The following is a 52098-nucleotide window of genomic DNA, read 5'->3' as shown; positions in this document are numbered from 1 at the left end:
CGAAGCGCATCGTTTTGCGTGCCTCGGTGCCCTGCTGAACGATCTCTTTGGTGTTTTTGCTGGTGTGAACTTTCACACCCATGCTTTCAATCTTACGCTTCAGCTGCTCGCCGCCCATCTGGTCGAGCTGCTCGGCCATCAGCATCGGCGCAAACTCGATCACGTGGGTTTCCACGCCGAGATTTTTCAGCGCGCCAGCCGCTTCCAGACCGAGCAGACCCCCGCCGACCACCGCGCCGCGTTTGCTGCGACGGGCGCAGGATTCGATGGCGTTAAGATCTTCAATAGTACGATAGACGAAGCAATCCTGGGTTTCCGCGCCTTTAATGGGCGGGATCCACGGGTATGAGCCAGTCGCCATAATCAGCTTGTCGTAGAAAACGGTACGGCCAGCGCTGGAGTGGATCACCTTTTCCTGACGGTTGATGGTAATCGCGCGTTCGCCGACCAGTACCTTGACGCCGTGTTTCTCATAGAAACCTTCGCGTACCAGCGACAGCTCTTCCGCAGTGTGATGGGAGAAGTAAGACGACAGGTGGACACGGTCATAGGCGATACGCGGCTCTTCACAGAACACGGTAATGTCGAATTGTCCGGCAGGCGCCTTATCAAGAAGCTCTTCGATAAAGCGATGGCCGACCATGCCGTTACCGATAATAGCGATTCTGACTTTGCTCATTTTTGCCTCGATTTCTTTTCTATTACCGCCTACCTTAACGATTCAGCTACTACACTCATTGATACAAATCAATTTAGAACTTACCTACCACTTAATGAGTATATTCATGATTTATAATGATTTTTCTAAGTGATGGAAAAATCAGGCTTTTCCGTTCTGTTCTTTTTATGTACAAAGACAGCGGAAGAAATAAGCAATCTTCAGGGGAGCAAACTATGTCGACAACGCCGCTGTGGTTAATTCAGAACGTCCATCTGCCAAAGAGGGAAGGGTTGTGGCAGATTGCGATTGATAAAGGGCGATTCGGCGACATCACGCCGATGGGAGAGGCACGCAGCGAAAGCTACGAAGTGCTTAACGCCCGCGGCGGATTGGCCATTCCGCCGTTTATCGAACCGCACATTCATCTTGATACCACGCAGACGGCGGGAGAACCGAACTGGAACCAGTCTGGGACGCTGTTCGAAGGGATTGAGCGTTGGGCCGAGCGTAAAGCGCTGCTAAGCCATGAGGATGTGAAAGCCCGCGCGTGGAAAACCCTGCGCTGGCAAATCGCTAACGGCATCCAGTTTGTCCGCACCCATGTCGATGTTTCCGACCCAACGTTGACCGCGCTGAAAGCGATGCTGGAAGTCAAACAAGAGGTAGCGCCGTGGGTCGATTTGCAGATAGTCGCCTTCCCCCAGGAAGGGATTTTATCCTACCCCAATGGTGAGAGTTTGCTGGAGGAGGCGTTACGGCTGGGCGCCGATGTGGTTGGGGCGATCCCGCATTTCGAATTTACTCGTGAATACGGGGTGGAATCGCTGCATATCGCCTTTCGTCTGGCGCAGAAATACCAGCGTCCGCTGGATATCCACTGCGATGAAATTGACGATGAACAGTCGCGCTTTGTCGAAACGGTCGCCGCGCTGGCGTTAAAAGAGGGAATTGGCCCCCGGGTGACCGCGAGCCACACCACCGCGATGCACTCCTACAATGGCGCTTATACCTCGCGTCTGTTCCGCCTGTTAAAACTCTCGGGCATTAACTTCGTCGCCAACCCGCTGGTCAATATTCATCTGCAGGGGCGCTTTGATGACTACCCGAAGCGGCGCGGCGTGACGCGGGTCAAGGAGCTGATGGCGGCCGGCATTAATGTCTGTTTTGGCCACGATGATGTGTTCGACCCGTGGTATCCGTTGGGAACCGGCAACATGTTACAGGTGCTGCATATGGGGCTGCACGTTTGCCAACTGATGGGCTATCAGCAGATTAACGACAGTCTACAACTGATTACCCACAACAGCGCCAGAACCTTTGGGCTCAATGATTACGGCATTGCTACCGGCAACCCGGCCAATCTGGTGATCCTGCCTGCTGAAAACGGTTTTGAAGCCGTACGCTGCCAGGTGCCGGTGCGTTGGTCAATTCGTCAGGGAAGGGTCATTGCAACTACGCAGCTGGCGCAGACGTGGATACAGACCGATAAAGGCGGCGAGGAGTTGTTTTTTACCAAAAATAGCCCCTTTGCCGAAGCAAAGGGGCCTAAGGCTTAGTGCGCCGATGCGTTCTGACGGTGGCGGGAAACGAAGCCAAGGAGCAGACACATCACGAATACCACGGCATAGAGTCCGTTCGCGGTGTGCAGCGCGGCCAGCGGGCCGCTAGCCGCGACGATCGGCCCGGTCACCACGAAAGTCAGCATGGTGCCGATGGTGCCGCAGGTCAGAATAAAGTTCACCAGCTTCGGCGAAGCGACTTTAGTCTGCTGCGAGCCCAGGGTGATGATCGAGGTATAGATGGCGCTGGAGAAGAAGCCAAGGGTCAGGATGAACCACGGCATATGCTCCGGCGAACCATTGATGAACAGATACATCAGGATTGTCGCCAGGCCCGCCAGAACGGTCAGGATGCGCTGCAGGTCGAAGAAGCGCAGGATGAAGCTGAACGACCACATACCGATCATATAGGACATCCAGAAATCGCTGACCAGCTTACCGGCGTCGCCGAGGCTCATGCCGAGGCCTTTGGCATATTCCGGTACCCAGGAGATAAAGCCCAACTGGCCGAGGATGTAGCATAGCGCGGCGATGGCAAGGAACAGCACGCCGATGCCCCATTTCTCTTTCACCACCGGCTGGCTGTTTTCCGCCAGCGCTTTGTTGCCAAGCACCGGGAACTCACAGCCGAAAGTCAGCACGAAAATAGCAACGTAGACCAGGCCGATACAGGCGTAAACCCAGTACCACTCGATGCTGCGCGCCAGCAGAACGGCGGCGACCATCGGGAAGATCATCCCCGCCATGCTGAAGAAGGAGTCCGTGAACAGCAGACGCGCGCCGCGCTGACGGCCTTCATACATGTGGGTAATCAGGAAAGTACCGATCGACATGGTGATCCCGCTGACCAGACCAAGCACGAACATCGATGCGGAGAACAGCGTCAGGCTGTGGCCGAACATCAACCCGGCGATAGCTAACAGCATCAGGATAAAGCCGAAGCGCAGCTGGGTTTTCAGCGGCACGATCTCCATCAGCCAGGCATTGAGGAAGATAGAAATCAGAATACCGGCATTGAGGAAGGTAAATGTGTTACTCATACTGGACACTGGCAGATGGAAATAATCCGCGATGTTCCCCATCACCATCCCGGTGACGATCACCAACGCGCCGGTCAGGGCGTAGGAGAAAAAGCTGATCCATGTGAGCTTGATACGATTGCTGTTAGTCATGACAGGCCTGTGAATAGATAGGTAAAGCGCGTTGACGCTGCGCCGGGCGCACAGATTTTATTCATTCAAGTGATGAAGGCAAACGTTTATATTGAAATGTAGAGCTTATTGCATGGTTTTGTGTGACTTTGATCACATTAATAAGATTGCTCACACCTGAGTCAGTTCGTAACAAGTGTTTCAGCTAAGTAAAATTAGGTAAAAGGCTAGCCCGCTATGCAAAGGCTCTTTAGAATCAAGGCACTTGCTTTTTACTCTGCTCCGTTAAGGAATTTCCATGCTCAAATCCACTCTGGCGGCGATGGCTGCCGTATTCGCCATTTCAGCATTCTCCCCCGCCATGGCGGCCAAGGGCGACCCGCACGTACTGCTGACCACTTCTGCTGGCAACATCGAGTTGGAGCTGAATAGCCAGAAGGCGCCGATTTCTGTCGATAACTTCCTGAAGTACGTGAACAGCGGTTTCTATAACAACACGACCTTCCACCGGGTGATCCCGGGCTTTATGGTGCAGGGCGGCGGTTTTAATGAGCAGATGCAGCAAAAGCAGCCGAACCCGCCGATTAAAAACGAAGCCGACAATGGCCTGCGTAATACCCGCGGAACGATCGCCATGGCGCGTACCGCCGATCAGGACAGCGCGACCAGTCAGTTCTTCATCAACGTGGCCGATAACGCCTTCCTCGACCACGGCCAGCGCGATTTTGGCTACGCGGTATTTGGTAAAGTGGTGAAGGGAATGGACGTCGCCGACAAAATTTCTCAGGTTCCGACCCACAACGTCGGCCCGTACCAAAATGTTCCGTCCAAACCGGTCGTCATTCTCTCGGCGAAAGTACTGCCGTAACCCTCTTCTGGCGCGGGCGGTCCGCCTGCGCCCAGCTTGCCTCTCTGCGTAACCTGAAATTGCTGCTTATACTTGTGGCACACAGGGGACGATAAGGGAGGCGACCATGCGTTTACTCACCGATAAGCAAAAATCCCGGCTCTGGGAACAGACCCGCAATGCCAATTTTCAGGCCAGCCGACGCCTTGAAGGCGCGACGGTACCGCTGGTTAGCCTGACGGCTGAGGAAGCGCTGGCGCGTATTGTCGAGCTGAGGAGGCGTCATGAGCGATAAATATGGCGACGACCGCGACCCCTATCTCTATCCGGCGTTGGATGTGCTGCGCAACCGGCTGGGTATCCATCAGGCGCAACGGCTGGAACAAACGGTCTGGGAATTCACTTCGCTGCGCGCGGCGACGATCCCGTTGGGCCCGCGCGGCCGCGGCTTACCGCATCTCTGCGCCATTCACCGGCAACTTTATCAGGATCTCTTTGACTGGGCGGGTAAGCTGCGGGAGATCGATATCTACCAGGGCGATACGCCGTTTTGCCACTTCGCGTGGATAGAGAAAGAGGGTAACGCGCTGATGCGCAAGCTGGAAGAAGAGGACTATCTGTGTGAACTCCCCTGGGAGACCTTCGTCGAGCGCCTGAGCTGGTACTACGGCGAAATCAATGTCCTGCACCCGTTCCGCCTTGGCAACGGCCTGACGCAAAGGATCTTCTTCGAACAGTTGGCCATTCACGCCGGCTACCTGCTCGACTGGCGGGGCATCGATCCGGATGCGTGGAGCCAGGCTAACCAGCTGGGCGCGATGGGCGACCCGGAGCCGCTGGAGCGGATCTTTCGTAAAGTGGTAAGAGAAGCGCGGGAATCTGAGTAGAATAGCCCGGTTTTGTTTTTTCCGGAGCCGCTATGATCCTGCTAATCGATAACTATGACTCTTTCACCTGGAATCTGTACCAGTACTTTTGCGAACTGGGAGCGGAGGTGCTGGTTAAGCGTAACGATGAGCTCACCCTGGAAGAGATAGCGTCGCTGACGCCGGAGAAAATCGTCATTTCGCCGGGCCCCTGCACGCCGGATGAGTCCGGTATTTCGCTGGACGTTATCCGCCGCTATGCCGGAAAAACCCCGCTGCTCGGCGTGTGTCTGGGTCATCAGGCCATCGCCCAGGTCTTCGGCGCTAGCATCGTGCGCGCCGCTCAGGTTATGCATGGTAAAACGTCGCTTATTGAGCACAACGGCGAGGGCGTTTTTAAGGGACTAAACAACCCGCTTACCGTTACGCGCTACCATTCATTAGTTATCGACCCGCCGACTCTTCCCGATGATTTTATCGTTACCGCCTGCAGCGCCAGCGGTGAAATCATGGGTATCCGCCATCGCCAGTGGGATCTCGAAGGCGTGCAGTTCCACCCGGAGAGCATTCTTAGCGAACAGGGACACCACTTGCTGGAAAACTTCCTTAAACGCTGATTTGTAGTTGCCATGAGGTGATTTATTATGCATATTTTGTGATTAAAACATCGCAATCATTGCACATTACACAGAAGGATGGGCATCACATGGCAACAGAGCAACCGGCAATCACCCGCGCCACATTCGATGAAGTCATTCTGCCGATTTATGCACCGGCGGAGTTTATTCCGGTGAAGGGGAAAGGCAGCCGCGTTTGGGATCAGCAGGGCAAAGAGTACATTGATTTTGCCGGCGGGATTGCGGTGACCGCGCTGGGCCACTGCCACCCGGCGCTGGTGGCGGCGCTGCACGAGCAGGGCGAAACCCTGTGGCACACCAGCAACGTTTTTACCAACGAGCCGGCGCTGCGCCTGGGTCGACAACTGGTGGACGCCACTTTTGCCGAACGCGTGGTGTTTATGAACTCCGGAACGGAAGCCAACGAAACGGCGTTCAAGCTGGCGCGTCATTACGCAATTACTCGTCATAGCCCGTACAAAACCAAAATCATCGCTTTCCATAATGCCTTCCACGGACGGTCGCTGTTCACCGTCTCGGTTGGCGGTCAGCCGAAATACTCTGATGGTTTCGGGCCGAAACCGGCAGATATCGTGCATGTCCCCTTTAACGATCTCGAGGCGGTGAAAGCGGTGATCGATGACCATACCTGCGCGGTGGTGGTTGAGCCGATTCAGGGCGAGGGCGGAGTGATGGCGGCGACGCCGGCGTTCCTGCAGGGGCTGCGCGAACTGTGCGACCAGCATCAGGCGCTGCTGGTATTTGATGAAGTGCAGTGCGGTATGGGCCGTACCGGTTCGCTGTTCGCCTATATGCATTACGGCGTGACCCCGGATATCCTGACCAGCGCGAAAGCGCTCGGCGGCGGTTTCCCGATTAGCGCGATGTTGACCACCAATGAAATTGCCAGCGCCTTCCATGCCGGTTCCCATGGCTCCACCTACGGCGGCAATCCGCTGGCCTGCGCGGTGGCGACCGCGGCTTTCAACCTGATTAACACGCCGCAGGTGCTGGCGGGCGTCAATGCCAAACGGGCGCTGTTTGTCGAACACCTGCAGCAGATCGATGCGCAGTTCGATCTGTTCAGCGACATCCGCGGCATGGGGCTGTTAATCGGCGCCGCGCTTAAGCCGCAGCATCATGGACGCGCGCGCGATTTCCTCTATGCCGCGGCCCAGGCCGGGGTGATGGTGTTAAACGCCGGGCCGGACGTAATGCGCTTTGTGCCGTCGCTGGTGATTGATGATAGCGATATCGCCGAAGGGATGGCGCGCTTTGCGCAGGCGGTTAAAAACGTGCTTAGCGCCTAGTCGTGCGTAGCCAGATGCCGTGATGCGGACGCTGACGCCATGCCACCGACGAAATGGTGTGCATGGTGTTCAGATGGCCGAGGATCCGCTGCAGATGCTGCTCAAGGGTGCTGAGCGGCCCACGCAACACTTCCCCGTCCTGGGATTCCATAATATTTACATCGCCCGCGCTGCCCGGCCCGTCTGAATCCAGACGCTGCTGACAGCGCTGCAGGGCAATTTCACAAGATTCCAGATACCGCTGCGCCAGGTCCGGCGTAAGCATCGTATGCTCGCGCGCCAGCGTGGTCATGGCGTTGATATGCTCAACGATAAACTGGCTATGGGTTACCCACAGCTTCATATCTTCCAGATAGTGCGAGTTAAAACCCGGTTCCTGCATCGCCTGGTTAAGCGAGTTATACAGGGCGTTGTGCGCCTGGTTGACGCGCATGCGCTGGTAGGCCAACGCCGGGGCCTGCGGATCGGCGCTAAGGATCAGCCGAATAGCCTCCTGATCGGCCTCCAGGGCATCGTGGGCGTTTTTACGCAGCAGGCCGCTCTGCCATTGCGGCCATAGCCAGACCATCCCGCCAAAGGCGATCAGACAGCCAATGATGGTATCGATAAAGCGGGCGACGATGAACTGCTCGCCGTTAAGCGTTAGCAACTGCAGGGTATATACCGCGGTGACGGTAAAGCCCACCATCGCCCAGCCGTAGTGTTTGCGGATGATGAGATAGCTCAGCAGCGTGATGAACAACATACCGCTTAACGTGTAGCTCTCCGGTACGTGGAAATGTAGGGTCAGCCAGGCGATCACCAGGCCCGCCAGGGTGCCTGCCGCCCGGTGGACAATTCGCACGCGGGTGGCGCCGTAACCGTTTTGCGTCACGAACAGCACGGTCATCAGGATCCAGTACGGCTTCGGCAGATGTAGGGCGCTGCCCATCAGGCTGGCGATGCTCAACATGACGCTGATGCGCGCGGCGTTGCGCAGCGCCGGGGATTTCAATGACAGGTAGTTCTTCAGCGCCGGTAGTAGCGGTAGGCGCCGTTCTTTATCCGCCATCAGGTTACGTGCGTACAGCGGGCGCTGGGTACGCAGCACACGGGCGATACGACTGAAGTGCCAGGCGCAGAACTGCCCAACCGGATTATCGGGGTGCTGATAAGCGATTTTTTCCAGCGCGCCGATTTGCTTATCCATCTGGAAGCGGCGCGGGTAGCGGTGGTAGAGAATATCATCCGCCAGCACGCGCAGACGCGCGGCGACGGTCTGCGCGTTCCAGCGGATGACCGCTTCCGCATGGCTGCGCTCCACCAGTTTTTGTACCTCTTCCGGCTGGTGCAGGCTCACTGAAATATGTTCCTGCAGATCCAGCCCAACCTGGAACGCGCGCAGTAGTCGCTTATGATCGCTACGCTGGTTGGCGGCTAACATATGCATCTGCTGATAGCACTGGGTAATTAAATCGACCACCTTCTGCTGGCGGGTAAGCAGCGGCGGCAGGGAGGTCGTCGGGTCAGTGTGCTGCGTCAGGAGGCTATATTTGGCCTCGCAATAATTAGCCAGTTCGCGGTAAAGCAGGCTTAACGACTCGCGCAGCGGCTGCTCTCGCCAGAGCCAAAACCAGAACCAATTAAAGAGTCCGTACCACAAGGTTCCCAGCGCATAGATAAGCAGCGGCTCCCAGATGGGCATATTGCCGGCCAGGCTTAAGGTAAAAATGGCGGCGATTAGCGATGCCGGCAACAGGCGAGCGTGTAGCGAACTGATTTCCGCCGTCACGCCGAGTATCAGCGCCAGCGCGCTGAGGATAAGCGGCAAAGGGATGTCCCGCGCCAGAAGCAATTGCACAATCAGGCTGCTGCCGGCAAATAGGCAGCCGCCAACGATCAGGCGTTTGAAAAAGCGTTTATGCGGGGTGTCGAGACCGGCGATATTGCAACAGGCGGGAACTAAAGAGAACAGCAACCCTTGCTGCAGATGGCCGAGCAGAAGCCCGATGGCCACAGGTAGACACAGCACCAGCGTTTGCCGCAGTGCATAGTTGACTTCCGGGTGGTAAATCAGCCTGCGCCACATGGGAGAAACAAAAACGGCGTACTGCGCGGAGCAATACGCCGTTTAGCGACTTAACGGGTACCGTAGACGACGATAGTTTTACCGTGTGCGGAGATCAGGTTTTGATCTTCCAGCATCTTCAGAATACGGCCGACGGTTTCACGAGAGCAACCGACGATCTGGCCAATTTCCTGGCGGGTGATTTTGATCTGCATCCCGTCCGGGTGGGTCATGGCATCAGGCTGTTTCGCCAGATTCAGTAAGGTCTGAGCAATACGGCCTGTCACGTCGAGGAAAGCAAGGTTACCGACTTTCTCGGAAGTGACCTGCAGACGACGCGCCATCTGCGAAGAAAGGCGCATCAGGATGTCCGGGTTCACCTGGATTAACTGACGGAATTTTTTGTAAGAGATCTCGGCCACTTCACATGCGGTTTTCGCACGTACCCAGGCACTACGTTCCTGACCTTCTTCAAACAGGCCTAATTCACCGATGAAATCGCCCTGGTTGAGGTAAGAGAGGATCATCTCTTTACCTTCTTCATCCTTGATGAGTACAGCCACGGAGCCTTTTACGATGTAGTAAAGCGTTTCCGCTTTCTCACCCTGGTGAATCAGCGTGCTCTTTGATGGGTACTTATGAATGTGGCAATGAGACAAGAACCATTCAAGGGTAGGGTCTGTTTGCGGTTTGCCAAGCACCATGCGCGGTTATCCTCTGTTATAAGCTATCTCCGGACGCCGACACTACACGGCATCCGGGCATGCAATCGTATTTTTCCCTATGCCTGGGAAGCTGGCTGCTCAATTTATGCAGCCTGTAATGTGAACTCCTCAGCATACATGCGGTACATCAATGTATTACTGTAGCATCCAGACTGTTTTAGCATAGCTTTCACCGCATGTCTCCTGGTGTCTCGCTTCAGCATGACCCAGGTCGCCTTCCGTTGCGAGATTTGTTATGTGCGCGTAATCTGTCAGGAAAATTGCAACAGCGGAGTTAAATTTTATGCAAGCGCGTGTGAAATGGGTGGAAGGTCTAACCTTCATCGGTGAGTCGGCCTCCGGCCACCAGATTTTAATGGATGGCAACTCCGGGGACAAAGCGCCCAGCCCGATGGAGATGGTGTTAATGGCAGCGGGCGGCTGTAGCGCAATTGACGTGGTGTCTATCCTGCAAAAAGGGCGTCAAAACGTCACTAACTGCGAAGTGAAGCTGACCTCTGAACGCCGTGAAGAGGCGCCGCGCCTGTTCACCCATATCAATCTGCACTTTATCGTCACCGGTAAAGAGCTGAAGGATGCGGCGGTGTCCCGTGCGGTGGATTTATCCGCGGAGAAGTACTGCTCGGTGGCGCTGATGCTGGAAAAGGCGGTCAACATCACCCACTCTTACGAAGTGATCGAAGCCTGAGACGAATTGACGTAGCGGGACACTAACCCCGGCAGCACGGCGACCGGGGTTTTATTTTACCCTTAACTAATGGTTTTGCCTTCCATCAAGCGCTCGACCAGCGGCGCCATAATGAGCTCCATCGCCAGCCCCATCTTACCGCCCGGTACCACCAGGGTGTTCATATGCGAGATAAACGACCCCTGTAGCATCGCCAACAGCCAGGGATAATCAATCCCCTGCAAATTGCGGAAGTGAATCACCACGAAGCTTTCGTCGAGCGATGGAATGCCTTTGGCGGCAAACGGATTCGAGGTATCCACCGTCGGCACGCGCTGGAAGTTGATATGGGTACGTGAGAACTGCGGGGTGATGAAATTGATGTAGTCCTCCATCGAACGCACCACCGAGTCCATCACCGCTTCGCGCGAATGGCCTCGTTCGCTGGTATCGCGAATGAGCTTCTGGATCCATTCGAGGTTGACGATCGGCACCACGCCGACCAGCAGGTCGACATGTTTCGCCACGTCGTGCTGCGGCGTCACCACGCCGCCGTGGAGCCCTTCATAAAACAGCACGTCGGTGGGTTCAGGCAGCGGCTGCCACGGGGTAAAGGTACCGGGAACCTGATTCCAGGGAACCGCTTCATCGTAGGTATGGAGATATTTGCGCGACTGGCCCTTGCCGAATTCGCCGTATTCTAAAAAGGTGCGTTCAAGCAGGCTGAAGTCGTTGGCTTCCGGGCCAAAGTAGCTAATGTGTTTGCCCTGATCGCGCGCCTTGCGGATCGCCATGTCCATTTCCGGGCGAGTGTAGCGATGGAAGCTATCCCCTTCGACCTCCGCGGCGTGCAGGTTCAGCTGCGAGAAAATTTTGCGAAACGCGAGGCTGGTGGTGGTGGTGCCCGCGCCGCTGGAGCCCGTGACTGCGATCACTGGATGTTTGGCAGACATAACAACTCCCTGATTAAGTGATGGTGTGTCGCCGTATCGCGCCAGGCTCTCGCGGTTAGAGGGGCATGGCGCTTAGCCGTTAAACATCTTGCGGGGCATGATGTTGACCGTCTCGTGCAGTTCTGACCACACCAGCACGGCCTCCCCGGTTTTAAGCTGCTGTTTTACATCGGCGACTTTATCGGCAAGCGAACGTTCATGTTCACCATAATCGGTGCCTTCGCGCAACACAAAGCTTTCAATCAGATTATCCAGCGTTTCGGGATCGAGATCCTGCCAGGGAATAATCATGCCTGTCCTCCCAGCCAGCGGGTTAACCAATCCGGAATACGTTGCTCCAGCCACATCTGCGGTTTTCGCAGCGTACCGCCGACAAAGCCAACGTGGCCGCCTTGTTCCGTGAGCTGATATTCGACGTTTGCCGGCAGCTGTTCCTGCGGCGGGATGGAATGATGGTCCATAAACGGATCGTCTTTTGCGTGAATGATCAGCGTCGGCTTGGTGATATCGCTTAAGCGCGGCATCGCGCTGCACTGTCGGTAATAGTCTAGCGCATCGGCGAAACCGTGGATTTTGGCGGTGATCATGTCGTCGAATTCGCGGATGCGGCGCATGCTTTTGAGCTGGCGAAGATCGACCGGCAGCGAGCCCGGATAGGCTTTTAGCTTGCGCGCGGCGTTAGCTTTCAGCAGGTTGAGCAGGTAACGCTGATAGACGCGCGAAAATCCTTTATCCATATGGTAGCTGCAGGCTTCCAGCATAAAGGGCGCCGAAACAATGACGGCCGCATCGAGCGGAATATTGTCGCCTTCTTTCGCCAGCAGACAGCCCAGCATGTTACCGCCAAGCGAATAGCCTACCGCTGCCGTCGGCGCGGCGCCGAACTCGCGCTGCAGCCAGTGCAGGAACCAGGTGCCATCTTCCGTTTCGCCAGAGTGGTAAATACGACTGTTACGATTCGGCTCGCCGCTGCAGCCGCGAAAATGCATCACCACCCCGAGCCAGCCGCGCTGCATAGCGGCGTGAATCAAACCGTGGGCGTAAGGGCTGTGCAGGCTGCCTTCCAGACCGTGAAAAACCACCAGACGCGGTTTGTGGCGAGCGCCGGCGGGGTCCTCGCTCCAGGCCAGATCGACGAAATCGCCATCCGGCAGCTCAAGGCGCTGCCAGTGCGGCGTAAATCGGAGCTTGCGGCGGATGATCCGCGGCAGCATGGTTTGCAGATGACGATTGCCCACGCCGCGCATCGGATGGAATTCGCACGAATCGTTATCGGGGGGCGTCACTGCTGTCGGGGTTATTTCAACCATAGTACCAGGATTATTAAGAAACTTTTAGAACACTATACCGCGCTTAAAAGTGGGCGGTTAGCCAATATGTGGTCTTGCGGGTAATCGGTATAGATTACATGAAAATGATTGAAGAGAATGGCTGAGTGATGAATTTCGGAAAGTCTCCCGGAATAAAAGTCTGCCGGTATATCTGAAGCAGGCAGTCCGACGGTGAATTTTCTCTCACCGCCGAACGGTTACTCATTAGCCTTCCTGCAGCATTTGCTCCAGCTGTTCCTGCGCGTCCAGCCACGCCATCTCGCACTCTTCGAGACCTGATTTGGCGCTCGCCTGCTGCTGCAGACAGGCGGTTAATTCCGCTTTGCGCGAGGCGTCATATAACTCGCTGTCGCCCAGCTTCTCTTCCGCCTGCGCCAGCTGCGCGTTGAGTTTATCCATCTCTTTTTCCAGACGGGCGATCTCTTTACGCAGCGGTTGCGTTTGCGTGCGCAGTTCGGCTTCGCGGCGTTTTTGATCCTTACGCGCCTGCGCGCTATTGCCGTTATCCTTCGGCGCTTCAGAGGCCTGGTTTTCCTGCTTCTGCGAATCACTCAGCCACTGCTGATAATCTTCCAGATCGCCATCAAACGGTTCGACTTTGCCGTCGTGTACGAGGTACAGATCGTCAGTGGTGGAACGGATCAGGTGGCGATCGTGCGAGACCACGACCAGCGCCCCTTCGAAGTCGATCAGCGCTTCGGTTAAGGCCTGACGCATATCGAGATCAAGGTGGTTGGTCGGTTCATCGAGCAGCAGCAGGTTAGGGCGCTGCCAGACGATTAACGCCAGCACCAGGCGCGCTTTTTCGCCGCCGGAGAAACGGCGGGTCTCTTCGCTGACTTTATCCCCCTGGAATCCAAAGCCGCCGAGGTAGTCGCGCAGTTTTTGTTCCAGCTCCTGCGGCGCCAGGCGGGCCAGATGCTGTATCGGCGACTCATCGGCGCGCAGGAATTCGAGCTGATGCTGGGCGAAGTAACCGAGCTTAATGCCCTTAGCCAGGCCAATTTCACCGGACAGCGGTTGTAGTTCACCGGCCAGCAGCTTAATCAGCGTTGATTTACCGGCGCCGTTGCGCCCTAGCAGACCGATACGCGAACCGGGCACCAGGTTCAGCTTGATGGAGTCGAGAATAATCCGTTCGCCGTAGCCGGCGCTGACTTTTTCCATCTTGAGTAACGGGTTCGGCAGGCTTTCCGGCGCGCGGAAGCTGAAGTGGAACGGGTTATCGACGTGCGCCGGAGCGATAAGCTCCATGCGCTCAAGCATTTTGATACGGCTCTGCGCCTGCTTCGCTTTGGTAGCCTTGGCGCGGAAGCGGTCGATATAGCTCTGCAAGTGGGCTACGCGCTGCTGCTGGCTTTCATACATGGCCTGCTGCTGCGACAGACGGGTCGCGCGCTGGATTTCAAACGAGCTGTAGTTACCGGTGTATTCGAACATCGTTTGCTGTTCGATATGAATAATTTTATCGACGATCGGATCGAGGAAATCACGATCGTGGGAAATCAGGATCAGCGTACCGGTATAGCCTTTCAGCCACTTTTCCAGCCAGATCACCGCATCAAGATCGAGGTGGTTGGTCGGTTCGTCGAGCAGCAGCAGGTCGGAACGGCAGATCAGCGCCTGCGCGAGGTTTAAGCGCATACGCCAGCCGCCGGAGAAATCACTGACCGGCCGCTCAAGCTGCTCGTTACTGAAACCAAGGCCGTGTAGCAGGCTGGCGGCGCGGGAACGAATCGTCCAGGCGTCAATGGCATCCAGCTTACCGTGAACGGTAGCGATGGCGTGGCCGTCGTCGCGCTCATTGGCCTGCTGTAAATCGGCTTCCAGCTTGCGGAACTCGCGATCGCCATCAATAACATAATCAATAGCCGGTTGCGGCAGGGCCGGCGTTTCCTGATTAACCCACGCCAGCTGCCAGTTGCTCGGGAAGGTCATGGAGCCGCCGTCGGCGCTTATCTCGTTTTTCAAAAGCGAAAGCAACGTAGATTTACCGCAGCCGTTTTTACCCACCAGACCGACCTTCTGGCCAGGATTGATGGTGGCGGTGGCGTTGTCCAGCAGGACGCGTACGCCGCGACGAATTTGTAACGAGGAGAAAACAATCATAAGGCGCCGTATGTTCAGACTATGTTAATTTGTCTTTATGATAATGTAGTGTGGAAGCGAAACGCTCCATAGGGCCGCAATGGTAGCCCAAAATGAAGACGATAGACAAAGTCATTCTGGTTGCGTCGAGACGCAGCCGCTTCGCAAGCCGCCAGATGACGTTCGGGAGGGGAATGATGTCTCAGACAGCGAAAGTGTTGCTGCTGTATGCCCACCCAGAATCTCAGGATTCCGTGGCCAACCGGGTTTTGCTTGAACCGGCCTTACAGTTGCCGAATGTCACCGTGCACGATCTTTATGCGCACTATCCAGATTTTTTTATTGATATCGCCCATGAGCAGGATCTCCTGCGTCAGCATCAGGTGATTGTTTTCCAGCATCCGCTGTATACGTGGAGCTGCCCGGCATTGTTGAAAGAGTGGCTGGACCGGGTGCTGAGCCGCGGCTTCGCCAGCGGCGCGGGAGGGAATCAACTGGCGGGAAAGTACTGGCGCAGCGTGATCACCACCGGCGAGCCGGAGAGCGCTTACCGCCGCGATGCTAACCGCTATCCGATGAACGATATTCTGCGCCCTTTTGAGTTAACGGCCGGCATGTGCCGCATGCACTGGCTGAGTCCGATTATTGTCTACTGGGCGCGCCGACAGCGGCCGGAAGATTTGCAAAGCCACGCCCGCGCGTATCGCGACTGGCTCGCGAATCCTGTTGCAACAGGAGGCGTCAATGGCGGGAGCTGATTTGCTATTAGCAGGGGTACTGTTTTTGTTTGCCGCCGTGGTGGCGGTACCGCTGGCGGCCCGGCTGGGTATTGGCGCCGTACTCGGTTACCTGCTGGCCGGGATTGCGATTGGCCCGTGGGGGCTTGGCTTTATTAGCGATGTGGATGAAATTCTCCATTTTTCCGAGCTGGGCGTTGTATTCCTGATGTTCATCATCGGCCTTGAGCTCAATCCGGCCAAACTGTGGCAACTGCGCAACTCGATATTCGGCGTCGGCGCGGCGCAGGTGCTGTTTAGCGCGGCGATCCTTGGCGGATTGCTGGTGGTCACCGGGTTTTCGTGGCAGGCGGCCGTGGTGGGCGGTATTGGGTTAGCAATGTCCTCTACCGCGATGGCGCTGCAGCTGATGCGCGAGAAGGGAATGAGCCGTAACGAATCCGGCCAGCTTGGATTTTCAGTACTGTTATTTCAGGATCTAGCGGTGATCCCGGCGCTGGCGCTGGTCCCGCTGCTCGCCGGACACGGCGACGATAACTTTAACTGGATGTCGGTAGGGATGAAGGTGCTGGCATTCGCCGGCATGCTGATTGGCGGTCGTTTTCTGCTGCGCCCGGTATTCCGTTTTATCGCCGGTTCCGGCGTGCGCGAGGTCTTCACCGCCGCCACGCTGCTGCTGGTGCTGGGCTCAGCGTTGTTTATGGATGCCCTGGGGCTGTCAATGGCGCTGGGGACGTTTATCGCGGGCGTGCTGCTGGCGGAAAGCGAATATCGCCACGAGCTGGAAATCGCTATTGAGCCGTTTAAAGGCTTGCTGCTGGGGCTATTTTTTATCTCCGTCGGCATGGCGCTGAATCTTGGCGTGCTCTACACCCATTTGCTGTGGGTCGCGCTAAGCGTTGCCGCGCTGGTGGCGGTTAAAGCGTTGGTGCTTTATGTATTGGCCCGGGTATACGGTTTGCGCAGCGCCGAGCGCACGCAGTTCGCCGGCGTATTGAGCCAGGGCGGCGAGTTCGCCTTTGTTCTCTTTTCCATGCCGGCTTCGCAGAAGCTGTTCCATAACGATCAAATGGCGCTGCTGCTGGTTACCGTAACCTTATCGATGATGACCACGCCGCTCCTGATGAAGGTCATTGATAAAGTGCTGTCGCGACGGCTTAACCCGGCGGAGGATACCGATGAGGCGCCGTGGGTCGAGGATGATAAGCCACAGGTGATTATCGTCGGCTTCGGACGTTTTGGTCAGGTGATCGGGCGTCTGCTGATGGCTAATAAAATGCGTATTACCGTGCTTGAACGCGATATCAGCGCGGTCAACCTGATGCGCAAATATGGCTACAAAGTCTATTTCGGCGACGCGACGCAGCTTGAGCTACTGCGTTCGGCGGGGGCGGAAGAGGCGCAGTCGATTGTGATTACCTGCAACGAGCCGGAAGATACCATGAAGCTGGTGGAGATGTGCCAACAGCATTTTCCCCACCTGCATATTCTGGCCCGAGCGCGGGGGCGCGTAGAAGCGCATGAGTTATTACAGGCTGGCGTGACGCAGTTCTCGCGAGAAACCTTCTCCAGCGCCCTGGAATTGGGGCGCAAGGCGCTGGTGACCCTGGGAATGCATCCGCATCAGGCGCAGCGCGCGCAGTTGCACTTTCGACGCCTCGATATGCGAATGCTGCGCGAGTTAATGCCGGTGCATACTGATACTGTACAGATATCTCGCGTGCGGGAAGCCCGGCGCGAGCTGGAAGAGATTTTTGAGCGTGAAATGCAGAAAGAAAGCCGGCAGTTGGACGGCTGGGACGAGTTTGAATAGAAGGTAGAGCAAAATGGCGGTACGTAAACGTTTTATTGCCGGCGCAAAATGTCCGGCGTGCCAGGCGCAGGATTCACTGGCGATGTGGCGCGAGAATAATGTCGATATTGTTGAGTGCGTTAAGTGCGGACATCAGATGCGCGAGGCCGATAAAGAGGTCCGCGAACACGTTCGCAAAGAAGAGCAAGTGATCGGCATTTTTCATCCGGACTAGCGTTATCTGTCGCCTTTTTTTAAGCTAGAGGGTACACGGCTGCAGAATTCCGCTACAATCTGCGCCACTATTCTTCCCATGCTCAGGAGATATCATGAAAGTAGCAAAAGACCTGGTGGTCAGCCTGGCCTATCAGGTACGTACAGAAGACGGTGTGTTGGTTGATGAGTCTCCGGTGAGTGCGCCGCTGGACTACCTGCATGGTCACGGTTCCCTGATTTCCGGCCTGGAAAACGCATTAAACGGCCACGAAGTGGGCGATAAATTTGATGTCGAAGTCGGCGCGAATGACGCGTACGGCCAGTATGACGAAAACCTGGTTCAGCGCGTTCCTAAAGACGTCTTCATGGGCGTTGACGAACTGCAGGTTGGCATGCGCTTCCTGGCTGAAACCGACCAGGGTCCGGTACCGGTTGAAATCACTGAAGTCGGCGACGATTTCGTGGTGGTTGACGGCAACCACATGCTGGCTGGTCAGAATCTGAAGTTCAACGTAGAAGTTGTCGCCCTGCGCGAAGCCACTGCAGAAGAGCTGGAGCACGGTCACGTACACGGCGCTCATGGCCACGATCACGATCATGACCACGGTCATGACGGTTGCTGCGGCGGCCACGGCCACGATCATGGTCACGACCATGAACACGGCAAAGGTGGTTGCGGTAACGGCGGTTGCGGTTGCCACTAATGGCGTCGCGTTCGCGCGAATAGCCAAAAAAGCGGGGAAACCCGCTTTTTTTACGTCTCAATAATGCGGAGGCGGCGTCTCTTCAGACTGTGACGCGATGTGCGACGGCTGTGTCGCTTTCAGTTTTTCGATCATCAAGCGCATATGTTCGCGCATTTTGGCCATTTCTATTTCATGCGCCGTGACGGTTTTGTTGAGGTCCTCGATGGTGATCTCCTGAAACGCCAGTCGGCTTTCCAGTTCCGCCAGACGCGTCTCCATTGTGCTATCGTTCATAGGTCGCCTCTTCTGTCTTGTTTGCGGGCGGATTCTACTCAAGTTTCCGCGTTAACGCAGCATCGTAACGTCAGAGAGGAAACTAATTCATACAAAAATAGTCTGAAATGAGGCGATATTCAGGTAGGTCCGTATGTAGATTTGTTCTGCAACGTTCTATAGTACGTTTTTTGCTTTTTATGATAACCCTGGGGTGAGATGCCCCGGCCCTGGAGAAATGGATGAAATCACTGTTTAAAGTAACGCTGCTGGCGACCACGATGGCCGTTGCCCTGAATGCACCGCTGACCTTTGCTGCCGATACCGCAGCGAAAGCTGCACCGGCGGCGGACAGCAAATCGGCATTTAAAAATGACGATCAAAAATCCGCTTATGCGCTGGGTGCATCCCTCGGCCGTTACATGGAAAACTCCCTGAAAGAACAAGAGAAGCTGGGTATCAAACTGGATAAAGACCAGCTGATCGCCGGCGTGCAGGATGCGTTTGCCGATAAGAGCAAACTGTCCGACAAAGAAATTGAAACCACTCTGCAGTCCTTTGAGACCCGCGTGAAAACCGCCGCTCAGCAGAAGATGGAAAAAGATGCGACCGAGAACGATGCTAAAGGCAAAGCGTTCCGTGACGCCTTCGCTAAAGAGAAGGGCGTGAAAACCTCTAAATCCGGCCTGATGTATAAAGTCGAGAAAGCCGGTACTGGCGATGCGCCGAAAGACAGCGATACCGTCGTGGTGAACTACAAAGGTACGCTGATCGACGGTAAAGAGTTCGATAACTCTTACACCCGCGGCGAGCCGCTCTCTTTCCGTCTCGATGGCGTTATTCCTGGTTGGACCGAAGGCCTGAAAAACATCAAAAAAGGCGGCAAAATCAAGCTGGTTATCCCACCAGATCTGGCCTACGGCAAAACTGGCGTTCCGGGTATCCCGGCTAACTCTACGCTGGTATTCGATGTAGAACTGCTGGACATCAAACCGGCTCCGAAGGCTGATGCTAAGCCAGAAGCCGCTGCCGAAGCACCGGCTGCAGACGCTAAGAAGTAATCTGCTATAAGCCGCCGCCTTCAGGGGCGGCGGCTTTTTTATTGGCTGCAGATATAATTAAAACTGGAAAATTCCTCAGGCGCTGTATTACTTTAGATAGCTTAATAATGATGATGAGCCTGCCCTGACGATAACGACAGGCTCCTGAAAAGGAGTGCTTTTTTACATGTCCAGGTCGCTTTTAACCAACGAAACCAGCGAGCTTGACCTGCTGGATCAACGTCCTTTCGACCAGACCGACTTCGATATCCTAAAATCCTATGAAGCGGTGGTGGACGGGTTAGCGATGCTCATTGGTTCCCATTGTGAAATCGTGCTGCACTCACTGCAGGATTTAAAATGCTCCGCTATTCGTATCGCTAACGGTGAACACACCGGCCGCCAAATTGGCTCGCCGATTACCGATCTGGCGTTACGTATGCTGCACGATATGACGGGAGCGGATAGCAGCGTATCGAAGTGCTATTTTACCCGCGCGAAAAGCGGTGTGCTGATGAAATCGGTGACTATCGCCATTCGCAACCGGGAACATCGGGTGATTGGTCTGCTGTGTATCAACATGAACCTCGATGTCCCGTTCTCGCAGATTATGAGCACTTTTATTCCGCCGGAAACGCCGGAAGTCAACTCTCAGGTTAACTTTGCCTCGTCGGTGGATGATCTGGTGGCGCAAACGCTGGAGTTCACCATTGAAGAGGTGAATGCCGATCGCAACGTATCGAATAACGCGAAAAACCGCCAAATCGTGCTGAATCTATACGAGAAAGGCATCTTCGATATCAAAGATGCGATTAACCAGGTAGCCGATCGCCTGAATATCTCTAAACACACGGTGTACCTCTACATCCGCCAGTTTAAAAGCGGTGATTTCCAGGGGCTCGATAAGTAATGCGTTTTGCCATCACCGTAACCGGGCCTGCCTACGGTACTCAGCAGGCCAGTAGCGCGTGGCAGTTTGCGCAGGCGGTTATTAACGCAGGACATGAACTGGCCTGCGTATTTTTCTATCGTGAAGGAGTCTACAACGCCAATCAGCTGACGGCCCCCGCCAGCGATGAGGTAGACCTGGTGCGTCACTGGCAGCGCCTGCATGATGAACATGCCGTTGCGCTGCACATTTGCGTGGCAGCCGCGCTACGCCGCGGCGTGACCGATGAACGCGAAGCGCAGCAGCTTGGTTTGCCGGCGCATAATCTGCAGCCGGGCTTCACCTTAAGCGGGTTAGGCGCGCTGGCTGAAGCGTCGTTAACCTGCGATAGAATGGTGCAGTTCTGATGAAACGCGTGGCTTTCGTATTTTCTTCCGCGCCGCACGGCAGCGCAGCCGGTAGGGAAGGGCTGGACGCCTTACTGGCGACCTCGGCCCTCACCGACGACCTCGGCGTTTTTTTTGTCGGTGACGGCGTGTTTCAGATTATCCCTGGCCAGCAGCCGGGAAAAATCCTCGCCCGTGATTATATCGCCACCTTCAAGCTGTTATCGCTGTATGACATCGAACAGTGTTGGTTATGCGCGGCGTCTGCCCGCGAGCGCGGCCTGGCCGCCGATACGCCGTGGGTGGTGGATGTAGAAAGCCTCGAGCCAGAGGCGCTGCGCGCCCGGCTTGATGAGTTCAACGTGATTCTACGATTCTGAGGCCCAGATGCTCCACACTCTAAGCGTCTCTCCATGGCATGTCGATATCGACGCGATGCTGCGTCTGGTGAAGTCAGGCGACGATCTGCTCCTGCTCTCCGATGGCGTGATCGCGGCGATTGACGGCGGCCGTTTCCTTGAAATCCTGCAATCCGCCCCCATAACCCTACATGCTCTGCAAGACGATATCGAAGCCCGCGGGCTGGCTGGTCAAATTGCGGACAGTGTCGTCAGGGTTGACTATACTGATTTCGTCAGTCTTACGGTCAAACATGAAGGTCAGTTGGCCTGGTAATGGCGGGATCGTTGTATATTTCTTGACACCTTTTCGGCACCGCCCTAAAATTCTGCGTCCTCATATTATATGAGGCGATTTATTACGTGTTTACGAAGCAAAAGCTAAAACCAGGAGCTATTTAATGGCAACAGTTAACCAGCTGGTACGCAAACCACGCGCGCGCAAAGTTGCAAAGAGCAACGTGCCGGCGCTGGAAGCCTGCCCGCAGAAACGTGGCGTATGTACTCGCGTATATACCACCACTCCTAAGAAACCGAACTCCGCACTGCGTAAAGTTTGCCGTGTGCGTCTGACTAACGGTTTCGAAGTCACCTCCTACATCGGTGGTGAAGGTCACAACCTGCAGGAGCACTCCGTGATCCTGATCCGTGGCGGTCGTGTTAAAGACCTTCCGGGTGTTCGTTACCACACCGTTCGTGGTGCGCTTGACTGCTCCGGCGTTAAAGACCGTAAGCAGGCTCGCTCCAAGTACGGCGTGAAGCGTCCTAAGGCTTAATGGTTCTCCGTTAAGTAAGGCCAAACGTTTTATATTAATGTCAAACTAAACTCTTTGAGTTTTGGACAATCCTGAATTAACAACGGAGTATTTCCATGCCACGTCGTCGCGTCATTGGTCAGCGTAAAATTCTGCCGGATCCGAAGTTCGGATCAGAACTGCTGGCTAAATTTGTAAATATCCTGATGGTAGATGGTAAAAAATCTACTGCAGAAACTATCGTATACAGCGCGCTGGAGACCCTGGCTCAGCGCTCTGGTAAAACTGAACTGGAAGCCTTCGAAGTTGCGCTCGAAAACGTGCGCCCGACTGTCGAAGTTAAGTCCCGCCGCGTAGGTGGTTCTACTTATCAGGTTCCAGTTGAAGTACGTCCGGTTCGTCGTAATGCTCTGGCAATGCGTTGGATCGTTGAAGCTGCTCGTAAACGCGGTGATAAATCCATGGCTCTGCGCCTGGCGAACGAACTCACTGACGCTGCAGACAACAAAGGTACTGCAGTTAAGAAACGTGAAGACGTTCACCGTATGGCCGAAGCCAACAAGGCGTTCGCACACTACCGTTGGTAATCCCTTCGGAGTCATAGTCACCAGGCGGGCGTTTCAGATGAGTCGCCCGCTCTGGATAACTTAACTGAACGCCTAAAGAAATAAACGAGGAATCAAATGGCTCGTACAACACCCATCGCACGCTACCGTAACATCGGTATCAGTGCGCACATCGACGCCGGTAAAACCACTACTACCGAACGTATTCTGTTCTACACCGGTGTAAACCATAAAATCGGTGAAGTTCATGACGGCGCCGCTACCATGGACTGGATGGAGCAGGAGCAGGAACGTGGTATCACCATCACTTCCGCTGCGACTACTGCATTCTGGTCTGGTATGGCTAAACAGTATGAACCGCACCGTGTAAACATCATCGACACCCCGGGGCACGTTGACTTCACTATCGAAGTAGAACGTTCCATGCGTGTTCTTGATGGTGCGGTAATGGTTTACTGCGCAGTTGGTGGTGTTCAGCCGCAGTCTGAAACCGTATGGCGTCAGGCAAACAAATATAAAGTTCCACGCATTGCGTTCGTTAACAAAATGGACCGCATGGGTGCGAACTTCCTGAAAGTTGTTGGTCAGATCAAAACCCGTCTGGGCGCGAACCCGGTTCCGCTGCAGCTGGCAATTGGTGCTGAAGAAGGTTTCACCGGTGTTGTTGACCTGGTGAAAATGAAAGCCATCAACTGGAACGAAGCTGATGCAGGCGTTACCTTCGAATACGAAGATATCCCGGCTGACATGCAGGAACTGGCTGACGAATGGCACCAGAACCTGATCGAGTCCGCTGCGGAAGCTTCCGAAGAGCTGATGGAAAAATACCTGGGTGGCGAAGAACTGACTGAAGAAGAGATCAAAAAAGCTCTGCGTCAGCGCGTTCTGAACAACGAAATCATCCTGGTAACCTGTGGTTCTGCGTTCAAGAACAAAGGTGTTCAGGCGATGCTGGATGCGGTAATTGATTACCTGCCATCCCCGATCGATGTTCCGGCAATCAACGGCATCCTGGACGACGGTAAAGATACCCCGGCTGAGCGTCACGCAAGCGACGAAGAGCCGTTCTCTGCACTGGCGTTCAAAATCGCTACCGACCCGTTCGTTGGTAACCTGACCTTCTTCCGTGTGTACTCCGGTGTGGTTAACTCTGGTGATACCGTACTGAACTCCGTGAAAGCTGCACGTGAGCGTTTCGGTCGTATCGTTCAGATGCACGCTAACAAACGTGAAGAGATCAAAGAAGTTCGCGCGGGCGATATCGCTGCCGCTATCGGTCTGAAAGACGTAACCACTGGTGACACCCTGTGTGACCCGGATGCGCCGATCATTCTGGAGCGTATGGAATTCCCTGAGCCGGTAATCTCCATCGCCGTTGAGCCGAAAACCAAAGCTGACCAGGAAAAAATGGGTCTGGCTCTGGGTCGTCTGGCTAAAGAAGACCCGTCATTCCGCGTATGGACTGACGAAGAGTCTAACCAGACCATCATCGCCGGTATGGGTGAACTGCACCTCGACATCATCGTTGACCGTATGAAGCGTGAATTCAACGTTGAAGCGAACGTCGGTAAACCTCAGGTTGCTTACCGCGAAGCGATTCGCCAGAAAGTTACCGATGTTGAAGGTAAACACGCCAAGCAGTCTGGTGGTCGTGGTCAGTACGGTCACGTTGTGATCGACATGTACCCGCTGGAGCCGGGCTCTAACCCGAAAGGTTACGAGTTCATCAACGACATTAAAGGTGGTGTAATCCCTGGCGAATACATCCCGGCCGTTGATAAAGGCATCCAGGAACAGCTGAAAGCTGGTCCGCTGGCTGGCTACCCGGTAGTTGATATGGGTATCCGTCTGCACTTCGGTTCTTACCACGACGTTGACTCCTCTGAGCTGGCGTTTAAACTGGCCGCTTCTATCGCCTTTAAAGAAGGCTTTAAGAAAGCGAAACCAGTTCTGCTTGAGCCGATCATGAAGGTTGAAGTAGAAACTCCGGAAGAGAACACCGGTGACGTAATCGGTGACTTGAGCCGTCGTCGCGGCATGCTGCGCGGTCAAGAATCTGAAGTAACTGGCGTTAAGATCCACGCTGAAGTTCCGCTGTCTGAAATGTTCGGATATGCAACTCAGCTGCGTTCTCTGACCAAAGGTCGTGCATCATACACCATGGAATTCCTGAAGTATGATGATGCGCCGAACAACGTTGCTCAGGCCGTTATTGAAGCCCGTGGTAAATAATCCACAGGATTAAAACCTAAGTCCCGTGCTCTCTCCTGAGGGGAGAGCACTATAGTAAGGAATATAGCCGTGTCTAAAGAAAAATTTGAACGTACAAAACCGCACGTCAACGTTGGTACTATCGGCCACGTTGACCATGGTAAAACTACTCTGACCGCTGCAATCACCACCGTACTGGCTAAAACCTACGGCGGTGCTGCTCGCGCATTCGACCAGATCGATAACGCGCCGGAAGAAAAAGCTCGTGGTATCACCATCAACACTTCTCACGTTGAATATGACACCCCGACTCGCCACTACGCACACGTAGACTGCCCGGGCCACGCCGACTATGTTAAAAACATGATCACCGGTGCTGCTCAGATGGATGGCGCGATCCTGGTTGTTGCTGCGACTGACGGCCCGATGCCGCAGACTCGTGAGCACATCCTGCTGGGTCGTCAGGTAGGCGTTCCGTACATCATCGTGTTCCTGAACAAATGCGACATGGTTGATGACGAAGAGCTGCTGGAACTGGTTGAGATGGAAGTTCGTGAACTGCTGTCTCAGTACGATTTCCCGGGCGACGACACTCCGATCGTTCGTGGTTCTGCTCTGAAAGCGCTGGAAGGCGACGCAGAGTGGGAAGCGAAAATCATCGAACTGGCTGGCTTCCTGGATTCTTACATCCCAGAACCAGAGCGTGCGATTGACAAGCCGTTCCTGCTGCCGATCGAAGACGTATTCTCCATCTCCGGTCGTGGTACCGTTGTTACCGGTCGTGTAGAGCGCGGTATCATCAAAGTTGGTGAAGAAGTTGAAATCGTTGGTATCAAAGAAACCGCGAAAACCACCTGTACTGGCGTTGAAATGTTCCGCAAACTGCTGGACGAAGGCCGTGCTGGTGAGAACGTAGGTGTTCTGCTGCGTGGTATCAAACGTGAAGAAATCGAACGTGGTCAGGTACTGGCTAAGCCGGGCAGCATCAAGCCGCACACCAAGTTCGAATCTGAAGTGTACATCCTGTCCAAAGACGAAGGCGGCCGTCATACTCCGTTCTTCAAAGGCTACCGTCCGCAGTTCTACTTCCGTACTACTGACGTGACTGGTACCATCGAACTGCCGGAAGGCGTAGAGATGGTAATGCCGGGCGACAACATCAAAATGGTTGTTACCCTGATCCACCCGATCGCGATGGACGACGGTCTGCGTTTCGCAATCCGTGAAGGCGGCCGTACCGTTGGCGCGGGCGTTGTAGCTAAAGTTCTGGGCTAATTCGTTAGCTTTGAATTAAAAAGGGCGCTTCGGCGCCCTTTTTGCTGTCTATGATTTGGTGATAAGCCGCGATGGTTTAAATATTCATAAAGTGCGCCACTACGGATAATTAATAAACAGCCTATTGTAATCATAACTATTCTCATTTAAACTTTGTGCATAAATTGAACGGGAGTTTATATGTACGTTTGTTTGTGCAATGGCGTAAGCGATAAAAAAATCCGTCAGGTTGTGCGTCAATTTCAACCGCAATCTTTTCAACAATTACGCAAATTTATTCCCGTTGGAAATCAATGCGGTAAGTGCGTCCGCGCGGCACGTGAAGTGATGGAAGATGAATTAACCAGCATGCCGGAATTCAAAGAAATCGCCTGATCGCGACCCTTCTCTTTTTGACATCCTTATAGCCCGGACTACGCTTCAATAAGTGGAAGCGGAGGGACTTTATAATGAAAGGTGATGTCAAAATCATAAGTTATCTCAATAAATTATTGGGAAACGAACTGGTTGCTATTAACCAGTATTTTCTTCATGCAAGAATGTTCAAGAACTGGGGCCTGATGCGCCTCAACGATATTGAATATCATGAATCTATCGATGAGATGAAACACGCCGATAAGTACATCGAGCGTATATTGTTTCTTGAAGGCCTGCCTAACCTGCAGGATCTTGGCAAACTTGGCATCGGTGAGGATGTCGAAGAGATGTTGCAGTCTGACTTAAGGCTGGAGCTGGAAGGCGCGCAAAACCTGCGTGAGGCAATCGCCTATGCCGACAGCGTTCACGATTATGTCAGTCGCGATATGATGATTGAAATCCTTGCCGATGAGGAAGGCCATATTGACTGGCTGGAAACCGAGTTAGATCTGATTGGCAAAATCGGTCTGCAAAATTACCTTCAATCGCAGATCAAAGTGTCAGACTAGCGAACGTCTGCCACCCGCACCAAAAACCCGCTGCAGTCAGAAATGGCCCAAACGGCAGCGGGTTGTTCAAACCCCCTCGTTGTTGCTTATACTTCCCAATCAACGCTAATGTCATCCATGTCATACCGGCAACCAAAGATGCGACCAACACCAGTTGTGGCAACTTTTGCCAGCCGTGCCAGGCGCCGAGGGCGGCAAGATATTTAACGTCGCCGTAGCCTAAACCCTCATATCCGCGAAGCCCGCGATATAGCCAATAGAGCAGGGCAAAAAAAAGATAGCCAGCAATAGCCCCCCAGACGGCATCTTCAAGCCGCTGCGGCGCCAGACACAGGTAAAAAACAAAACCGCTCCACAGCAGGGGACAGGTGAGCCTGTCGGGAAGAAGACCGCGAAGCAGGTCCTGCCGGCATAACGCCAGGGTTAAACCACAATAACAAACTAAGAAGGGGAGGACGGTAAGCATGGAACACTCCTGTTCGGGGATAATGCGCTCACATTGCTTATCGTCGCGCGTTAGCGCAAAGCGCATTTGTGCAAGATGGATGGCGGCTTCCTGACTTATTTATCGTGTTATTGCATTGCCGAGCGCCTTCGCGGGAAGACGCGCAAATTGTGGTGATGATTTTCTAATCAGCACTTGCGTCGCGCCTGAATTTGCGTATAATGCGCGGGCCTGTCAAAATTGACGGCCGGTTCGATATGAGCCCTGGTAGCGCAGTTTGCTACCTAACAATGTTCCCAATCGGGGAACTCTGTAAGAACGGTTACACTCTCCCATCAATCGTAATGGGTATGAGGAGTAATCATTTCGTCTATAAAATAATTGGAGCTCTGGTCTCATGCAGAACCAAAGAATCCGTATCCGCCTTAAAGCGTTTGATCATCGTCTGATCGATCAATCAACCGCGGAAATCGTCGAGACTGCTAAGCGCACTGGTGCGCAAGTCCGTGGTCCGATCCCGCTGCCGACCCGCAAAGAGCGTTTCACCGTTCTGATCTCTCCGCACGTCAACAAAGACGCGCGTGATCAGTACGAGATTCGTACTCACAAGCGTCTGGTTGACATCGTTGAGCCAACTGAAAAAACCGTTGATGCTCTGATGCGTCTGGACCTGGCTGCCGGTGTAGACGTGCAGATCAGCCTGGGTTAATCAGGTCATCGAGCGATTGAGAGGTTGATACAATGATTGGTTTAGTCGGTAAAAAAGTGGGTATGACCCGCATCTTCACTGAAGATGGCGTCTCTATCCCAGTAACCGTTATCGAAGTTGAAGCAAACCGCGTTACTCAGGTTAAAGATCTGGCTAACGATGGCTATCGCGCTGTTCAGGTTACCACTGGTGCTAAAAAAGCTAACCGTGTAACTAAGCCGGAAGCTGGTCACTTTGCTAAAGCTGGCGTAGAAGCTGGCCGCGGCCTGTGGGAGTTCCGTCTGGCAGATGGTGAAGAATACACCGTTGGTCAGAACATTAGCGTTGAACTGTTTGCTGACGTTAAAAAAGTTGACGTAACCGGTACCTCTAAAGGTAAAGGTTTCGCTGGTACCGTTAAGCGCTGGAACTTCCGTACCCAGGACGCTACCCACGGTAACTCCTTGTCTCACCGCGTTCCGGGTTCTATCGGTCAGAACCAGACTCCGGGCAAAGTGTTCAAAGGCAAGAAAATGGCAGGTCAGCTGGGCAACGAACGCGTTACTGTTCAGAGCCTGGACGTAGTACGTGTTGACGCTGAGCGCAACCTGCTGCTGGTTAAAGGTGGTGTTCCGGGTGCAACCGGCTGCGACCTGATCGTTAAACCAGCTGTGAAGGCGTAAGGGGATAGCAATGGAATTAGTATTGAAAGACGCGCAGAGCGCGCTGACTGTTTCCGAAACTACCTTCGGTCGTGATTTCAACGAAGCGCTGGTTCACCAGGTTGTTGTTGCTTATGCAGCTGGTGCGCGTCAGGGTACTCGTGCTCAGAAGACTCGTGCTGAAGTAACTGGTTCAGGCAAAAAGCCATGGCGCCAGAAAGGTACCGGCCGTGCGCGTTCAGGTTCTATCAAGAGCCCGATCTGGCGTTCCGGTGGCGTAACCTTCGCTGCTCGTCCGCAGGACCACAGTCAAAAAGTTAACAAGAAGATGTACCGCGGCGCGCTGAAAAGCATTCTGTCCGAACTGGTACGTCAGGATCGTCTGATCGTTGTCGAGAAGTTCTCTGTAGAAGCGCCTAAAACTAAGCTGCTGGCTCAGAAACTGAAAGACATGGCTCTGGAAGATGTGCTGATCATCACCGGTGAGCTGGACGAGAACCTGTTCCTGGCCGCACGTAACCTGCACAAGGTTGACGTACGCGATGCGACTGGTATCGACCCGGTTAGCCTGATCGCCTTCGACAAAGTCGTAATGACTGCTGATGCTGTTAAGCAAGTTGAGGAGATGCTGGCATGATTCGTGAAGAACGTCTGCTGAAGGTGCTGCGCGCACCGCACGTTTCTGAAAAAGCGTCTACTGCGATGGAAAAAACCAACACCATCGTTCTCAAAGTTGCTAAAGACGCGACCAAAGCAGAAATCAAAGCTGCTGTGCAGAAACTGTTTGAAGTCGAAGTCGAAGTCGTTAACACCCTGGTAGTTAAAGGGAAAGTTAAACGTCACGGACAGCGTATCGGTCGTCGTAGCGACTGGAAAAAAGCTTACGTCACCCTGAAGGAAGGCCAGAATCTGGACTTCGTCGGCGGCGCTGAGTAAGTCGGAGGAGTAATACAATGGCAGTTGTTAAATGTAAACCGACATCTCCGGGTCGTCGCCACGTTGTTAAAGTGGTCAACCCAGAGCTGCACAAGGGCAAACCTTTTGCTCCGCTGGTTGAAAAAAACAGCAAATCCGGCGGTCGTAACAACAATGGCCGTATCACCACTCGTCATATCGGTGGTGGTCACAAGCAGGCTTACCGTATTGTTGACTTCAAACGCAACAAAGATGGTATCCCGGCAGTTGTTGAACGTCTTGAGTACGATCCGAACCGTTCCGCGAACATCGCGCTGGTTCTGTACAAAGACGGTGAGCGCCGTTACATTCTGGCCCCGAAAGGCCTGAAAGCTGGCGACCAGATTCAGTCTGGCGTTGATGCTGCAATCAAAGCAGGCAACACCCTGCCGATGCGCAATATCCCGGTTGGTTCTACCGTTCATAACGTAGAAATGAAACCAGGTAAAGGCGGTCAGCTGGCTCGTTCCGCTGGTACTTACGTTCAGATCGTTGCTCGTGACGGTGCTTATGTCACCCTGCGTCTGCGTTCTGGTGAAATGCGTAAAGTCGAAGCAGACTGCCGCGCTACTCTGGGCGAAGTTGGCAATGCTGAGCATATGCTGCGCGTTCTGGGTAAAGCAGGTGCTGCACGCTGGCGTGGTGTTCGTCCTACCGTTCGCGGTACTGCGATGAACCCAGTCGATCACCCACATGGTGGTGGTGAAGGTCGTAACTTTGGTAAGCACCCGGTATCCCCGTGGGGCCTGCAGACCAAAGGTAAGAAGACCCGCAGCAACAAGCGTACTGATAAATTCATCGTACGTCGCCGTAGCAAATAATTTTAGAGGATAAGCCATGCCACGTTCTCTCAAGAAAGGTCCTTTTATTGACCTGCACTTGCTGAAGAAGGTAGAGAAAGCGGTGGAAAGCGGAGACAAGAAGCCCCTGCGCACTTGGTCCCGTCGTTCAACGATCTTTCCTAACATGATCGGTTTGACCATCGCTGTCCATAATGGTCGTCAGCACGTTCCAGTCTTTGTTTCCGACGAAATGGTTGGTCACAAACTGGGTGAATTCGCACCGACTCGTACTTATCGCGGCCACGCTGCTGATAAAAAAGCGAAGAAGAAATAAGGTAGGAGGAAGAGATGGAAACTTTAGCTCAACATCGCCATGCTCGTTCTTCTGCTCAGAAGGTTCGCCTTGTAGCTGACCTGATTCGCGGTAAGAAAGTGTCGCAGGCCCTGGATATTCTGACCTACACCAACAAAAAAGCTGCTGTACTGGTCAAGAAGGTACTGGAATCTGCCATTGCTAACGCTGAACACAACGATGGCGCTGACATTGATGATCTGAAAGTTGCGAAAATTTTCGTAGACGAAGGCCCGAGCATGAAGCGCATTATGCCGCGTGCTAAAGGTCGTGCAGATCGCATCCTGAAGCGCACCAGCCACATCACTGTGGTTGTGTCCGATCGCTGAGACTCTGGAGACTAGCAATGGGTCAGAAAGTACATCCTAATGGTATTCGCCTGGGTATTGTCAAACCATGGAACTCTACCTGGTTCGCGAACACCAAAGAATTCGCTGACAACCTGGACAGCGATTTTAAAGTACGTCAGTTCTTAACTAAAGAGCTGGCTAAAGCGTCTGTATCTCGCATCGTTATCGAGCGTCCGGCTAAGAGCATCCGTGTGACCATTCACACTGCTCGCCCGGGTATCGTTATCGGTAAGAAAGGCGAAGACGTAGAAAAACTGCGCAAGGTCGTAGCGGATATCGCTGGCGTTCCTGCACAGATCAATATTGCCGAAGTTCGTAAGCCTGAACTGGACGCTAAATTGGTTGCTGACAGCATCACTTCTCAGCTGGAACGTCGCGTTATGTTCCGTCGTGCTATGAAGCGTGCTGTACAGAACGCAATGCGTCTGGGCGCTAAAGGTATCAAAGTTGAAGTTAGCGGCCGTCTGGGCGGCGCGGAAATCGCACGTACCGAATGGTACCGTGAAGGTCGCGTACCGCTGCACACTCTGCGTGCTGACATCGACTACAACACCTCTGAAGCGCACACCACTTACGGTGTAATCGGCGTTAAGGTATGGATCTTCAAAGGTGAGATCCTGGGTGGTATGGCTGCTGTTGAACAACCGGAACCGGCTGCTCAACCTAAAAAGCAGCAGCGTAAAGGCCGTAAATAAGGAGCGTCGCTGATGTTACAACCAAAGCGTACAAAATTCCGTAAAGTGCACAAAGGCCGCAACCGTGGTCTGGCGCAGGGTACGGATGTTAGCTTCGGCACTTTCGGTCTGAAAGCTGTTGGCCGTGGTCGTCTGACTGCACGTCAGATCGAAGCAGCACGTCGTGCTATGACCCGTGCAGTTAAGCGTCAAGGTAAGATCTGGATCCGTGTATTCCCGGACAAACCGATCACCGAGAAGCCGCTGGAAGTTCGTATGGGTAAAGGTAAAGGTAACGTGGAGTACTGGGTTGCCTTGATTCAGCCGGGTAAAGTCCTTTATGAAATGGACGGCGTACCGGAAGAGCTGGCCCGTGAAGCATTCGGCCTGGCAGCAGCGAAACTGCCGATCAAAACCACCTTTGTAACTAAGACGGTGATGTAATGAAAGCAAAAGAGCTGCGTGAAAAAAGCGTTGAAGAGCTGAACGCTGAGCTGCTGAACCTGCTGCGTGAGCAGTTCAACCTGCGTATGCAGGCTGCAAGTGGCCAGCTGCAACAGACTCATCTGCTGAAGCAAGTGCGTCGTGATGTTGCACGCGTTAAGACTTTACTGACTCAGAAGGCGGGTGCGTAATGACCGATAAAATCCGTACTCTGCAAGGTCGCGTAGTTAGCGACAAAATGGAGAAATCCATTGTTGTTGCTATCGAACGTTTTGTGAAACACCCGATCTACGGTAAATTCATCAAACGTACGACCAAACTGCACGTACATGACGAGAACAACGAATGTGGTATCGGCGACAAGGTTGAAATCCGTGAATGCCGTCCACTGTCCAAGACTAAGTCCTGGACGCTGGTTCGCGTTGTAGAGAAAGCGGTTCTGTAATAGAGTACGCATTCTCAATACGAATAAACGGCTCAGCGATGGGCCGTTTATTTTTTCTACCCATATTGCAGAAGCGGTGTTATAATGCCGCGCCCTCGATATGGGGCTTTTTAACGACCCAGCTTTTGGGTCACAGTAGTAGTTGACATTAGCGGAGCACTAAAATGATCCAAGAACAGACTATGCTGAACGTCGCCGACAACTCCGGTGCACGTCGCGTAATGTGTATCAAGGTTCTGGGTGGCTCGCACCGTCGCTACGCAGGCGTAGGCGACATCATCAAGATCACCATCAAAGAAGCAATTCCGCGTGGTAAGGTCAAAAAAGGTGATGTGCTGAAGGCGGTAGTGGTGCGCACCAAGAAGGGTGTTCGTCGCCCGGACGGTTCTGTCATTCGCTTCGATGGTAATGCATGCGTTATTTTAAACAATAACAGCGAGCAACCTATCGGTACGCGTATTTTTGGGCCGGTAACTCGTGAACTTCGTAACGAGAAGTTCATGAAAATTATCTCTCTGGCACCAGAAGTACTCTAAGGAGCGAATCATGGCAGCGAAAATCCGTCGTGATGACGAAGTTATCGTGTTAACCGGTAAAGATAAAGGTAAACGCGGTAAAGTTAAAAATGTCCTGTCTTCCGGCAAGGTCATTGTTGAAGGTATCAACCTGGTTAAGAAACATCAGAAGCCGGTTCCGGCCCTGAACCAACCAGGCGGCATCGTAGAGAAAGAAGCAGCTATTCAAGTCTCTAACCTTGCTATCTTCAACGCGGCAACCGGCAAGGCTGACCGTGTAGGCTTTAGATTCGAAGACGGCAAAAAAGTCCGTTTCTTCAAATCTAATAGCGAAACTATCAAGTAATTTGGAGTAGTACGATGGCGAAACTGCATGATTACTACAAAGACGAAGTAGTCGCTAAACTCATGACTGAGTTTAACTACAATTCTGTCATGCAAGTCCCTCGGGTCGAGAAGATCACCCTGAACATGGGTGTTGGTGAAGCGATCGCTGACAAGAAACTGCTGGATAACGCAGCAGCTGACCTGACAGCAATCTCCGGTCAAAAACCGCTGATCACCAAAGCACGCAAATCAGTTGCAGGCTTCAAAATCCGTCAGGGCTATCCGATCGGCTGTAAAGTAACTCTGCGCGGCGAGCGCATGTGGGAGTTCTTTGAGCGCCTGATCACTATTGCTGTACCGCGTATCCGTGACTTCCGTGGCTTGTCCGCTAAGTCTTTCGACGGTCGTGGTAACTACAGCATGGGTGTCCGTGAGCAGATCATCTTCCCAGAAATCGACTACGATAAAGTCGACCGCGTTCGTGGTTTGGATATTACCATTACCACTACTGCGAAATCTGATGAAGAAGGCCGCGCTCTGCTGGCTGCCTTTGACTTCCCGTTCCGCAAGTAAGGTAGGGTTACTTAATGGCTAAGCAATCAATGAAAGCACGCGAAGTAAAGCGCGTGGCTTTAGCTGATAAATTCTTCGCTAAACGCGCTGAACTGAAAGCTATCATCTCTGATGTGAACGCAACCGACGAAGATCGTTGGAACGCTGTTCTCAAGCTGCAGACTCTGCCGCGTGATTCCAGCCCGTCTCGTCAGCGTAATCGCTGCCGTCAAACAGGTCGTCCGCATGGTTTCCTGCGGAAGTTCGGGTTGAGCCGTATCAAGGTCCGTGAAGCCGCTATGCGCGGTGAAATCCCGGGTCTGAAAAAGGCTAGCTGGTAATTGTCACCAATTGAATCACGGGAGTAAAGACAGATGAGCATGCAAGATCCGATCGCGGATATGCTGACCCGTATCCGTAACGGTCAGGCCGCGAATAAAGCTGCGGTCACCATGCCTTCCTCCAAGCTGAAAGTGGCAATTGCCAACGTGCTGAAGGAAGAAGGCTTTATTGAAGATTTTAAAGTTGAAGGCGACATCAAGCCGGAACTGGAACTGACTCTTAAGTATTTCCAGGGTAAAGCTGTTGTAGAAAGCATTCAGCGTGTCAGCCGCCCAGGTCTGCGCATCTACAAACGTAAAGATGAGCTGCCGAAAGTTATGGCGGGTCTGGGTATCGCAGTTGTTTCTACCTCTAAAGGTGTTATGACTGATCGTGCAGCGCGCCAAGCTGGTCTTGGTGGCGAAATTATCTGCTACGTAGCCTAATCGGAGGAAAAAATGTCTCGTGTTGCTAAAGCACCGGTCGTTGTTCCTGCCGGCGTTGACGTTAAAGTCAACGGTCAGGTTATTACGATCAAAGGTAAAAATGGCGAGCTGACTCGTACTCTCAACGATGCTGTTGAAGTTAAACATGCAGATAATGCTCTGACCTTCGGTCCGCGTGATGGTTACGTAGACGGATGGGCTCAGGCTGGTACCGCGCGTGCCCTGCTGAACTCAATGGTTATCGGTGTTACCGAAGGCTTCACTAAAAAGCTTCAGCTGGTTGGTGTAGGCTATCGTGCAGCGGTTAAAGGGGATGTAGTAAACCTGGCTTTAGGTTTCTCTCATCCTGTTGAACATAAGCTGCCGGCCGGTATCACTGCAGAATGCCCGACTCAAACTGAAATCGTGCTGAAAGGCGCTGATAAGCAGGTGATCGGTCAGGTTGCAGCAGATCTGCGCGCCTACCGTCGTCCTGAGCCTTACAAAGGCAAGGGTGTTCGTTACGCCGACGAAGTCGTGCGTACCAAAGAGGCTAAGAAGAAGTAAGGTAACACTATGGATAAGAAATCTGCTCGTATCCGTCGTGCGACCCGCGCACGCCGCAAGCTCCAGGAGCTGGGTGCAACTCGCCTGGTGGTACATCGTACCCCGCGTCATATTTACGCACAGGTAATTGCTCCGAATGGTTCTGAAGTTCTGGTAGCTGCTTCTACTGTAGAAAAAGCTATCTCTGAACAACTGAAGTACACCGGTAACAAAGACGCGGCCGCAGCTGTGGGTAAAGCTGTTGCTGAACGCGCTCTGGAAAAAGGCATCAAAGATGTTTCCTTTGACCGTTCCGGGTTCCAATATCATGGTCGTGTCCAGGCACTGGCAGATGCTGCCCGTGAAGCTGGCCTTCAGTTCTAAGGTAGAGGTGTAAGATGGCTCACATCGAAAAACAAGCTGGCGAACTGCAGGAAAAGCTGATCGCGGTAAACCGCGTATCTAAAACCGTTAAAGGTGGTCGTATTTTCTCCTTCACAGCTCTGACTGTAGTTGGTGACGGTAACGGTCGCGTAGGTTTTGGTTACGGTAAAGCGCGTGAAGTTCCAGCAGCGATCCAGAAAGCGATGGAAAAAGCCCGTCGCAATATGATTAACGTCGCGCTGAATACTGGCACCCTGCAGCACCCGGTTAAGGGTACTCACACGGGTTCTCGTGTATTCATGCAGCCGGCTTCCGAAGGTACCGGTATCATCGCCGGTGGTGCAATGCGCGCCGTTCTGGAAGTCGCTGGGGTTCGTAACGTTCTGGCTAAAGCATATGGTTCCACCAACCCGATCAACGTGGTTCGTGCAACTATTGATGGCCTGGAAAATATGAAGTCTCCAGATATGGTCGCTGCCAAGCGTGGTAAATCCGTTGAAGAAATTCTGGGGAAATAAACCATGGCAAAGACTATTAAAATTACTCAAACCCGCAGTGCAATCGGTCGTTTGCCGAAACACAAGGCAACGCTGCTTGGCCTGGGTCTGCGTCGTATTGGTCACACCGTAGAGCGCGAGGATACTCCTGCTGTTCGTGGTATGGTCAACGCGGTTTCCTTCATGGTTAAAGTTGAGGAGTAAGAGATGCGTTTAAATACTCTGTCTCCGGCCGAAGGCTCCAAAAAGGCGGGTAAACGCCTGGGTCGTGGTATCGGTTCTGGCCTCGGTAAAACCGGTGGTCGTGGTCACAAAGGTCAGAACTCTCGTTCTGGCGGTGGCGTACGTCGCGGTTTCGAGGGTGGTCAGATGCCACTGTACCGTCGTCTGCCGAAATTCGGCTTCACTTCTCGTAAAGCAATGATCACTGCAGAAGTTCGTCTGTCTGATCTGGCTCACGTAGAAGGCGATGTGGTAGACCTGAACACGCTGAAAGCGGCTAACATTATCGGTATCCAGATCGAGTTCGCGAAAGTGATCCTGTCTGGTGAGGTAACTCGTCCGGTAACTGTTCGTGGCCTGCGCGTGACTAAAGGCGCTCGTGCTGCTATCGAAGCTGCTGGCGGTAAAATTGAGGAATAAGTAGCAGATGGCTAAACAACCGGGATTAGATTTTCAAAGTGCCAAAGGTGGAATTGGCGAACTGAAACGCAGACTTTTGTTTGTTATCGGTGCGCTGATTGTGTTCCGTATTGGCTCTTTTATTCCGATCCCTGGTATTGATGCCACTGTACTTGCCAAACTGCTTGAGCAACAGCGAGGCACCATCATTGAAATGTTTAACATGTTCTCTGGTGGTGCTCTCAGCCGTGCTTCTATCTTTGCTCTGGGGATCATGCCGTATATTTCGGCGTCGATCATTGTCCAGCTGCTGACCGTTGTTTATCAACCGCTGGCAGAACTGAAGAAAGAAGGGGAGTCTGGTCGTCGTAAGATCAGCCAGTACACCCGCTACGGTACTCTGGTGCTGGCTATATTCCAGTCGATCGGTATTGCTACCGGTCTGCCGAATATGCCTGGTATGCAGGGCCTGGTGATTAATCCGGGCTTTGCATTCTATTTCACCGCTGTTGTTAGTCTGGTCACAGGGACTATGTTCCTGATGTGGCTCGGCGAACAGATCACCGAACGCGGTATCGGAAACGGTATCTCGATCCTGATCTTCGCCGGGATCGTTGCGGGACTCCCGCCGGCCATCGCCCATACTATCGAGCAAGCGCGTCAAGGCGACCTGCACTTCCTCCTGTTGCTGTTGGTTGCAGTATTAGTATTTGCAGTGACCTTCTTCGTTGTATTCGTTGAACGTGGTCAACGCCGCATTGTGGTAAACTACGCTAAGCGTCAACAGGGTCGTCGTGTCTATGCTGCACAGAGCACACATTTACCGCTGAAAGTGAATATGGCGGGGGTAATCCCGGCAATCTTCGCTTCCAGTATTATTCTGTTCCCGGCGACCATCACGTCATGGTTCGGGGGCGGTACTGGTTGGAACTGGCTGACAACAATTTCGCTGTATTTGCAGCCTGGGCAACCGCTTTATGTGTTACTCTATGCGTCTGCAATCATCTTCTTCTGTTTCTTCTACACGGCGTTGGTTTTCAACCCGCGTGAAACAGCAGATAACCTGAAGAAGTCCGGTGCATTTGTACCAGGAATTCGTCCGGGAGAACAAACGGCGAAGTATATCGATAAAGTAATGACCCGCCTGACTCTGGTCGGTGCGTTGTATATCACTTTTATCTGCCTGATCCCGGAGTTCATGCGTGATGCAATGAAAGTGCCGTTCTACTTCGGTGGAACCTCGCTGCTTATTGTTGTCGTCGTGATTATGGACTTTATGGCTCAAGTGCAAACTCTGATGATGTCTAGTCAGTATGAGTCTGCATTGAAGAAGGCGAACCTGAAAGGCTACGGCCGCTAACTGGTCGCCCGAGAAGTTACGGAGAGTAAAAATGAAAGTTCGTGCTTCCGTCAAGAAATTATGCCGTAACTGCAAAATCGTTAAGCGTGATGGTGTCATCCGTGTGATTTGCAGTGCCGAGCCAAAGCATAAACAGCGCCAAGGCTGATTTATTCGCATATTTTTCTTGCAAAGTTGGGTTGAGCTGGCTAGATTAGCCAGCCAATCTTTTGTATGTCTGTACGTTTCCATTTGAGTATCCTGAAAACGGGCTTTTCAGCATGGTACGTACATATTAAATAGTAGGAGTGCATAGTGGCCCGTATAGCAGGCATTAACATTCCTGATCAGAAACATACCGTAATTGCTTTAACCGCAATTTTTGGTATCGGCAAGACCCGCTCTAAAGCCATCTGCGCTGAAACGGGTATCGCTGAAAATGTTAAGATCAGTGAGCTGTCTGAAGAACAGATTGATTCTCTGCGTGAAGCAGTAGGTAAATTTGTCGTTGAAGGTGATCTGCGCCGTGAAATCACCCTGAGCATCAAGCGTCTGATGGACCTTGGTTGCTACCGTGGTTTACGCCATCGTCGTGGTCTTCCGGTTCGCGGTCAGCGTACTAAGACCAACGCACGTACCCGTAAGGGTCCGCGTAAACCGATCAAGAAATAATCGGGGTGATTGAATAATGGCAAAGGCACCAGTTCGTGCACGTAAGCGTGTAAGAAAACAAGTCTCTGATGGCGTGGCTCATATCCATGCTTCTTTTAACAACACCATCGTTACCATCACTGATCGTCAGGGTAACGCGCTGGGTTGGGCAACAGCCGGTGGTTCCGGTTTCCGTGGTTCTCGCAAATCCACTCCGTTTGCAGCTCAGGTTGCAGCAGAGCGTTGCGCAGAAGCCGTAAAAGAATACGGCATCAAGAATCTGGAAGTTATGGTTAAAGGTCCGGGTCCAGGTCGCGAATCTACTATTCGTGCACTGAACGCCGCTGGTTTCCGCATCACTAATATTACTGATGTGACTCCGATCCCTCATAACGGTTGTCGTCCGCCGAAAAAACGTCGCGTATAACGCCTCGTTTCTAGGATTGTTGGAGAAAGAAAATGGCAAGATATTTGGGTCCTAAGCTCAAGCTGAGCCGTCGTGAGGGCACTGACTTATTCCTTAAGTCTGGCGTTCGCGCGATCGATACCAAGTGTAAAATTGAACAAGCTCCTGGCCAGCACGGTGCGCGTAAGCCGCGTCTGTCTGACTATGGTGTGCAGTTGCGTGAAAAGCAAAAAGTTCGCCGTATGTACGGTGTGCTGGAGCGTCAGTTCCGTAACTACTATAAAGAAGCAGCACGTCTGAAAGGCAACACCGGTGAAAACCTGTTGGCTCTGCTGGAAGGTCGTCTGGACAACGTTGTATACCGTATGGGCTTCGGCGCCACTCGTGCTGAAGCACGCCAGCTGGTTAGCCACAAGGCTATCATGGTAAACGGTCGTGTTGTTAACATCGCTTCTTATCAGGTAAAAGCGAATGACGTTGTTAGCATCCGTGAGAAAGCGAAAAAGCAATCTCGCGTGAAAGCCGCTCTGGAGCTGGCTGAGCAGCGTGAAAAGCCAACCTGGCTGGAAGTTGATGCTGGCAAGATGGAAGGTACGTTCAAGCGTCAGCCGGAGCGTTCTGATCTGTCTGCGGACATTAACGAACACCTGATCGTCGAGCTTTACTCCAAGTAAAGCTTAGTACCAAAGAGAGGACACAATGCAGGGTTCTGTGACAGAGTTTCTAAAACCGCGCCTGGTCGATATCGAGCAAGTGAGTTCGACGCACGCCAAGGTGACCCTTGAGCCTTTAGAGCGTGGCTTCGGCCATACTCTGGGTAACGCACTGCGCCGTATTCTGCTCTCATCGATGCCGGGTTGCGCGGTGACCGAGGTTGAGATTGATGGTGTACTGCACGAGTACAGCACCAAAGAAGGCGTTCAGGAAGACATCCTTGAAATCCTGCTCAACCTGAAAGGGCTGGCGGTGAGAGTTCAGGGTAAAGATGAAGTCATCCTTACTTTGAATAAATCTGGCATTGGCCCTGTGACTGCAGCCGACATTACCCACGACGGTGATGTCGAAATCGTCAAGCCGCAGCACGTGATCTGCCACCTGACCGATGAGAACGCATCTATTAGCATGCGCATCAAAGTTCAGCGCGGTCGCGGTTATGTGCCGGCTTCTGCCCGAATTCATTCGGAAGAAGATGAGCGCCCAATCGGCCGTCTGCTGGTCGACGCCTGCTACAGCCCTGTAGAGCGTATTGCCTACAATGTTGAAGCCGCGCGTGTTGAGCAGCGTACCGACCTGGACAAGCTGGTCATCGAGATGGAAACCAACGGCACAATCGATCCTGAAGAGGCGATTCGTCGTGCGGCAACCATTCTGGCTGAACAACTGGAAGCTTTCGTTGACTTACGTGATGTACGTCAGCCGGAAGTGAAAGAAGAGAAACCAGAGTTCGATCCGATCCTGCTGCGCCCTGTTGACGATCTGGAATTGACTGTCCGCTCTGCTAACTGCCTCAAGGCAGAAGCTATCCACTATATCGGTGATCTGGTACAGCGTACCGAGGTTGAGTTGCTGAAAACGCCGAACCTGGGTAAAAAATCTCTTACTGAGATTAAAGACGTGCTGGCTTCACGTGGTCTGTCTCTGGGCATGCGCCTGGAAAACTGGCCGCCGGCAAGCATTGCTGACGAGTAACCGGATCACAGGTTAAGGTTTTACTGAGAAGGATAAGGTCATGCGCCATCGTAAGAGTGGTCGTCAACTGAACCGCAACAGCAGCCATCGCCAGGCTATGTTCCGTAACATGGCAGGTTCGCTGGTTCGTCATGAGATCATCAAGACGACCCTGCCGAAAGCGAAAGAACTGCGTCGCGTAGTTGAGCCGCTGATTACTCTTGCCAAGACTGATAGCGTTGCTAATCGTCGTCTGGCATTCGCCCGCACTCGTGATAACGAGATCGTGGCAAAACTGTTTAACGAGCTGGGCCCGCGTTTCGCGAGCCGCGCCGGTGGTTACACTCGCATTCTGAAGTGTGGCTTCCGTGCAGGCGACAACGCGCCGATGGCATACATCGAGCTGGTTGATCGTGCTGAGCTGAAAGCAGAAGCTGCTGCAGAGTAATCTGTAGTAACGTAAAAAAACCCGCCCCGGCGGGTTTTTTTATATCTACCGCAATCCCACTTCACTACACTATCTGTACTCTTTTTGTTCATCCCTGGGAGCCGTATAATGTGGTTACTGGACCAGTGGGCGGAACGCCACATCCTCGATGCACAGTCTAAAGGCGAGTTTGATAATCTGACGGGCAGCGGCGAACCGCTGGCGCTGGATGATGATTCACACGTGCCTCCGGAGCTGCGCGCCGGCTATCGTTTATTAAAAAACGCCGGCTGCTTACCACCGGAGCTTGAGTTACGTAGAGATGCCATGGCGTTGAGCGACTTACTCAAGACCGTAGAGCATGATGACCCACGGTATACCGAGTTAAACCGTCGCTTGACTCTGTTTGAACTGAAATTACGTCAGGCGGGTATGAATACCGATTTTCTACGCGGTGATTATGCCGACAGACTGTGGCACAAAATTAACGAGGAGTAGCTATGTATCGGATTGGCGAACTGGCCAAACTGGCTGATGTCACCCCGGATACCATCCGCTATTATGAAAAGCAGCAAATGATGGATCACGATATTCGCACTGAAGGCGGTTTTCGCCTCTATTCGGATAACGATCTGCAGCGCCTGCGTTTTATCCGTTATGCCCGGCAATTAGGTTTCACCCTCGAATCGATCCGCGAATTATTATCGATCCGTATCGATCCCGAACATCATACTTGCCAGGAGTCTAAAGGGATCGTCCAGGCCCGGCTAAGTGAAGTCGAAGCGCGTATCAAAGAACTGGAAACGATGCGGCGTTCTCTGCAGCGTCTGAATGATGCCTGTTGCGGCACGGCGCACAGTAGCGTTTACTGCTCGATTCTCGAAGCTTTAGAGCAAGGCGCCAGCGGTAGCCATGCCGGGCGTTGATTTTTTCCGTGCGCGGATCTACACTCGCGCCGAATTCATACATTGACTGGAGTTACTATGAGTCGCTATCAGCATACCAAAGGGCAAATTAAAGATAATGCGATTGAGGCATTACTGCATGACCCATTATTCAGACAGCGGGTTGAGAAAAATAAGAAAGGGAAAGGAAGCTATCAACGTAAAGATAAACATGCGGGGCGGAATGATCGGGAGGCCAGTGGCAAGCAAGCGAATCGCTTTTTTACCACTGGCCTTCTGCTTTCTGTGTGCTGATTAAGAACGGTTGTTTTGTTCTTTTAACAGATCGCGAATTTCACTCAGTAGTACTTCTTCTTTGCTCGGCGCCGGAGCGGCAGGCGCTTCTTCTTTCTTACGGTTCAGTTTATTCATCAGTTTGATTGCCATGAAAATCGCGAAGGCAACAATGATGAAATCAAAGACGTTCTGAATAAACACACCATAATGCATGACAACGGCCGGGACATCTCCCTGCGCATCGCGTAGCGTAACGGCGAACTGTTTAAAGTCGATACCGCCAATGAGCAAACCCAGCGGAGGCATAATAATATCGGCCACTAAAGACGATACAATTTTACCGAACGCCGCACCAATGATGACACCCACTGCCAAATCGACAACATTCCCGCGCATTGCGAATTCGCGGAATTCTTTTAACATACCCATTTTACTCTCCTTGAGCCAGCTGACATTGATAAGTTTATCAAATGTATTTCCATTTTCCATTGCTGTTGAATAATTGCCGGAAAATATTATCCATTGATAAATAAGGGATAATAAAAAGGCGTCTGAGCGACGCCTATTGGAATTACAGGAAGAACGGACTTGGCTGGAATAGTCTCTCAACGTCGGAGATAAATTTCTTGTCGGTCAGGAACATAATTACATGGTCGCCTTGCTCAATACGTAAATTATTATTGGCGATCATTACGTCATTACCGCGTACCACCGCGCCAATAATCGTTCCCGGCGGCAGCTTAATTTCATCAATTGAACGGCCAACTACCCGCGAGGTGCTTTCATCGCCATGCGCGACGGCCTCAATGGCTTCGGCAACGCCGCGGCGTAGTGACGAAACACCGACAATATCAGCTTTACGTACGTGGCTCAGCAATGCAGAAATCGTGGCTTGCTGCGGAGATATAGCAATATCAATCACGCTTCCCTGAACCAGATCGACATACGCGCGACGCTGGATCAGCACCATGACCTTCTTCGCGCCCATCCGCTTGGCCAGCATTGCCGACATGATATTGGCTTCGTCATCGTTGGTGACGGCAATAAAGAGATCGACTTGATCGATATGTTCTTCCGCCAGTAACTCTTGATCCGACGCATCGCCATAAAAGACGATCGTGTTCTGCAGCTTTTCGGCAAGTTCAGCCGCGCGCTGTTGATCGCGCTCGATCAACTTCACGCTGTAGTCTTTCTCCAGGCGGTGCGCGAGACCCGCGCCGATGTTGCCGCCGCCGACCAGCATAATTCGTTTGTAGGGTTTCTCCAGACGTTGGAGTTCGCTCATTACGGCGCGAATATGTTGCGATGCGGCGATAAAGAAGACTTCGTCGCCAGCTTCTACGATGGTTGATCCCTGTGGGCGAATCGGTCGGTCGTGGCGGAAAATTGCCGCAACGCGGGTGTCGATGTGCGGCATATGTTCGCGCATCGTGGAGAGCGCATTACCGACCAGAGGGCCGCCATAATAAGCCTTCACAACGGCCAGGCTCACTTTTCCTTCGGCGAAGTTCACTACCTGCAGCGCGCCTGGATATTCGATCAGGCGGTAGATGTTATCGATGACTAACTGCTCCGGAGCGATCAGATGGTCAATCGGTACCGCTTCTGAATGGAAAAGTTTATCGGCATCGCGAACGTAGTCCGGCGAACGAATTCGGGCGATACGATTCGGCGTATTAAACAGCGAATAGGCAACCTGACAGGCCACCATGTTAGTTTCATCTGAGCTGGTCACGGCGACCAGCATATCGGCATCATCGGCGCCGGCTTCGCGCAGCACGCGCGGATGCGAACCGTGGCCCTGAACGACGCGGAGATCGAACTTATCCTGCAGACCGCGCAGACGGTCACCGTTGGTATCGACCAGGGTAATATCGTTGTTTTCGCCAACGAGATTTTCCGCCAGCGTGCCGCCTACCTGTCCGGCGCCAAGAATAATAATCTTCATCAGCAGTGACCCATTAATTCCGCTTTTTGATTAGCTTAGCGTAAAAGAAGCCATCGCCTTCTTCCGCCCCTGGCAGATTTTGCTGACCCGGGTTTTCCGGCGTTCCCGTCTCATGGAGTTCGGCATCTCTGGTACGGGTCAGGAAAGCGGCGATTTGTTGGCTGTTCTCTTCCGGCAAAATAGAGCATGTCGCATAGACCAGCGTACCGCCCGGTTTCAAATGAGCCCAGGTGGCATCGAGAATTTCTGCCTGTAATTGCGCCAGCTCGGCGATATCGCGATCCCGGCGCAGCCATTTAATATCCGGATGGCGACGGATAACGCCAGTAGCTGAACATGGCGCATCAAGCAAAATACGGTCGAACTGCTCATCGCCGCACCACTGTTCAGGATAGCGGCCATCGCCCTGTTTCACTTCTGCTTTCATGCCCAGACGTTTCAGGTTGTCATAGACACGGGACAGGCGCTGTTGGTCGATGTCGACCGCCATCAAATTCGCCTGCGGCGCGACTTCCAGAATATGCGTCGTCTTGCCGCCCGGCGCCGCGCAGAGATCGAGAATGCGCTCGCCGTTTGCCGGTTGCAAATAGCGCATGCAGCCCTGGGCTGATGCGTCCTGAACGGTTACCCAGCCTTTATCAAATCCTGGTAATGCATGGACCGGGGCTGGGGTCGCAAGACGGACGGCATCCGGATAGTCCGGGTGAGTGAAACCCTGTAAACCAGCGTCTTCCAGCAGTGCGAGCCATTCATCTCGCGAATGATGATTGCGATTCACACGCAGCCACATTGGCGGACGTAGATTATTGGCTGACACAATATCCTGCCATTGTTGTGGCCAGGCCTGCTGCAGACGTTTAAGCAGCCATTTAGGATGGAGATAACGGTTCTCGTGCTGGGCGAATTCTGCCAGCAGTTCTTCCTGCTGGCGCTGGAATTGGCGTAATACGCCATTAATAAGCCCTTTAAGCTGCGGACGCTTAATTGCCACCGCGCCTTCCACCGTTTCCGCTAGCGCTGCGTGCGGGGGAATACGGGTATAGAGCAGCTGATACAGACCGACCATGATCAGGAAATGTACGGTACGCTGTTTGCCTGTCATCGGGCGGGCCATCAGCTTACCGATCAGCCACTCGAGTTGGCTTAAGGTTCGCAAGACGCCAAAGCACAGTTCTTGCAGCAGCGCTTTGTCTTTTTCGCTCACTTTTTGCTGCAGTGGCGGCAGAACATTGCTTAAAGACTGGCCTTTCTCAACGACCTGCTCAATGGCCTGGGCTGCCAGGCTGCGTAAATTAATATTCTTTTTCATAAGCGCAAAAATAAAAATGCCCGGCGAACCCGGGCTTTAGAAGAGAAGTGCGTCAGGCAAGACGGTTTCCGGGGATAAACCATTCCCGGCGAGAGTTCAGCAAATCCTGGGCACTCATCGCTTTTTTCCCTGCCGGCTGCAGCGATTCCAGATTCAGAATCCCGTTGCCGGTGGCGACCTGGATCCCCTGTTTGCTTGCTGCGACGATCGTGCCTGGCTCTGCGTTGGCGGATTCTGAAATAACGGATGCACGCCACACCTTCACCGGTTGCTCATCGATCTCCAGCCAGCTCATCGGCCAGGGATTAAATGCGCGGATACAGCGTTCGAGCTGTTCTGCGGAAAGCGACCAATCAATACGGGCCTCTTCTTTACTCAGCTTCTCGGCGTAGCTGACAAGCGATTCGTCCTGAACTTCAGGCTCTGCGCTACCCTCTGCCAGCTGCGCTAAAGTCGCCAGTAGACCCTCAGGTCCAAGGTCGGCCAGTTTATCGTACAGGCTACCGCTGGTATCTTCCGCGGTAATCGGGCAGGAGAGCTTATACAGCATGTCGCCGGTATCAAGACCGACGTCCATCTGCATGATGGTGACACCGGTTTCGGCATCGCCAGCCCATAGCGAACGCTGAATCGGCGCTGCGCCACGCCAGCGAGGAAGCAGGGAGCCGTGAACGTTAATGCAGCCCAAACGCGGCATTTCAAGAACCGCTTTCGGCAGGATCAGTCCGTAAGCCACGACGACCATAACATCGGCGTTAAGGTCGGCAACCAACTGCTGATTTTCCTGCGGACGTAGGGAGGATGGCTGGAAGACCGGTAGATTATTGGCTTCAGCCAGCACTTTTACCGGGCTCGGCATCAATTTTTTGCCGCGACCAGCAGGGCGGTCGGGCTGAGTAAATACGCCAACCACCTGATGTTCAGACGACAACAGCGCGTCAAGGTGACGCGCTGCAAAGTCGGGGGTTCCGGCGAAAATGATACGTAGTGTTTGTGACACGTTAATCCTTGTTATCAGGCACGGGCGCGTAAACGATCCAGTTTTTCAACTTTCTGACGAATGCGCTGCTGTTTGAGCGGCGACAGATAGTCAATGAACAGCTTACCGACCAGGTGATCCATTTCATGCTGGATACAGATAGCCAACAAGCCATCAGCTTCCAGTTCGAAAGCGTTGCCTTCACGGTCCAACGCGCGGATTTTTACGGTTTCGGCACGTGGAACCAGCGCACGTTGTTCTGGAATCGACAAACAACCTTCTTCAATACCGGTTTCACCGTCTTTTTCGAGTAGCTCTGGGTTGATGAGCACCAGGCGCTCTTCACGGTTTTCCGAGACATCAATAACGATAATACGCTGGTGAATATCCACCTGCGTGGCGGCCAGACCGATACCTTCTTCAGCGTACATCGTGTCGAACATATCATCGACGATACGCTGAATTTCTGCATTCACTTCTTTGACCGGCTCGGCGACTTTGCGAAGGCGCTCGTCCGGAATATGTAACACTTGCAAAACTGCCATAAAGATCCAGAGTCGTATTCAGTAGTTGATAGGTTTATTACCTCTATTCTAGACAAAACCCCCTCTAATTGACAGTCTCGCTAACCAATCACAAGGATTGGCTGAGCCGCTAATGGCAGGGGGAACGGATGACGCCCACGGATATTTGGTTGCGCCTGATGCGGGTGAATAACCTGTATGGCGATGAAATGGTACTGATTGCGCGACGGCTGGCTGGCGCAGGTCATTCGGATAATGAAACGTTGCGTGAAGCTGGTTTAACTAAAGCACAGGCAATACAGTTTCTTGCCTTTAAGCAACAGGAGATTGACGCCTCACTGCAATGGTTAGCGCAACCAGAACATCATCTGATTTCGGCGGATCATGCACGCTATCCGCCGCAGCTACGCGCTATCGATGATTATCCCGGCGCGCTGCTGGTCTGCGGCAATGTCGATCTCCTGTGTAGCCGACAGTTGGCTATCATCGGAAGCCGCGCGCACTCGTGGTACGGCGCGCAATGGGGAAAATCCTTCAGTGAAGCGCTGGCGCAGTATGGATTGACCATTACCAGTGGTCTGGCGATGGGCATTGATGGCATCGCCCATCGCGGGGCGTTAGCGGCAACGGGAAAAACCATCGCCGTATTAGGCAACGGTCTCTCTGATGTCTACCCGCACCGGCATCGGGCTTTGGCAAAGCAGATCGTAGAAAGCGGCGGCGCGCTACTTTCCGAATTTCCTCTCTCAGCGCCACCTCTACCGGGTAATTTTCCGCGCCGCAACCGGATTATCAGCGGCTTAAGTGCAGGTGTACTGGTCATTGAGGCCGCCTTGAAAAGCGGTTCCCTGGTAACTGTCCGCTGCGCGTTGGAGCAGGGGAGAGACGTTTTTGCCCTGCCAGGGCCCATTGGCAATCCTGGTTCTGAAGGGCCGCACTGGCTGATAAAGCAGGGCGCGGTTCCCGTTACCACGCCGGAAGAGATCCTTGAACATTGGCAATACGAGCTGTCAGCGAGGAAGGATACCGCTGATTTGCTAAATAATTACGCAGATCGGCCTCCTGTAGCATTGCCATTTCCAGAGCTCCTGGCTAACGTAGGAGATGAGGTAACACCTGTTGACGTTGTCGCTGAACGTGCCGGCCAATCTGTGCCAGTAACCGTAGCCCAGCTACTTGAACTGGAGTTAGCAGGCTGGATCGCAGCTGTACCCGGCGGCTATGTCCGATTAAGGAGGGCAAGCCATGTTCGACGTACTCATGTATTTGTTTGAGACTTATATCCATAACGAAGCAGAAATGCGCGTGGATCAGGACAAACTGACGCGGGATCTGACCGATGCAGGTTTTGAGCGGGAAGATATCTATAACGCGTTAATGTGGCTCGAGAAACTGGCTGATTATCAGGAAGGTCTCGTTGAACCCATGCAGCTCGCCTCCGACCCGCTCTCTCTTCGGGTATACACCGATGAAGAGTGCCAGCGTCTGGATGCCAGCTGTCGAGGATTTTTACTCTTCCTCGAGCAGATCCAGGTGTTGAACCTCGAAACGCGAGAAATGGTGATAGAGCGCGTACTGGCGCTGGATACGGCAGAGTTTGAACTGGAAGACCTGAAATGGGTGATCCTGATGGTTCTGTTTAATATTCCAGGCTGTGAAAACGCCTATCAGCAAATGGAAGAATTACTCTTCGAAGTAAATGAAGGTATGCTGCATTAATCTTATTGCAGCAACATCGAGTTGTTATGACCAAATCAGCACTGTTTTCGGTGCGTAAAAACGAGCCCTGCCCGCAGTGCGGGGCCGAACTGGTGATTCGTTCCGGGAAACATGGCCCGTTTCTCGGCTGTTCTCACTATCCGGACTGTGACTATGTCCGTCCCCTGAAAAGCCAGGCGGATGGACATATCGTCAAGGTGCTGGAGGGGCAAGAGTGCCCATCTTGCGGCGCTGTCATGGTGTTACGCCAGGGGCGTTTTGGTATGTTCATCGGCTGCAGTCGCTATCCCGAATGCGAACATACCGAGCTGATTGATAAACCTGATGAGACCGCTATCGCGTGTCCGCAATGCGGACAGGGTCATCTGGTGCAGCGTCGCTCCCGTTTTGGTAAAACCTTTCATTCCTGCGATCGCTATCCTGATTGCCAGTTCGTAATTAATTTTAAACCGGTGGCGGGCGAATGCCCTGAATGCCATTACCCGCTATTAATAGAAAAGAAAACGGCACAAGGCGTTAAACGTTTTTGCGCCAGTAAACAATGTGGAAAGCCGATCCCGGCGGAACAAATAAGTGAATAAAAACCTGCCCTCAGAAACCGTCGCACAGGCTGTGGCGGTACTGAATAATGAACATGTCATCGCCTATCCAACCGAAGCGGTATTCGGCGTCGGTTGCGATCCGGATAGCGAAACGGCCGTGATGCGCCTTCTGGCGTTAAAACAGCGTCCTGTTGAAAAGGGATTAATTCTTATCGCCGCCAGCTTTGAACAGTTGCAACCGTATATTGATGATTCCCGGTTAAGCGACGCGCAGCGTGAAGCGATCTTTTCCTGTTGGCCCGGCCCGGTGACGTTCGTGTTCCCGGCGCGCCCGGATACCCCACGCTGGCTGACGGGGCGCTTCGATTCGCTGGCCGTGCGCGTTACTAATCATCCGCTGGTGATTGAATTATGCGAAGCCTACGGAAAACCACTGGTCTCGACGAGCGCCAACTTAACCGGGCAGCCGCCGTGTCGGACCACTGCTGAAGTACGCGCCCAGTTTGGCGATAGTTTTCCGGTGGTGGATGGCGCAACGGGCGGGCGGCAAAACCCATCTGAAATCCGTGATGCCCTGACGGGTGAACAGTTCCGCCAGGGGTAATTTATGGAAACTTATGCCGTTTTTGGTAACCCTATAGCCCATAGCAAGTCGCCTTCTATTCATCAGCTGTTTGCCAAACAGTTAGATATTGCGCACCCCTATGGTCGGGTACTGGCGCCATTAGATGATTTTGTGAATACTCTGGACGCTTTCTTCAACACAGGCGGTAAGGGCGCTAATGTGACCGTTCCCTTTAAAGAAGAAGCGTTTGCCCGCGCCGATGAACTCACTGAACGCGCCGCGCTGGCTGGCGCTGTTAATACGTTGAAGCGCCTGGAAGATGGCCGTTTGCTTGGCGACAATACGGATGGCATAGGGTTATTAAGCGATTTAGAGCGCCTGGGCTTTATCAAACCTGGTATGAGGATTTTATTGATTGGCGCAGGCGGCGCATCACGCGGCGTATTATTACCGCTGCTCTCTTTAGATTGCGCGGTCACTATTGTTAACCGTACTTTTTCCCGTGCTCATGAACTGGCAACGTTATTTGCTCATACCGGCAGCGTGAGCGCATTATCGCTGGATAAACTGGAAGGCCATCAGTTCGACCTCATTATTAACGCGACGTCCAGCGGTATCAGCGGCGATATCCCGGCAATACCATCTTCGTTGATTCATGCCGACGTTTACTGTTATGACATGTTTTATCAGAAAGGAAATACGCCATTTCTGCATTGGTGCCAACAGTATGGCGCTAAAAAACTGGCTGATGGATTAGGAATGCTGGTGGCTCAGGCCGCCCATGCCGTTCTGTTGTGGCACGGTAGACTACCGGAGATTGCCCCGGTGATTGCTGTTTTACATCAGGAACTGAATGCGTGAACCAGGCGATCCAATTTCCCGATAGAGAAGAGTGGGACGCCGAACGGCAATGCATCGTTTTCCCCGCGCTGGTCAATGGGATGCAGTTAACTTGCGCGATTCGCGGTAAGACACTGCAGCAACGGTTTGGTGGCGATGAGCCAGCGCAGTGGCTGGCTCTCTTTAGTGAACATCGCTGGGATCTGGAAGATGAAGCGGAAGCGCTGATTCGCGATCGGCAAGAAGACCATCAGGGTTGGATTTGGTTTTCCTGATCCAGGTAGTCGTCTTTCCATTTCACATAGTTGTTGGCTGAATACTTCAGGCCTGCATATTCCGCCTCCGTCAGGGGGCGGATTTGTTTTACCGGATTGCCAAAGTAGATATATCCGCTTTCCAGACGCTTGTTTTGCGGAACCAGGCTGCCGGCGCCGATCATCACGTCATCCTCTACCACCACGCCATCCAGCAGAATTGACCCCATTCCGACAAGAATGCGATTGCCGATAGTGCAGCCGTGCAGCATGACCTTATGCCCGACGGTAACATCTTCGCCGATGAGCAGGGGATTACCCTCAGGGTTATAAGAAGACTTGTGGGTAACATGTAGGACGCTGCCGTCCTGAATATTCGAACGTGCGCCGATCGATACATAGTTCACGTCGCCGCGGATGGCGACCAACGGCCAAATGCTTACATCATCGGCAATTCTGACGTCGCCTATCACAACGCTGCTGGGATCCACCATCACCCGCAGACCGATTTGAGGGAATAATTCTTTATAAGGGCGTAAATAACTGGACATGGCTGCCTCAATATCAGGGTAGATAACCAGACTTTGGAAGCTTTCTGGCGCTCCCGCAACCCCTTTTTCTGATAAAAATTGAGCTATTTGAGCAATAACAGCGCGAAAAGCGCGAAAAACCATCATTCAGAAAAAAAGATCGAAAAAAGGCTTGTGCAAAAAAATGGGATCCCTATAATGCGCACCCACTGACACGGCAGATGTGAATCACTTCACACAAACAGCCGGTTCGGTTGAAG

The 52098-nt window shown here is 53.2% G+C and carries 75 protein-coding genes (1 of these 75 only partly in view); 59 read left to right on the top strand and 16 right to left on the bottom strand.

What is annotated here, in order from left to right:
- Positions 1–679, bottom strand: partial view of a nitrite reductase large subunit NirB gene (nirB, locus tag ABLV17_RS08915; RefSeq protein ID WP_015369394.1) — the 5' end (the start) only. 1865 nt of this gene lie to the left of the window's left edge; 679 of the gene's 2544 nt are visible here — the first part of the coding sequence; the start codon lies at positions 677–679; its stop codon lies off the left edge, out of view.
- Positions 680–894: 215 nt separating this feature from the next.
- Between nirB and ABLV17_RS08910 the strand changes: the two genes are divergently transcribed.
- The gene (locus ABLV17_RS08910) at positions 895–2217 is read left to right on the top strand and encodes a cytosine deaminase (RefSeq protein WP_045361162.1); all 1323 of its coding nucleotides are present in this window, start codon (positions 895–897) and stop codon (positions 2215–2217) included.
- On the opposite strand, the gene tsgA is transcribed toward ABLV17_RS08910, so the two are convergent.
- On the bottom strand, positions 2214–3392 hold the full coding sequence (gene tsgA, locus ABLV17_RS08905) for an MFS transporter TsgA (RefSeq protein WP_213794124.1): 1179 nt from the start codon (positions 3390–3392) through the stop codon (positions 2214–2216). The two genes, ABLV17_RS08910 and tsgA, sit on opposite strands and share 4 nt — an antisense overlap.
- Before the next feature lie 277 nt (positions 3393–3669).
- Between tsgA and ppiA the strand changes: the two genes are divergently transcribed.
- The 5 genes from ppiA to ABLV17_RS08880 all read left to right on the top strand — a co-directional run bounded on the left by ppiA (position 3670) and on the right by ABLV17_RS08880 (position 7011).
- A complete protein-coding gene (gene ppiA / locus ABLV17_RS08900) occupies positions 3670–4239 on the top strand; it encodes a peptidylprolyl isomerase A (RefSeq protein WP_015369397.1) in 570 nt (189 codons plus the stop codon).
- A 106-nt stretch (positions 4240–4345) separates the two neighbouring features.
- Entirely contained in the window at positions 4346–4513 is a 168-nt protein-coding gene (locus ABLV17_RS08895; protein WP_087859080.1) for a YhfG family protein, read from the top strand.
- Positions 4503–5105: a putative adenosine monophosphate-protein transferase Fic gene (locus tag ABLV17_RS08890; RefSeq protein WP_308957700.1), complete on the top strand. Its 603-nt coding sequence runs from the start codon at positions 4503–4505 to the stop codon at positions 5103–5105. The genes ABLV17_RS08895 and ABLV17_RS08890 overlap by 11 nt, the downstream gene beginning before the upstream one ends.
- A gap of 32 nt (positions 5106–5137) precedes the next feature.
- Positions 5138–5701: an aminodeoxychorismate synthase component 2 gene (gene pabA / locus ABLV17_RS08885; RefSeq protein ID WP_308957701.1), complete on the top strand. Its 564-nt coding sequence runs from the start codon at positions 5138–5140 to the stop codon at positions 5699–5701.
- A gap of 89 nt (positions 5702–5790) precedes the next feature.
- The gene (locus ABLV17_RS08880; protein ID WP_308957702.1) at positions 5791–7011 is read left to right on the top strand and encodes an aspartate aminotransferase family protein; all 1221 of its coding nucleotides are present in this window, start codon (positions 5791–5793) and stop codon (positions 7009–7011) included.
- Here the strand turns inward: ABLV17_RS08880 and ABLV17_RS08875 are convergent.
- Both ABLV17_RS08875 and crp read right to left on the bottom strand, forming a co-directional pair.
- A complete protein-coding gene (locus tag ABLV17_RS08875; protein WP_015369402.1) occupies positions 7001–9079 on the bottom strand; it encodes a YccS/YhfK family putative transporter in 2079 nt (692 codons plus the stop codon). The genes ABLV17_RS08880 and ABLV17_RS08875 overlap by 11 nt on opposite strands.
- A 50-nt stretch (positions 9080–9129) precedes the next feature.
- Complete coding sequence (gene crp / locus ABLV17_RS08870) at positions 9130–9762, bottom strand: cAMP-activated global transcriptional regulator CRP (RefSeq protein WP_000242758.1); 633 nt, start codon at positions 9760–9762, stop codon at positions 9130–9132.
- A 304-nt stretch (positions 9763–10066) separates the two neighbouring features.
- On the opposite strand from crp, the gene ABLV17_RS08865 reads away from it, so the two are divergent.
- On the top strand, positions 10067–10471 hold the full coding sequence (locus ABLV17_RS08865) for an OsmC family protein (protein WP_015703648.1): 405 nt from the start codon (positions 10067–10069) through the stop codon (positions 10469–10471).
- Positions 10472–10533: 62 nt separating this feature from the next.
- Here the strand turns inward: ABLV17_RS08865 and ABLV17_RS08860 are convergent, their stop codons facing one another.
- The 4 genes from ABLV17_RS08860 to ABLV17_RS08845 form a co-directional block, all read right to left on the bottom strand.
- Positions 10534–11403: a phosphoribulokinase gene (locus ABLV17_RS08860; RefSeq protein ID WP_015369404.1), complete on the bottom strand. Its 870-nt coding sequence runs from the start codon at positions 11401–11403 to the stop codon at positions 10534–10536.
- A 72-nt stretch (positions 11404–11475) separates the two neighbouring features.
- Positions 11476–11694 (bottom strand): YheU family protein, encoded by a 219-nt coding sequence (locus ABLV17_RS08855; RefSeq protein ID WP_015369405.1) that lies wholly within the window; start codon positions 11692–11694, stop codon positions 11476–11478.
- On the bottom strand, positions 11691–12713 hold the full coding sequence (locus ABLV17_RS08850) for a hydrolase (RefSeq protein ID WP_348854218.1): 1023 nt from the start codon (positions 12711–12713) through the stop codon (positions 11691–11693). The genes ABLV17_RS08855 and ABLV17_RS08850 overlap by 4 nt, the downstream gene beginning before the upstream one ends.
- 225 nt (positions 12714–12938) lie before the next feature.
- On the bottom strand, positions 12939–14843 hold the full coding sequence (locus ABLV17_RS08845) for an ABC transporter ATP-binding protein (protein WP_087859084.1): 1905 nt from the start codon (positions 14841–14843) through the stop codon (positions 12939–12941).
- 173 nt (positions 14844–15016) lie between these two features.
- Here ABLV17_RS08845 and kefG point away from each other — a divergent pair, with 173 nt between their 5' ends.
- The 4 genes from kefG to slyD all read left to right on the top strand — a co-directional run bounded on the left by kefG (position 15017) and on the right by slyD (position 18271).
- Positions 15017–15580, top strand: coding sequence for a glutathione-regulated potassium-efflux system ancillary protein KefG (gene kefG / locus ABLV17_RS08840; RefSeq protein WP_015369408.1), 564 nt, complete (start codon positions 15017–15019; stop codon positions 15578–15580).
- The gene (kefB, locus tag ABLV17_RS08835) at positions 15567–17372 is read left to right on the top strand and encodes a glutathione-regulated potassium-efflux system protein KefB (protein WP_087859085.1); all 1806 of its coding nucleotides are present in this window, start codon (positions 15567–15569) and stop codon (positions 17370–17372) included. Before kefG ends, kefB begins: the two co-directional genes overlap by 14 nt.
- 13 nt (positions 17373–17385) lie before the next feature.
- Positions 17386–17586 (top strand): YheV family putative zinc ribbon protein, encoded by a 201-nt coding sequence (locus ABLV17_RS08830; protein WP_004106389.1) that lies wholly within the window; start codon positions 17386–17388, stop codon positions 17584–17586.
- Positions 17587–17680: 94 nt separating this feature from the next.
- Positions 17681–18271: a peptidylprolyl isomerase gene (slyD, locus tag ABLV17_RS08825; RefSeq protein ID WP_015369410.1), complete on the top strand. Its 591-nt coding sequence runs from the start codon at positions 17681–17683 to the stop codon at positions 18269–18271.
- 57 nt (positions 18272–18328) lie between these two features.
- Here slyD and ABLV17_RS08820 read toward each other — a convergent pair whose 3' ends face one another.
- On the bottom strand, positions 18329–18547 hold the full coding sequence (locus tag ABLV17_RS08820) for a protein SlyX (RefSeq protein WP_015369411.1): 219 nt from the start codon (positions 18545–18547) through the stop codon (positions 18329–18331).
- Positions 18548–18768: 221 nt separating this feature from the next.
- On the opposite strand from ABLV17_RS08820, the gene fkpA reads away from it, so the two are divergent.
- From fkpA to bfr, 11 genes are all read left to right on the top strand, one after another.
- Positions 18769–19587 carry an FKBP-type peptidyl-prolyl cis-trans isomerase gene (gene fkpA, locus ABLV17_RS08815; RefSeq protein WP_015369412.1) on the top strand — a complete coding sequence of 273 codons (819 nt, stop codon included), beginning with the start codon at positions 18769–18771 and terminating at the stop codon, positions 19585–19587.
- Between the two features lie 166 nt (positions 19588–19753).
- Positions 19754–20476: a transcriptional regulator gene (locus ABLV17_RS08810; RefSeq protein ID WP_004868391.1), complete on the top strand. Its 723-nt coding sequence runs from the start codon at positions 19754–19756 to the stop codon at positions 20474–20476.
- A complete protein-coding gene (tusD, locus tag ABLV17_RS08805) occupies positions 20476–20862 on the top strand; it encodes a sulfurtransferase complex subunit TusD (protein WP_015369413.1) in 387 nt (128 codons plus the stop codon). Before ABLV17_RS08810 ends, tusD begins: the two co-directional genes overlap by 1 nt.
- A complete protein-coding gene (gene tusC, locus ABLV17_RS08800) occupies positions 20862–21221 on the top strand; it encodes a sulfurtransferase complex subunit TusC (protein WP_015369414.1) in 360 nt (119 codons plus the stop codon). The genes tusD and tusC overlap by 1 nt, the downstream gene beginning before the upstream one ends.
- A gap of 7 nt (positions 21222–21228) precedes the next feature.
- Positions 21229–21516, top strand: coding sequence for a sulfurtransferase complex subunit TusB (gene tusB / locus ABLV17_RS08795; RefSeq protein WP_308958274.1), 288 nt, complete (start codon positions 21229–21231; stop codon positions 21514–21516).
- A gap of 124 nt (positions 21517–21640) precedes the next feature.
- Positions 21641–22015 carry a 30S ribosomal protein S12 gene (gene rpsL / locus ABLV17_RS08790; RefSeq protein WP_000246815.1) on the top strand — a complete coding sequence of 125 codons (375 nt, stop codon included), beginning with the start codon at positions 21641–21643 and terminating at the stop codon, positions 22013–22015.
- Positions 22016–22110: 95 nt separating this feature from the next.
- A complete protein-coding gene (rpsG, locus tag ABLV17_RS08785; protein ID WP_015369416.1) occupies positions 22111–22581 on the top strand; it encodes a 30S ribosomal protein S7 in 471 nt (156 codons plus the stop codon).
- Between the two features lie 96 nt (positions 22582–22677).
- Positions 22678–24792 (top strand): elongation factor G, encoded by a 2115-nt coding sequence (gene fusA, locus ABLV17_RS08780; RefSeq protein ID WP_015369417.1) that lies wholly within the window; start codon positions 22678–22680, stop codon positions 24790–24792.
- 69 nt (positions 24793–24861) lie between these two features.
- Positions 24862–26046 carry an elongation factor Tu gene (tuf, locus tag ABLV17_RS08775; RefSeq protein WP_015369418.1) on the top strand — a complete coding sequence of 395 codons (1185 nt, stop codon included), beginning with the start codon at positions 24862–24864 and terminating at the stop codon, positions 26044–26046.
- 180 nt (positions 26047–26226) lie between these two features.
- Positions 26227–26421 carry a bacterioferritin-associated ferredoxin gene (bfd, locus tag ABLV17_RS08770; RefSeq protein ID WP_015369419.1) on the top strand — a complete coding sequence of 65 codons (195 nt, stop codon included), beginning with the start codon at positions 26227–26229 and terminating at the stop codon, positions 26419–26421.
- Positions 26422–26495: 74 nt separating this feature from the next.
- The gene (gene bfr, locus ABLV17_RS08765) at positions 26496–26972 is read left to right on the top strand and encodes a bacterioferritin (RefSeq protein WP_015369420.1); all 477 of its coding nucleotides are present in this window, start codon (positions 26496–26498) and stop codon (positions 26970–26972) included.
- Here the strand turns inward: bfr and ABLV17_RS08760 are convergent.
- On the bottom strand, positions 26956–27438 hold the full coding sequence (locus ABLV17_RS08760; protein WP_143115456.1) for an A24 family peptidase: 483 nt from the start codon (positions 27436–27438) through the stop codon (positions 26956–26958). The two genes, bfr and ABLV17_RS08760, sit on opposite strands and share 17 nt — an antisense overlap.
- A gap of 376 nt (positions 27439–27814) precedes the next feature.
- Between ABLV17_RS08760 and rpsJ the strand changes: the two genes are divergently transcribed.
- The 31 genes from rpsJ (at position 27815) to ABLV17_RS08605 (ending at position 42646) form a co-directional block, all read left to right on the top strand.
- On the top strand, positions 27815–28126 hold the full coding sequence (gene rpsJ, locus ABLV17_RS08755) for a 30S ribosomal protein S10 (RefSeq protein WP_001181005.1): 312 nt from the start codon (positions 27815–27817) through the stop codon (positions 28124–28126).
- 32 nt (positions 28127–28158) lie between these two features.
- Positions 28159–28788, top strand: coding sequence for a 50S ribosomal protein L3 (rplC, locus tag ABLV17_RS08750; RefSeq protein ID WP_003031117.1), 630 nt, complete (start codon positions 28159–28161; stop codon positions 28786–28788).
- Positions 28789–28798: 10 nt separating this feature from the next.
- Positions 28799–29404: a 50S ribosomal protein L4 gene (gene rplD, locus ABLV17_RS08745; protein WP_000424395.1), complete on the top strand. Its 606-nt coding sequence runs from the start codon at positions 28799–28801 to the stop codon at positions 29402–29404.
- The gene (gene rplW / locus ABLV17_RS08740; protein ID WP_000617546.1) at positions 29401–29703 is read left to right on the top strand and encodes a 50S ribosomal protein L23; all 303 of its coding nucleotides are present in this window, start codon (positions 29401–29403) and stop codon (positions 29701–29703) included. Before rplD ends, rplW begins: the two co-directional genes overlap by 4 nt.
- Positions 29704–29720: 17 nt before the next feature.
- Positions 29721–30542 carry a 50S ribosomal protein L2 gene (gene rplB / locus ABLV17_RS08735; protein WP_015369423.1) on the top strand — a complete coding sequence of 274 codons (822 nt, stop codon included), beginning with the start codon at positions 29721–29723 and terminating at the stop codon, positions 30540–30542.
- 16 nt (positions 30543–30558) lie between these two features.
- A complete protein-coding gene (rpsS, locus tag ABLV17_RS08730; RefSeq protein WP_001138115.1) occupies positions 30559–30837 on the top strand; it encodes a 30S ribosomal protein S19 in 279 nt (92 codons plus the stop codon).
- A gap of 14 nt (positions 30838–30851) precedes the next feature.
- Positions 30852–31184: a 50S ribosomal protein L22 gene (gene rplV / locus ABLV17_RS08725; RefSeq protein WP_002919773.1), complete on the top strand. Its 333-nt coding sequence runs from the start codon at positions 30852–30854 to the stop codon at positions 31182–31184.
- Between the two features lie 17 nt (positions 31185–31201).
- Positions 31202–31900, top strand: a complete 699-nt coding sequence (gene rpsC, locus ABLV17_RS08720) for a 30S ribosomal protein S3 (protein WP_002919766.1) — start codon at positions 31202–31204, stop codon at positions 31898–31900.
- A 12-nt stretch (positions 31901–31912) separates the two neighbouring features.
- A complete protein-coding gene (rplP, locus tag ABLV17_RS08715; protein ID WP_002919759.1) occupies positions 31913–32323 on the top strand; it encodes a 50S ribosomal protein L16 in 411 nt (136 codons plus the stop codon).
- Positions 32323–32514 (top strand): 50S ribosomal protein L29, encoded by a 192-nt coding sequence (gene rpmC, locus ABLV17_RS08710; protein WP_002919754.1) that lies wholly within the window; start codon positions 32323–32325, stop codon positions 32512–32514. Before rplP ends, rpmC begins: the two co-directional genes overlap by 1 nt.
- Positions 32514–32768, top strand: a complete 255-nt coding sequence (rpsQ, locus tag ABLV17_RS08705; protein WP_002438707.1) for a 30S ribosomal protein S17 — start codon at positions 32514–32516, stop codon at positions 32766–32768. The genes rpmC and rpsQ overlap by 1 nt, the downstream gene beginning before the upstream one ends.
- A 164-nt stretch (positions 32769–32932) precedes the next feature.
- Positions 32933–33304: a 50S ribosomal protein L14 gene (gene rplN, locus ABLV17_RS08700; RefSeq protein WP_000613954.1), complete on the top strand. Its 372-nt coding sequence runs from the start codon at positions 32933–32935 to the stop codon at positions 33302–33304.
- 10 nt (positions 33305–33314) lie between these two features.
- On the top strand, positions 33315–33629 hold the full coding sequence (gene rplX / locus ABLV17_RS08695; RefSeq protein ID WP_015369424.1) for a 50S ribosomal protein L24: 315 nt from the start codon (positions 33315–33317) through the stop codon (positions 33627–33629).
- A 14-nt stretch (positions 33630–33643) separates the two neighbouring features.
- Positions 33644–34183 carry a 50S ribosomal protein L5 gene (rplE, locus tag ABLV17_RS08690; protein WP_003031123.1) on the top strand — a complete coding sequence of 180 codons (540 nt, stop codon included), beginning with the start codon at positions 33644–33646 and terminating at the stop codon, positions 34181–34183.
- Between the two features lie 14 nt (positions 34184–34197).
- Complete coding sequence (gene rpsN, locus ABLV17_RS08685; RefSeq protein WP_002919667.1) at positions 34198–34503, top strand: 30S ribosomal protein S14; 306 nt, start codon at positions 34198–34200, stop codon at positions 34501–34503.
- Positions 34504–34536: 33 nt separating this feature from the next.
- Complete coding sequence (gene rpsH, locus ABLV17_RS08680; RefSeq protein ID WP_008807048.1) at positions 34537–34929, top strand: 30S ribosomal protein S8; 393 nt, start codon at positions 34537–34539, stop codon at positions 34927–34929.
- Positions 34930–34941: 12 nt separating this feature from the next.
- Positions 34942–35475, top strand: coding sequence for a 50S ribosomal protein L6 (rplF, locus tag ABLV17_RS08675; RefSeq protein WP_008807049.1), 534 nt, complete (start codon positions 34942–34944; stop codon positions 35473–35475).
- Positions 35476–35484: 9 nt separating this feature from the next.
- Positions 35485–35838, top strand: a complete 354-nt coding sequence (gene rplR, locus ABLV17_RS08670) for a 50S ribosomal protein L18 (protein WP_006817270.1) — start codon at positions 35485–35487, stop codon at positions 35836–35838.
- A gap of 14 nt (positions 35839–35852) precedes the next feature.
- On the top strand, positions 35853–36356 hold the full coding sequence (rpsE, locus tag ABLV17_RS08665; protein ID WP_015703641.1) for a 30S ribosomal protein S5: 504 nt from the start codon (positions 35853–35855) through the stop codon (positions 36354–36356).
- Positions 36357–36359: 3 nt separating this feature from the next.
- The gene (gene rpmD, locus ABLV17_RS08660) at positions 36360–36539 is read left to right on the top strand and encodes a 50S ribosomal protein L30 (RefSeq protein WP_001140434.1); all 180 of its coding nucleotides are present in this window, start codon (positions 36360–36362) and stop codon (positions 36537–36539) included.
- A gap of 3 nt (positions 36540–36542) precedes the next feature.
- Positions 36543–36977, top strand: a complete 435-nt coding sequence (gene rplO, locus ABLV17_RS08655; RefSeq protein ID WP_015369426.1) for a 50S ribosomal protein L15 — start codon at positions 36543–36545, stop codon at positions 36975–36977.
- A 7-nt stretch (positions 36978–36984) separates the two neighbouring features.
- A complete protein-coding gene (gene secY, locus ABLV17_RS08650) occupies positions 36985–38316 on the top strand; it encodes a preprotein translocase subunit SecY (protein WP_015703640.1) in 1332 nt (443 codons plus the stop codon).
- Positions 38317–38347: 31 nt separating this feature from the next.
- Complete coding sequence (gene rpmJ / locus ABLV17_RS08645) at positions 38348–38464, top strand: 50S ribosomal protein L36 (RefSeq protein ID WP_000868187.1); 117 nt, start codon at positions 38348–38350, stop codon at positions 38462–38464.
- A 146-nt stretch (positions 38465–38610) separates the two neighbouring features.
- Positions 38611–38967, top strand: coding sequence for a 30S ribosomal protein S13 (gene rpsM / locus ABLV17_RS08640; protein ID WP_015369429.1), 357 nt, complete (start codon positions 38611–38613; stop codon positions 38965–38967).
- 16 nt (positions 38968–38983) lie between these two features.
- Positions 38984–39373: a 30S ribosomal protein S11 gene (gene rpsK, locus ABLV17_RS08635; protein ID WP_004388621.1), complete on the top strand. Its 390-nt coding sequence runs from the start codon at positions 38984–38986 to the stop codon at positions 39371–39373.
- Positions 39374–39405: 32 nt separating this feature from the next.
- Positions 39406–40026, top strand: coding sequence for a 30S ribosomal protein S4 (gene rpsD / locus ABLV17_RS08630; protein WP_002919224.1), 621 nt, complete (start codon positions 39406–39408; stop codon positions 40024–40026).
- Between the two features lie 25 nt (positions 40027–40051).
- Positions 40052–41041 (top strand): DNA-directed RNA polymerase subunit alpha, encoded by a 990-nt coding sequence (gene rpoA, locus ABLV17_RS08625; protein WP_002438685.1) that lies wholly within the window; start codon positions 40052–40054, stop codon positions 41039–41041.
- 40 nt (positions 41042–41081) lie between these two features.
- Positions 41082–41468 (top strand): 50S ribosomal protein L17, encoded by a 387-nt coding sequence (gene rplQ, locus ABLV17_RS08620; RefSeq protein ID WP_004868344.1) that lies wholly within the window; start codon positions 41082–41084, stop codon positions 41466–41468.
- A gap of 108 nt (positions 41469–41576) precedes the next feature.
- Positions 41577–41945 (top strand): DUF1992 domain-containing protein, encoded by a 369-nt coding sequence (locus tag ABLV17_RS08615; protein ID WP_045389777.1) that lies wholly within the window; start codon positions 41577–41579, stop codon positions 41943–41945.
- A gap of 2 nt (positions 41946–41947) precedes the next feature.
- Positions 41948–42373, top strand: coding sequence for a Zn(2+)-responsive transcriptional regulator (gene zntR / locus ABLV17_RS08610; RefSeq protein WP_015369432.1), 426 nt, complete (start codon positions 41948–41950; stop codon positions 42371–42373).
- Between the two features lie 57 nt (positions 42374–42430).
- Positions 42431–42646, top strand: coding sequence for an alternative ribosome-rescue factor A (locus ABLV17_RS08605; protein WP_015703639.1), 216 nt, complete (start codon positions 42431–42433; stop codon positions 42644–42646).
- Here ABLV17_RS08605 and mscL read toward each other — a convergent pair whose 3' ends face one another.
- The 5 genes from mscL to def all read right to left on the bottom strand — a co-directional run bounded on the left by mscL (position 42647) and on the right by def (position 47409).
- Complete coding sequence (mscL, locus tag ABLV17_RS08600; RefSeq protein WP_015369434.1) at positions 42647–43057, bottom strand: large-conductance mechanosensitive channel protein MscL; 411 nt, start codon at positions 43055–43057, stop codon at positions 42647–42649.
- A gap of 142 nt (positions 43058–43199) precedes the next feature.
- Positions 43200–44576, bottom strand: a complete 1377-nt coding sequence (trkA, locus tag ABLV17_RS08595) for a Trk system potassium transporter TrkA (protein WP_015369435.1) — start codon at positions 44574–44576, stop codon at positions 43200–43202.
- Between the two features lie 13 nt (positions 44577–44589).
- Positions 44590–45885 (bottom strand): 16S rRNA (cytosine(967)-C(5))-methyltransferase RsmB, encoded by a 1296-nt coding sequence (gene rsmB, locus ABLV17_RS08590; protein ID WP_087859641.1) that lies wholly within the window; start codon positions 45883–45885, stop codon positions 44590–44592.
- Between the two features lie 52 nt (positions 45886–45937).
- Positions 45938–46885 (bottom strand): methionyl-tRNA formyltransferase, encoded by a 948-nt coding sequence (fmt, locus tag ABLV17_RS08585; protein ID WP_213795094.1) that lies wholly within the window; start codon positions 46883–46885, stop codon positions 45938–45940.
- A gap of 14 nt (positions 46886–46899) precedes the next feature.
- Entirely contained in the window at positions 46900–47409 is a 510-nt protein-coding gene (gene def / locus ABLV17_RS08580) for a peptide deformylase (protein ID WP_045397945.1), read from the bottom strand.
- 128 nt (positions 47410–47537) lie between these two features.
- Here def and dprA point away from each other — a divergent pair, with 128 nt between their 5' ends.
- The 6 genes from dprA to ABLV17_RS08550 are packed head-to-tail and all read left to right on the top strand — an operon-like array spanning position 47538 to position 51329.
- The gene (gene dprA / locus ABLV17_RS08575) at positions 47538–48662 is read left to right on the top strand and encodes a DNA-protecting protein DprA (protein WP_308958674.1); all 1125 of its coding nucleotides are present in this window, start codon (positions 47538–47540) and stop codon (positions 48660–48662) included.
- Positions 48634–49107: a DUF494 family protein Smg gene (gene smg, locus ABLV17_RS08570; RefSeq protein ID WP_015369440.1), complete on the top strand. Its 474-nt coding sequence runs from the start codon at positions 48634–48636 to the stop codon at positions 49105–49107. The genes dprA and smg overlap by 29 nt, the downstream gene beginning before the upstream one ends.
- 26 nt (positions 49108–49133) lie before the next feature.
- Entirely contained in the window at positions 49134–49688 is a 555-nt protein-coding gene (locus ABLV17_RS08565; protein ID WP_015369441.1) for a type I DNA topoisomerase, read from the top strand.
- Positions 49681–50253 (top strand): L-threonylcarbamoyladenylate synthase type 1 TsaC, encoded by a 573-nt coding sequence (gene tsaC, locus ABLV17_RS08560; protein WP_063421676.1) that lies wholly within the window; start codon positions 49681–49683, stop codon positions 50251–50253. Before ABLV17_RS08565 ends, tsaC begins: the two co-directional genes overlap by 8 nt.
- Positions 50254–50256: 3 nt before the next feature.
- Positions 50257–51075: a shikimate dehydrogenase gene (aroE, locus tag ABLV17_RS08555; protein ID WP_087859645.1), complete on the top strand. Its 819-nt coding sequence runs from the start codon at positions 50257–50259 to the stop codon at positions 51073–51075.
- Positions 51072–51329, top strand: coding sequence for a DUF1488 domain-containing protein (locus ABLV17_RS08550; RefSeq protein ID WP_213317989.1), 258 nt, complete (start codon positions 51072–51074; stop codon positions 51327–51329). The genes aroE and ABLV17_RS08550 overlap by 4 nt, the downstream gene beginning before the upstream one ends.
- Here the strand turns inward: ABLV17_RS08550 and ABLV17_RS08545 are convergent.
- Positions 51305–51859: a gamma carbonic anhydrase family protein gene (locus ABLV17_RS08545; protein WP_308958673.1), complete on the bottom strand. Its 555-nt coding sequence runs from the start codon at positions 51857–51859 to the stop codon at positions 51305–51307. The two genes, ABLV17_RS08550 and ABLV17_RS08545, sit on opposite strands and share 25 nt — an antisense overlap.
- Positions 51860–52098: the final 239 nt, after the last annotated feature.

It is taken from the genome of Klebsiella sp. CN_Kp091 (assembly GCF_040065095.1).
GTDB classification, from domain to species: domain Bacteria; phylum Pseudomonadota; class Gammaproteobacteria; order Enterobacterales; family Enterobacteriaceae; genus Klebsiella; species Klebsiella aerogenes.
This window is presented reverse-complemented; position numbering and strand designations above follow the sequence as displayed.

What these genes read in the sequence shown, in the direction of transcription:
- ABLV17_RS08910 (WP_045361162.1), top strand. Translation starts at nt 895, where the DNA reads ATGTCGACAACGCCGCTGTGGTTAATTCAGAACGTCCATCTGCCAAAG.
- tsgA (WP_213794124.1), bottom strand. Translation starts at nt 3,392, where the DNA reads ATGACTAACAGCAATCGTATCAAGCTCACATGGATCAGCTTTTTCTCC.
- ppiA (WP_015369397.1), top strand. Translation starts at nt 3,670, where the DNA reads ATGCTCAAATCCACTCTGGCGGCGATGGCTGCCGTATTCGCCATTTCA.
- ABLV17_RS08895 (WP_087859080.1), top strand. Translation starts at nt 4,346, where the DNA reads ATGCGTTTACTCACCGATAAGCAAAAATCCCGGCTCTGGGAACAGACC.
- ABLV17_RS08890 (WP_308957700.1), top strand. Translation starts at nt 4,503, where the DNA reads ATGAGCGATAAATATGGCGACGACCGCGACCCCTATCTCTATCCGGCG.
- pabA (WP_308957701.1), top strand. Translation starts at nt 5,138, where the DNA reads ATGATCCTGCTAATCGATAACTATGACTCTTTCACCTGGAATCTGTAC.
- ABLV17_RS08880 (WP_308957702.1), top strand. Translation starts at nt 5,791, where the DNA reads ATGGCAACAGAGCAACCGGCAATCACCCGCGCCACATTCGATGAAGTC.
- ABLV17_RS08875 (WP_015369402.1), bottom strand. Translation starts at nt 9,079, where the DNA reads ATGTGGCGCAGGCTGATTTACCACCCGGAAGTCAACTATGCACTGCGG.
- crp (WP_000242758.1), bottom strand. Translation starts at nt 9,762, where the DNA reads ATGGTGCTTGGCAAACCGCAAACAGACCCTACCCTTGAATGGTTCTTG.
- ABLV17_RS08865 (WP_015703648.1), top strand. Translation starts at nt 10,067, where the DNA reads ATGCAAGCGCGTGTGAAATGGGTGGAAGGTCTAACCTTCATCGGTGAG.
- ABLV17_RS08860 (WP_015369404.1), bottom strand. Translation starts at nt 11,403, where the DNA reads ATGTCTGCCAAACATCCAGTGATCGCAGTCACGGGCTCCAGCGGCGCG.
- ABLV17_RS08855 (WP_015369405.1), bottom strand. Translation starts at nt 11,694, where the DNA reads ATGATTATTCCCTGGCAGGATCTCGATCCCGAAACGCTGGATAATCTG.
- ABLV17_RS08850 (WP_348854218.1), bottom strand. Translation starts at nt 12,713, where the DNA reads ATGGTTGAAATAACCCCGACAGCAGTGACGCCCCCCGATAACGATTCG.
- ABLV17_RS08845 (WP_087859084.1), bottom strand. Translation starts at nt 14,843, where the DNA reads ATGATTGTTTTCTCCTCGTTACAAATTCGTCGCGGCGTACGCGTCCTG.
- kefG (WP_015369408.1), top strand. Translation starts at nt 15,017, where the DNA reads ATGATGTCTCAGACAGCGAAAGTGTTGCTGCTGTATGCCCACCCAGAA.
- kefB (WP_087859085.1), top strand. Translation starts at nt 15,567, where the DNA reads ATGGCGGGAGCTGATTTGCTATTAGCAGGGGTACTGTTTTTGTTTGCC.
- ABLV17_RS08830 (WP_004106389.1), top strand. Translation starts at nt 17,386, where the DNA reads ATGGCGGTACGTAAACGTTTTATTGCCGGCGCAAAATGTCCGGCGTGC.
- slyD (WP_015369410.1), top strand. Translation starts at nt 17,681, where the DNA reads ATGAAAGTAGCAAAAGACCTGGTGGTCAGCCTGGCCTATCAGGTACGT.
- ABLV17_RS08820 (WP_015369411.1), bottom strand. Translation starts at nt 18,547, where the DNA reads ATGAACGATAGCACAATGGAGACGCGTCTGGCGGAACTGGAAAGCCGA.
- fkpA (WP_015369412.1), top strand. Translation starts at nt 18,769, where the DNA reads ATGAAATCACTGTTTAAAGTAACGCTGCTGGCGACCACGATGGCCGTT.
- ABLV17_RS08810 (WP_004868391.1), top strand. Translation starts at nt 19,754, where the DNA reads ATGTCCAGGTCGCTTTTAACCAACGAAACCAGCGAGCTTGACCTGCTG.
- tusD (WP_015369413.1), top strand. Translation starts at nt 20,476, where the DNA reads ATGCGTTTTGCCATCACCGTAACCGGGCCTGCCTACGGTACTCAGCAG.
- tusC (WP_015369414.1), top strand. Translation starts at nt 20,862, where the DNA reads ATGAAACGCGTGGCTTTCGTATTTTCTTCCGCGCCGCACGGCAGCGCA.
- tusB (WP_308958274.1), top strand. Translation starts at nt 21,229, where the DNA reads ATGCTCCACACTCTAAGCGTCTCTCCATGGCATGTCGATATCGACGCG.
- rpsL (WP_000246815.1), top strand. Translation starts at nt 21,641, where the DNA reads ATGGCAACAGTTAACCAGCTGGTACGCAAACCACGCGCGCGCAAAGTT.
- rpsG (WP_015369416.1), top strand. Translation starts at nt 22,111, where the DNA reads ATGCCACGTCGTCGCGTCATTGGTCAGCGTAAAATTCTGCCGGATCCG.
- fusA (WP_015369417.1), top strand. Translation starts at nt 22,678, where the DNA reads ATGGCTCGTACAACACCCATCGCACGCTACCGTAACATCGGTATCAGT.
- bfd (WP_015369419.1), top strand. Translation starts at nt 26,227, where the DNA reads ATGTACGTTTGTTTGTGCAATGGCGTAAGCGATAAAAAAATCCGTCAG.
- bfr (WP_015369420.1), top strand. Translation starts at nt 26,496, where the DNA reads ATGAAAGGTGATGTCAAAATCATAAGTTATCTCAATAAATTATTGGGA.
- ABLV17_RS08760 (WP_143115456.1), bottom strand. Translation starts at nt 27,438, where the DNA reads ATGCTTACCGTCCTCCCCTTCTTAGTTTGTTATTGTGGTTTAACCCTG.
- rpsJ (WP_001181005.1), top strand. Translation starts at nt 27,815, where the DNA reads ATGCAGAACCAAAGAATCCGTATCCGCCTTAAAGCGTTTGATCATCGT.
- rplC (WP_003031117.1), top strand. Translation starts at nt 28,159, where the DNA reads ATGATTGGTTTAGTCGGTAAAAAAGTGGGTATGACCCGCATCTTCACT.
- rplD (WP_000424395.1), top strand. Translation starts at nt 28,799, where the DNA reads ATGGAATTAGTATTGAAAGACGCGCAGAGCGCGCTGACTGTTTCCGAA.
- rplW (WP_000617546.1), top strand. Translation starts at nt 29,401, where the DNA reads ATGATTCGTGAAGAACGTCTGCTGAAGGTGCTGCGCGCACCGCACGTT.
- rplB (WP_015369423.1), top strand. Translation starts at nt 29,721, where the DNA reads ATGGCAGTTGTTAAATGTAAACCGACATCTCCGGGTCGTCGCCACGTT.
- rpsS (WP_001138115.1), top strand. Translation starts at nt 30,559, where the DNA reads ATGCCACGTTCTCTCAAGAAAGGTCCTTTTATTGACCTGCACTTGCTG.
- rplV (WP_002919773.1), top strand. Translation starts at nt 30,852, where the DNA reads ATGGAAACTTTAGCTCAACATCGCCATGCTCGTTCTTCTGCTCAGAAG.
- rpsC (WP_002919766.1), top strand. Translation starts at nt 31,202, where the DNA reads ATGGGTCAGAAAGTACATCCTAATGGTATTCGCCTGGGTATTGTCAAA.
- rplP (WP_002919759.1), top strand. Translation starts at nt 31,913, where the DNA reads ATGTTACAACCAAAGCGTACAAAATTCCGTAAAGTGCACAAAGGCCGC.
- rpmC (WP_002919754.1), top strand. Translation starts at nt 32,323, where the DNA reads ATGAAAGCAAAAGAGCTGCGTGAAAAAAGCGTTGAAGAGCTGAACGCT.
- rpsQ (WP_002438707.1), top strand. Translation starts at nt 32,514, where the DNA reads ATGACCGATAAAATCCGTACTCTGCAAGGTCGCGTAGTTAGCGACAAA.
- rplN (WP_000613954.1), top strand. Translation starts at nt 32,933, where the DNA reads ATGATCCAAGAACAGACTATGCTGAACGTCGCCGACAACTCCGGTGCA.
- rplX (WP_015369424.1), top strand. Translation starts at nt 33,315, where the DNA reads ATGGCAGCGAAAATCCGTCGTGATGACGAAGTTATCGTGTTAACCGGT.
- rplE (WP_003031123.1), top strand. Translation starts at nt 33,644, where the DNA reads ATGGCGAAACTGCATGATTACTACAAAGACGAAGTAGTCGCTAAACTC.
- rpsN (WP_002919667.1), top strand. Translation starts at nt 34,198, where the DNA reads ATGGCTAAGCAATCAATGAAAGCACGCGAAGTAAAGCGCGTGGCTTTA.
- rpsH (WP_008807048.1), top strand. Translation starts at nt 34,537, where the DNA reads ATGAGCATGCAAGATCCGATCGCGGATATGCTGACCCGTATCCGTAAC.
- rplF (WP_008807049.1), top strand. Translation starts at nt 34,942, where the DNA reads ATGTCTCGTGTTGCTAAAGCACCGGTCGTTGTTCCTGCCGGCGTTGAC.
- rplR (WP_006817270.1), top strand. Translation starts at nt 35,485, where the DNA reads ATGGATAAGAAATCTGCTCGTATCCGTCGTGCGACCCGCGCACGCCGC.
- rpsE (WP_015703641.1), top strand. Translation starts at nt 35,853, where the DNA reads ATGGCTCACATCGAAAAACAAGCTGGCGAACTGCAGGAAAAGCTGATC.
- rpmD (WP_001140434.1), top strand. Translation starts at nt 36,360, where the DNA reads ATGGCAAAGACTATTAAAATTACTCAAACCCGCAGTGCAATCGGTCGT.
- rplO (WP_015369426.1), top strand. Translation starts at nt 36,543, where the DNA reads ATGCGTTTAAATACTCTGTCTCCGGCCGAAGGCTCCAAAAAGGCGGGT.
- secY (WP_015703640.1), top strand. Translation starts at nt 36,985, where the DNA reads ATGGCTAAACAACCGGGATTAGATTTTCAAAGTGCCAAAGGTGGAATT.
- rpmJ (WP_000868187.1), top strand. Translation starts at nt 38,348, where the DNA reads ATGAAAGTTCGTGCTTCCGTCAAGAAATTATGCCGTAACTGCAAAATC.
- rpsK (WP_004388621.1), top strand. Translation starts at nt 38,984, where the DNA reads ATGGCAAAGGCACCAGTTCGTGCACGTAAGCGTGTAAGAAAACAAGTC.
- rpsD (WP_002919224.1), top strand. Translation starts at nt 39,406, where the DNA reads ATGGCAAGATATTTGGGTCCTAAGCTCAAGCTGAGCCGTCGTGAGGGC.
- rpoA (WP_002438685.1), top strand. Translation starts at nt 40,052, where the DNA reads ATGCAGGGTTCTGTGACAGAGTTTCTAAAACCGCGCCTGGTCGATATC.
- rplQ (WP_004868344.1), top strand. Translation starts at nt 41,082, where the DNA reads ATGCGCCATCGTAAGAGTGGTCGTCAACTGAACCGCAACAGCAGCCAT.
- ABLV17_RS08615 (WP_045389777.1), top strand. Translation starts at nt 41,577, where the DNA reads ATGTGGTTACTGGACCAGTGGGCGGAACGCCACATCCTCGATGCACAG.
- zntR (WP_015369432.1), top strand. Translation starts at nt 41,948, where the DNA reads ATGTATCGGATTGGCGAACTGGCCAAACTGGCTGATGTCACCCCGGAT.
- ABLV17_RS08605 (WP_015703639.1), top strand. Translation starts at nt 42,431, where the DNA reads ATGAGTCGCTATCAGCATACCAAAGGGCAAATTAAAGATAATGCGATT.
- mscL (WP_015369434.1), bottom strand. Translation starts at nt 43,057, where the DNA reads ATGGGTATGTTAAAAGAATTCCGCGAATTCGCAATGCGCGGGAATGTT.
- trkA (WP_015369435.1), bottom strand. Translation starts at nt 44,576, where the DNA reads ATGAAGATTATTATTCTTGGCGCCGGACAGGTAGGCGGCACGCTGGCG.
- rsmB (WP_087859641.1), bottom strand. Translation starts at nt 45,885, where the DNA reads ATGAAAAAGAATATTAATTTACGCAGCCTGGCAGCCCAGGCCATTGAG.
- def (WP_045397945.1), bottom strand. Translation starts at nt 47,409, where the DNA reads ATGGCAGTTTTGCAAGTGTTACATATTCCGGACGAGCGCCTTCGCAAA.
- dprA (WP_308958674.1), top strand. Translation starts at nt 47,538, where the DNA reads ATGACGCCCACGGATATTTGGTTGCGCCTGATGCGGGTGAATAACCTG.
- smg (WP_015369440.1), top strand. Translation starts at nt 48,634, where the DNA reads ATGTTCGACGTACTCATGTATTTGTTTGAGACTTATATCCATAACGAA.
- ABLV17_RS08565 (WP_015369441.1), top strand. Translation starts at nt 49,134, where the DNA reads ATGACCAAATCAGCACTGTTTTCGGTGCGTAAAAACGAGCCCTGCCCG.
- aroE (WP_087859645.1), top strand. Translation starts at nt 50,257, where the DNA reads ATGGAAACTTATGCCGTTTTTGGTAACCCTATAGCCCATAGCAAGTCG.
- ABLV17_RS08545 (WP_308958673.1), bottom strand. Translation starts at nt 51,859, where the DNA reads ATGTCCAGTTATTTACGCCCTTATAAAGAATTATTCCCTCAAATCGGT.